At 58.0% G+C, this 57,080-nt stretch carries 53 protein-coding genes, 1 tRNA gene and 2 pseudogenes (1 of these 56 cut by a window edge); 45 read left to right on the forward strand and 11 right to left on the reverse strand.

Translation table 11 applies throughout. The features are described 5' to 3' along the window. From JNB91_RS09775 to JNB91_RS09785, 3 genes are all read right to left on the reverse strand, one after another. On the reverse strand, window positions 1-977 hold the start of the coding sequence (locus JNB91_RS09775; RefSeq protein ID WP_220325320.1) for an efflux RND transporter permease subunit. It extends 2,170 nt beyond the left edge of the window; only the first 977 of its 3,147 coding nucleotides appear in the window; its start codon is at window positions 975-977; its stop codon lies off the left edge, out of view. Window positions 978-980: 3 nt separating this feature from the next. Continuing rightward, window positions 981-2,084 carry an efflux RND transporter periplasmic adaptor subunit gene (locus tag JNB91_RS09780; protein WP_220325321.1) on the reverse strand — a complete coding sequence of 368 codons (1,104 nt, stop codon included), beginning with the start codon at window positions 2,082-2,084 and terminating at the stop codon, window positions 981-983. Between the two features lie 410 nt (window positions 2,085-2,494). Next, complete coding sequence (locus tag JNB91_RS09785; protein WP_220325322.1) at window positions 2,495-3,367, reverse strand: LysR substrate-binding domain-containing protein; 873 nt, start codon at window positions 3,365-3,367, stop codon at window positions 2,495-2,497. A 128-nt stretch (window positions 3,368-3,495) separates the two neighbouring features. Between JNB91_RS09785 and JNB91_RS09790 the strand changes: the two genes are divergently transcribed. From JNB91_RS09790 to JNB91_RS09825, 8 genes are all read left to right on the forward strand, one after another. Next, a complete protein-coding gene (locus tag JNB91_RS09790) occupies window positions 3,496-4,614 on the forward strand; it encodes an ABC transporter ATP-binding protein (protein WP_220325323.1) in 1,119 nt (372 codons plus the stop codon). Continuing rightward, window positions 4,611-5,492: a carbohydrate ABC transporter permease gene (locus JNB91_RS09795; protein WP_220325324.1), complete on the forward strand. Its 882-nt coding sequence runs from the start codon at window positions 4,611-4,613 to the stop codon at window positions 5,490-5,492. The genes JNB91_RS09790 and JNB91_RS09795 overlap by 4 nt, the downstream gene beginning before the upstream one ends. Next, on the forward strand, window positions 5,489-6,319 hold the full coding sequence (locus JNB91_RS09800; RefSeq protein WP_220325325.1) for a carbohydrate ABC transporter permease: 831 nt from the start codon (window positions 5,489-5,491) through the stop codon (window positions 6,317-6,319). Before JNB91_RS09795 ends, JNB91_RS09800 begins: the two co-directional genes overlap by 4 nt. Before the next feature lie 37 nt (window positions 6,320-6,356). Beyond that, on the forward strand, window positions 6,357-7,607 hold the full coding sequence (locus JNB91_RS09805) for an ABC transporter substrate-binding protein (RefSeq protein ID WP_220325326.1): 1,251 nt from the start codon (window positions 6,357-6,359) through the stop codon (window positions 7,605-7,607). Window positions 7,608-7,676: 69 nt separating this feature from the next. Beyond that, the gene (locus tag JNB91_RS09810; RefSeq protein ID WP_220325327.1) at window positions 7,677-8,519 is read left to right on the forward strand and encodes a phosphodiesterase; all 843 of its coding nucleotides are present in this window, start codon (window positions 7,677-7,679) and stop codon (window positions 8,517-8,519) included. An 83-nt stretch (window positions 8,520-8,602) separates the two neighbouring features. After that, the gene (locus tag JNB91_RS09815; protein ID WP_220325328.1) at window positions 8,603-9,289 is read left to right on the forward strand and encodes an HAD-IIA family hydrolase; all 687 of its coding nucleotides are present in this window, start codon (window positions 8,603-8,605) and stop codon (window positions 9,287-9,289) included. Between the two features lie 811 nt (window positions 9,290-10,100). Further along, window positions 10,101-10,508, forward strand: coding sequence for an EF-hand domain-containing protein (locus JNB91_RS09820; protein ID WP_220325329.1), 408 nt, complete (start codon window positions 10,101-10,103; stop codon window positions 10,506-10,508). 246 nt (window positions 10,509-10,754) lie between these two features. Next, entirely contained in the window at window positions 10,755-11,006 is a 252-nt protein-coding gene (locus JNB91_RS09825; protein WP_220325330.1) for a YMGG-like glycine zipper-containing protein, read from the forward strand. Between the two features lie 271 nt (window positions 11,007-11,277). Here JNB91_RS09825 and JNB91_RS09830 read toward each other — a convergent pair whose 3' ends face one another. Continuing rightward, a complete protein-coding gene (locus tag JNB91_RS09830; RefSeq protein ID WP_220325331.1) occupies window positions 11,278-11,901 on the reverse strand; it encodes a TetR/AcrR family transcriptional regulator in 624 nt (207 codons plus the stop codon). Window positions 11,902-11,915: 14 nt separating this feature from the next. Between JNB91_RS09830 and JNB91_RS09835 the strand changes: the two genes are divergently transcribed. From JNB91_RS09835 to JNB91_RS09845, 3 genes are read left to right on the forward strand one after another with little or no spacing between them, the layout of a single operon-like run. Further along, window positions 11,916-13,100 carry an MFS transporter gene (locus JNB91_RS09835; protein WP_220325332.1) on the forward strand — a complete coding sequence of 395 codons (1,185 nt, stop codon included), beginning with the start codon at window positions 11,916-11,918 and terminating at the stop codon, window positions 13,098-13,100. Between the two features lie 10 nt (window positions 13,101-13,110). Next, a complete protein-coding gene (locus tag JNB91_RS09840) occupies window positions 13,111-13,692 on the forward strand; it encodes a DUF1349 domain-containing protein (protein ID WP_220325333.1) in 582 nt (193 codons plus the stop codon). Between the two features lie 40 nt (window positions 13,693-13,732). After that, window positions 13,733-14,320, forward strand: coding sequence for a sugar O-acetyltransferase (locus JNB91_RS09845; RefSeq protein WP_223218120.1), 588 nt, complete (start codon window positions 13,733-13,735; stop codon window positions 14,318-14,320). A 212-nt stretch (window positions 14,321-14,532) separates the two neighbouring features. On the opposite strand, the gene JNB91_RS09850 is transcribed toward JNB91_RS09845, so the two are convergent. Beyond that, complete coding sequence (locus JNB91_RS09850; RefSeq protein ID WP_220325335.1) at window positions 14,533-14,736, reverse strand: hypothetical protein; 204 nt, start codon at window positions 14,734-14,736, stop codon at window positions 14,533-14,535. Window positions 14,737-14,867: 131 nt separating this feature from the next. On the opposite strand from JNB91_RS09850, the gene JNB91_RS09855 reads away from it, so the two are divergent. The 5 genes from JNB91_RS09855 to JNB91_RS09875 all read left to right on the forward strand — a co-directional run bounded on the left by JNB91_RS09855 (window position 14,868) and on the right by JNB91_RS09875 (window position 19,518). Then, window positions 14,868-15,638: an IclR family transcriptional regulator gene (locus JNB91_RS09855; protein ID WP_220325336.1), complete on the forward strand. Its 771-nt coding sequence runs from the start codon at window positions 14,868-14,870 to the stop codon at window positions 15,636-15,638. A 93-nt stretch (window positions 15,639-15,731) separates the two neighbouring features. Next, window positions 15,732-16,154, forward strand: coding sequence for a tripartite tricarboxylate transporter TctB family protein (locus JNB91_RS09860; protein WP_220325337.1), 423 nt, complete (start codon window positions 15,732-15,734; stop codon window positions 16,152-16,154). After that, window positions 16,154-17,656 (forward strand): tripartite tricarboxylate transporter permease, encoded by a 1,503-nt coding sequence (locus tag JNB91_RS09865; protein ID WP_220325338.1) that lies wholly within the window; start codon window positions 16,154-16,156, stop codon window positions 17,654-17,656. The genes JNB91_RS09860 and JNB91_RS09865 overlap by 1 nt, the downstream gene beginning before the upstream one ends. Window positions 17,657-17,681: 25 nt before the next feature. Beyond that, window positions 17,682-18,494, forward strand: a complete 813-nt coding sequence (locus JNB91_RS09870) for an RraA family protein (protein WP_220325339.1) — start codon at window positions 17,682-17,684, stop codon at window positions 18,492-18,494. A gap of 58 nt (window positions 18,495-18,552) precedes the next feature. Then, window positions 18,553-19,518 (forward strand): Bug family tripartite tricarboxylate transporter substrate binding protein, encoded by a 966-nt coding sequence (locus tag JNB91_RS09875; RefSeq protein WP_220325340.1) that lies wholly within the window; start codon window positions 18,553-18,555, stop codon window positions 19,516-19,518. A 60-nt stretch (window positions 19,519-19,578) separates the two neighbouring features. Here JNB91_RS09875 and JNB91_RS09880 read toward each other — a convergent pair. Next, window positions 19,579-19,864 (reverse strand): annotated as a pseudogene (locus JNB91_RS09880) (hypothetical protein); the annotation flags it as partial. 13 nt (window positions 19,865-19,877) lie between these two features. Next, window positions 19,878-20,159 (reverse strand): annotated as a pseudogene (locus JNB91_RS30690) (transposase); the annotation flags it as partial. On the opposite strand from JNB91_RS30690, the gene JNB91_RS09885 reads away from it, so the two are divergent. The 6 genes from JNB91_RS09885 (at window position 20,109) to JNB91_RS09910 (ending at window position 25,305) form a co-directional block, all read left to right on the forward strand. After that, window positions 20,109-20,414, forward strand: a complete 306-nt coding sequence (locus JNB91_RS09885; RefSeq protein WP_223218132.1) for a hypothetical protein — start codon at window positions 20,109-20,111, stop codon at window positions 20,412-20,414. The pseudogene JNB91_RS30690 and the gene JNB91_RS09885 overlap by 51 nt on opposite strands. A gap of 685 nt (window positions 20,415-21,099) precedes the next feature. Then, window positions 21,100-21,372 (forward strand): helix-turn-helix domain-containing protein, encoded by a 273-nt coding sequence (locus JNB91_RS09890; protein WP_220325341.1) that lies wholly within the window; start codon window positions 21,100-21,102, stop codon window positions 21,370-21,372. Beyond that, window positions 21,369-22,607 (forward strand): type II toxin-antitoxin system HipA family toxin, encoded by a 1,239-nt coding sequence (locus JNB91_RS09895; protein ID WP_220325342.1) that lies wholly within the window; start codon window positions 21,369-21,371, stop codon window positions 22,605-22,607. The genes JNB91_RS09890 and JNB91_RS09895 overlap by 4 nt, the downstream gene beginning before the upstream one ends. Window positions 22,608-23,865: 1,258 nt before the next feature. Further along, the gene (locus JNB91_RS09900; RefSeq protein ID WP_220325343.1) at window positions 23,866-24,138 is read left to right on the forward strand and encodes a hypothetical protein; all 273 of its coding nucleotides are present in this window, start codon (window positions 23,866-23,868) and stop codon (window positions 24,136-24,138) included. Window positions 24,139-24,368: 230 nt separating this feature from the next. Then, window positions 24,369-24,575: a hypothetical protein gene (locus JNB91_RS09905; RefSeq protein WP_220325447.1), complete on the forward strand. Its 207-nt coding sequence runs from the start codon at window positions 24,369-24,371 to the stop codon at window positions 24,573-24,575. Next, window positions 24,517-25,305, forward strand: a complete 789-nt coding sequence (locus JNB91_RS09910) for a reverse transcriptase domain-containing protein (RefSeq protein WP_223218122.1) — start codon at window positions 24,517-24,519, stop codon at window positions 25,303-25,305. The genes JNB91_RS09905 and JNB91_RS09910 overlap by 59 nt, the downstream gene beginning before the upstream one ends. Here JNB91_RS09910 and JNB91_RS09915 read toward each other — a convergent pair. After that, complete coding sequence (locus tag JNB91_RS09915; protein WP_220325344.1) at window positions 25,298-25,918, reverse strand: hypothetical protein; 621 nt, start codon at window positions 25,916-25,918, stop codon at window positions 25,298-25,300. The two genes, JNB91_RS09910 and JNB91_RS09915, sit on opposite strands and share 8 nt — an antisense overlap. A 416-nt stretch (window positions 25,919-26,334) precedes the next feature. Here JNB91_RS09915 and JNB91_RS09920 point away from each other — a divergent pair, with 416 nt between their 5' ends. From JNB91_RS09920 to JNB91_RS09985, 14 genes are all read left to right on the forward strand, one after another. Then, the gene (locus JNB91_RS09920; protein ID WP_220325345.1) at window positions 26,335-28,095 is read left to right on the forward strand and encodes an SIR2 family protein; all 1,761 of its coding nucleotides are present in this window, start codon (window positions 26,335-26,337) and stop codon (window positions 28,093-28,095) included. After that, the gene (locus JNB91_RS09925; protein ID WP_220325346.1) at window positions 28,092-29,498 is read left to right on the forward strand and encodes an argonaute/piwi family protein; all 1,407 of its coding nucleotides are present in this window, start codon (window positions 28,092-28,094) and stop codon (window positions 29,496-29,498) included. Before JNB91_RS09920 ends, JNB91_RS09925 begins: the two co-directional genes overlap by 4 nt. Before the next feature lie 121 nt (window positions 29,499-29,619). After that, entirely contained in the window at window positions 29,620-30,396 is a 777-nt protein-coding gene (locus tag JNB91_RS09930; protein ID WP_220325347.1) for a hypothetical protein, read from the forward strand. 225 nt (window positions 30,397-30,621) lie between these two features. Next, window positions 30,622-32,418 carry a class I SAM-dependent methyltransferase gene (locus JNB91_RS09935; RefSeq protein WP_220325348.1) on the forward strand — a complete coding sequence of 599 codons (1,797 nt, stop codon included), beginning with the start codon at window positions 30,622-30,624 and terminating at the stop codon, window positions 32,416-32,418. A gap of 333 nt (window positions 32,419-32,751) precedes the next feature. After that, a complete protein-coding gene (locus JNB91_RS09940) occupies window positions 32,752-34,311 on the forward strand; it encodes a class I SAM-dependent DNA methyltransferase (protein ID WP_220325349.1) in 1,560 nt (519 codons plus the stop codon). Continuing rightward, the gene (locus JNB91_RS09945) at window positions 34,304-35,683 is read left to right on the forward strand and encodes a restriction endonuclease subunit S (RefSeq protein WP_223218123.1); all 1,380 of its coding nucleotides are present in this window, start codon (window positions 34,304-34,306) and stop codon (window positions 35,681-35,683) included. Before JNB91_RS09940 ends, JNB91_RS09945 begins: the two co-directional genes overlap by 8 nt. Then, a complete protein-coding gene (locus JNB91_RS09950; RefSeq protein WP_220325350.1) occupies window positions 35,680-36,528 on the forward strand; it encodes a DUF6615 family protein in 849 nt (282 codons plus the stop codon). Before JNB91_RS09945 ends, JNB91_RS09950 begins: the two co-directional genes overlap by 4 nt. After that, on the forward strand, window positions 36,525-37,532 hold the full coding sequence (locus JNB91_RS09955; protein WP_220325351.1) for a DUF4268 domain-containing protein: 1,008 nt from the start codon (window positions 36,525-36,527) through the stop codon (window positions 37,530-37,532). Before JNB91_RS09950 ends, JNB91_RS09955 begins: the two co-directional genes overlap by 4 nt. Further along, window positions 37,525-37,944 carry a hypothetical protein gene (locus tag JNB91_RS09960; RefSeq protein ID WP_220325352.1) on the forward strand — a complete coding sequence of 140 codons (420 nt, stop codon included), beginning with the start codon at window positions 37,525-37,527 and terminating at the stop codon, window positions 37,942-37,944. The genes JNB91_RS09955 and JNB91_RS09960 overlap by 8 nt, the downstream gene beginning before the upstream one ends. Next, complete coding sequence (locus JNB91_RS09965) at window positions 37,941-41,144, forward strand: type I restriction endonuclease subunit R (protein ID WP_220325353.1); 3,204 nt, start codon at window positions 37,941-37,943, stop codon at window positions 41,142-41,144. The genes JNB91_RS09960 and JNB91_RS09965 overlap by 4 nt, the downstream gene beginning before the upstream one ends. A 445-nt stretch (window positions 41,145-41,589) precedes the next feature. Beyond that, the gene (locus JNB91_RS09970; protein WP_220325354.1) at window positions 41,590-42,708 is read left to right on the forward strand and encodes a hypothetical protein; all 1,119 of its coding nucleotides are present in this window, start codon (window positions 41,590-41,592) and stop codon (window positions 42,706-42,708) included. Between the two features lie 244 nt (window positions 42,709-42,952). After that, entirely contained in the window at window positions 42,953-44,110 is a 1,158-nt protein-coding gene (locus JNB91_RS09975) for a hypothetical protein (protein ID WP_220325355.1), read from the forward strand. 479 nt (window positions 44,111-44,589) lie between these two features. Beyond that, complete coding sequence (locus tag JNB91_RS09980; protein ID WP_220325356.1) at window positions 44,590-46,449, forward strand: AAA family ATPase; 1,860 nt, start codon at window positions 44,590-44,592, stop codon at window positions 46,447-46,449. After that, complete coding sequence (locus JNB91_RS09985; protein ID WP_220325357.1) at window positions 46,446-47,261, forward strand: ATP-dependent metallopeptidase FtsH/Yme1/Tma family protein; 816 nt, start codon at window positions 46,446-46,448, stop codon at window positions 47,259-47,261. The genes JNB91_RS09980 and JNB91_RS09985 overlap by 4 nt, the downstream gene beginning before the upstream one ends. A 243-nt stretch (window positions 47,262-47,504) precedes the next feature. On the opposite strand, the gene JNB91_RS09990 is transcribed toward JNB91_RS09985, so the two are convergent. Beyond that, on the reverse strand, window positions 47,505-47,720 hold the full coding sequence (locus tag JNB91_RS09990; protein WP_220325358.1) for a hypothetical protein: 216 nt from the start codon (window positions 47,718-47,720) through the stop codon (window positions 47,505-47,507). A 32-nt stretch (window positions 47,721-47,752) separates the two neighbouring features. Here JNB91_RS09990 and JNB91_RS09995 point away from each other — a divergent pair, with 32 nt between their 5' ends. Beyond that, a complete protein-coding gene (locus JNB91_RS09995) occupies window positions 47,753-48,064 on the forward strand; it encodes a hypothetical protein (protein WP_220325359.1) in 312 nt (103 codons plus the stop codon). A 210-nt stretch (window positions 48,065-48,274) separates the two neighbouring features. Here JNB91_RS09995 and JNB91_RS10000 read toward each other — a convergent pair whose 3' ends face one another. Together JNB91_RS10000 and JNB91_RS10005 are read right to left on the reverse strand one after the other, a co-directional pair. Next, on the reverse strand, window positions 48,275-50,011 hold the full coding sequence (locus tag JNB91_RS10000) for a site-specific integrase (protein ID WP_220325360.1): 1,737 nt from the start codon (window positions 50,009-50,011) through the stop codon (window positions 48,275-48,277). Window positions 50,012-50,248: 237 nt separating this feature from the next. Further along, window positions 50,249-50,338: transfer RNA gene (locus JNB91_RS10005), tRNA-Ser, on the reverse strand. A gap of 317 nt (window positions 50,339-50,655) precedes the next feature. On the opposite strand from JNB91_RS10005, the gene rplU reads away from it, so the two are divergent. The 8 genes from rplU to JNB91_RS10045 all read left to right on the forward strand — a co-directional run bounded on the left by rplU (window position 50,656) and on the right by JNB91_RS10045 (window position 57,067). Continuing rightward, entirely contained in the window at window positions 50,656-50,967 is a 312-nt protein-coding gene (gene rplU, locus JNB91_RS10010; protein WP_220325361.1) for a 50S ribosomal protein L21, read from the forward strand. Window positions 50,968-50,996: 29 nt separating this feature from the next. Then, the gene (rpmA, locus tag JNB91_RS10015) at window positions 50,997-51,266 is read left to right on the forward strand and encodes a 50S ribosomal protein L27 (protein WP_220325362.1); all 270 of its coding nucleotides are present in this window, start codon (window positions 50,997-50,999) and stop codon (window positions 51,264-51,266) included. A gap of 130 nt (window positions 51,267-51,396) precedes the next feature. After that, complete coding sequence (locus JNB91_RS10020; RefSeq protein WP_220325363.1) at window positions 51,397-52,044, forward strand: GNAT family N-acetyltransferase; 648 nt, start codon at window positions 51,397-51,399, stop codon at window positions 52,042-52,044. Continuing rightward, entirely contained in the window at window positions 52,041-52,628 is a 588-nt protein-coding gene (locus JNB91_RS10025) for a GNAT family N-acetyltransferase (protein ID WP_220325364.1), read from the forward strand. The genes JNB91_RS10020 and JNB91_RS10025 overlap by 4 nt, the downstream gene beginning before the upstream one ends. Before the next feature lie 279 nt (window positions 52,629-52,907). Beyond that, window positions 52,908-53,969, forward strand: a complete 1,062-nt coding sequence (gene obgE, locus JNB91_RS10030) for a GTPase ObgE (RefSeq protein ID WP_220325365.1) — start codon at window positions 52,908-52,910, stop codon at window positions 53,967-53,969. After that, window positions 53,966-55,150, forward strand: a complete 1,185-nt coding sequence (gene proB / locus JNB91_RS10035; protein ID WP_220325366.1) for a glutamate 5-kinase — start codon at window positions 53,966-53,968, stop codon at window positions 55,148-55,150. The genes obgE and proB overlap by 4 nt, the downstream gene beginning before the upstream one ends. After that, window positions 55,140-56,420 carry a glutamate-5-semialdehyde dehydrogenase gene (locus JNB91_RS10040; RefSeq protein WP_220325367.1) on the forward strand — a complete coding sequence of 427 codons (1,281 nt, stop codon included), beginning with the start codon at window positions 55,140-55,142 and terminating at the stop codon, window positions 56,418-56,420. Before proB ends, JNB91_RS10040 begins: the two co-directional genes overlap by 11 nt. Window positions 56,421-56,470: 50 nt before the next feature. Next, complete coding sequence (locus tag JNB91_RS10045; protein ID WP_220325444.1) at window positions 56,471-57,067, forward strand: nicotinate-nucleotide adenylyltransferase; 597 nt, start codon at window positions 56,471-56,473, stop codon at window positions 57,065-57,067. The last annotated feature ends 13 nt before the right edge of the window (window positions 57,068-57,080 follow it).

Genomic DNA, 57,080 nt, shown 5'->3' on the forward strand with positions numbered 1-57,080 from the left:
GCACGCGAATTGTCGCGCGTGATCGTCAGCTCGACATTTTCCTTAGCCAGTTCCGTATTGAGGACCGCGATCTCATTGCGCAGGTCGCTCGCAACCTGAACCGTATTGGCACCTTGAACCTTGACGATATCGAGCCCGAGCGACGGTACGCCCTGATAGGTCGCGCGGCTCGTCACCTCGGCACCTGTATCGAGAACGCTAGCAACGTCCGAAAGGTAGACGGGGTAACCGCCGCTCTGGGCGACGATGATGCTGTTGAAACCGGCGGCATCGACAATGCGCCCTTCCACCGTGACGATACGTTGGTTGATACCCGAAATCAGTGTGCCGGCTGCACGATCCTGGTTCTCGCGCCGGATGGCATCCATGACGCTCGATACTCCGACCCCGTACGCTTCCAGCCGATCCGGATCGACCAATACGAGAACCTGGCGCTCGCTGCCGCCCACGAGTGAAATCTGGCCGACGCCGGAAATGACGTTCAGCCGATTTGTGATAACGCGATCGGCAAGCGTCGTGATGTCGGAGAGAGTTCTGGTCGACGACGATGCCGCAATCGACAGGATCGGTTGGTCGTCGGGATTGAAGCGGGTGACCTGCGGTGTATCGACCCCATCGGGAAAGCCTGCCTCGAGCCGTGCCACCCGATCACGCACCTCCTGCGCGGCAACCTGTGAATCGGTATCGAGATCGAACTGCACGACGACGATTGAGCGTCCCTCGTAGGATTCAGATGTGATCGTATCGATGCCGCCGATCGTGTTGAGAGAGGATTCTATGGGCCTTGAAATCTCGCTTTCGACCGATGCCGGCGATGCGCCGGTATAGGTAGTCGCGACAACCACGATCGGGAGGTCTGTTTCGGGGAACTGATCGACTCCAAGGCGGCCGTAGGAAAACAGCCCCACCACCATGATTGTCACCATCATCATCGTGGCGAAGACGGGGTGAGCGACGCTGATACGGGTCAGGAACATCGCTTAGCTCCCTTCAATCAGCACTGACGTGCCGGCCACAAGGTCCGGTAGCGGTGCGGTGACGATCACGTCTCCCTCGTCGACACCGGAGACCTGTACAAGATTGCGGTCGGTCCAGCTTGTGCCGATATCCACGGGCTGGCGACGCAGGATGTCATCCTCCACCTTGAGCACGAAAGCCCCTTCGGCATCATGCCGGATCGAGGCGACGGGCAGAGCGATCACATCTTTCTGATCATCGACCTTGAGGATGCCCGTGGTGAACATGCCACCACGCAAAAGACCTTCATCGTTATCTATAGCGACAAACACGCGCACCGCTCGCGAGCCCGCGACCGCTGTCGGTGAGATACGCATGACTTCGCCGACAAAGCTACGTCCGGCAAACCCCTCGACATTCAGCTCCACCGGCTGTCCAAGCTGCACGAGAGGAATGCGGCTTGTTGGTACGCCAGCGTCGACCTCCATGCGACTGAGATCGACAAGGCTCATCAGTTCGGTGTTGAGCGGCACCGTCTGTCCTTGGTCAACGACACGAGATGCGACGACACCATCAAATTCCGCCCTCATTTCCGCATAGGCTAAAGATCGTTCGGCATCAGCAACCTCGGCCTGCTTGGATCGAAGCTGAGCACGAAGGTTCAGAAGGTTTGCCTGCGCTTCGAGCCGGGTCGCTTCGGACGCTGCACCACGCTCGCCGAGTGTAGTATTTCGCTCCAGCACCACTTCAGCAAGCTCGATCTGTGCGCCGAGCGCATCGATCTCGGCCTTGCGCGCGGTGACGGCAGACGCAAGCGCCTCGGTATCGAATCGCACCAGGAGATCGCCCTTCTTGACCACATCGCCGATCCGGACAGGAAGTTCGACGACGGTAGAGGAAACGCGCGAGGTCAATGTTGAACGCCGGATAGGCGCGAGCGATCCGGCGATACGTACCTCGGTCGCTATATCCTGCCGCACCGCCCGTCCGACATCAAGCTGAGACAGTTCGACCGCCGCGCCTGAATGCTCCTGGGCTGTAGCAGAAGGCAGAACCGCAGACAGCCCGATCAAAACGATAAGGACCTCAAGGAGTAAGATGCCGCGATGGCGTATGAGCATCGTCATGGATGACCTCGATTTCATTTGGCTGAGGCGCTAAGCCGGGCGACACCTTACCGATTGCAAGTGTGCCCACAGGCTTGGCGAACGACGCCATCCAGCATTGTTGCGGTCGCTCGCTATCGCAACTGGTCAGGCTTCAACTGCCGAACTGAGATTGCAGGAACATTACGCACCCGCAACAAATTGCCTGCTGTGATGAACGTCAAGCATGGATGCGGCGAGTTGCGAGACTGTCGTCCTGATACCGGGTTCGCTTATGTTTGACCCGCAAGCGACCGACGCTTGCCTTGCTTTCGCACTGGTATTCAGAGCTTGGCAAGGTCACCAGAAACCTGCCGTTAAACGCGGACGCCAAAATTTCGCTCATACATTCGATACGACAAACTTAGTACGTTAACCGCTGCGACGAGATGTTATTCCACCAAGGCCATTAATGCGCGCACTTCCCGTCGCCTCATATTTCGGGTCAGGCATGCCACATGCTCGACGTAAACCTCGTCAAGTTCGGTTATGGGAAGCCGAGTTACCCGGCTGTCCGTACGGCTGACCGCAAGTTCGAACATAAAGCCTATACCCAATCCTTGATGTACTGCCTCGTAAACTGCCTCCCGCTCACCGAGAGACAGAGCTGGGTTCAGGTTTATGGAAGACTTTCTTATTGCCATGTTCACTGCTGACTGGGTGAGAGAATGATCATTCCGGAAAATCAGGGGCTCATCGACGAGTTCATGCAGGGAAACAGGCAAGCCCCGTTTTGCCAGCGGATGTTCCGAAGGCAATAATGCGATCGCTCGCTGCTCCATGTAGGATGCGCGCGTAAGACCATCTTCTTCCGGCACGCCGGTCAGAATGATCGCATCGCATTGCTGTTCATAAAGCGCCGTGGTGACGCGATGCCAGTTACCGAAGTTAGCGGTAACACGCACCCCGGGATAACGGCGTCTGAATTCAGAAATCAGCGCCATGGCCGGGTTGGGAGCGCCACACATGATGGTGAGCTCACCCGTCTTCAGAGCACTCGACGCGCTCAGGATATCGGCTGCAACTTCTTCGATGACGTTCAGCTCACGCGTTTCCTGAAACAGGGATTTGGCAAGTGCCGTCATGCGTGCGCCATCACCTGTGCGCTCGAACAAAAGCACGCCATAGCTCTGTTCCATGGCTTTGACCTGCGCCGTTACGGCGGGCTGACTGAGCCCGAGGCGGCGGGCGGCAGACGAAAAACTGCCTTCCTTGGCGACGGCGTTGAACGCGCGCAACTGGGCGTAACTGAGCTTGGAGCGCATGGCAGACGGTTGCCTCTGATGAATGGCGATCTGATAGGCGGTATAAATAGAATTTATAATGCGTCATTCGGATGTAAAATTTGTGAAATATCTCCCCGGCCATCGAATGAACTTTCAGGACTTCAAGCATGGCCGGCGTAAACATCAGATCTGTCGCAAAGACATTCGGGGAAACCCATGTGCTCAAGGGCGTCGATCTGGACATCCGTGACGGCGAATTCATCTCTCTGGTCGGCCCGTCGGGCTGCGGCAAGTCCACGCTGCTGCGGATCATTGCCGGGTTGGAGCAGCAGAGTTCTGGAAATATCCTGCTTGATGGTACGGCCGTCGACCGGATGCGGCCGCGCGACCGTGATCTCGCCATGGTCTTTCAGTCCTACGCGCTTTATCCGCATCTGACGGTGGCGGAAAATATTGCCGTGCCCCTGATCATGCGTCGCCTTAACGCAACCGAGCGTTCGGTGGTGGGAGGACTGCTCCCGTCCGGCAGGGGGAAGCGCAAGGAGATTGCCGCAGAGGTGGAAAGGGTCTGCGAGGCGCTGTCGATCTCCATGCTGAAGGACCGCAAGCCGGCCGCACTTTCCGGTGGTCAGCGTCAGCGTGTGGCGCTGGCCCGCGCCATGGTGCGCAAGCCGAGCGCCTTCCTGATGGATGAGCCTCTTTCCAATCTCGACGCGAAAATGCGGGTCCAGGCGAGGGGCGAGATCGCCGCGCTTCACCGCCAGCTGGGTTCCACCTTCATCTATGTCACGCACGATCAGGCCGAAGCGATGACGATGTCGGATCGTATTGCTGTGATGATGGGCGGTGAAATCCTGCAGATCGATACGCCGGACCAAGTCTACCAGATGCCGCAGGATCTCCGTGTCGCCGAGTTCATCGGCAGCCCGAAGATCAACGTCCTGCAGGCGGCGATGTCAGAAAATGGTGCTCTGGCGTTCACCTCCGCAGATACCGACAGCAATCGCGTGCATGCAGCTTTTCGGCCGGAAGCGGCGCGGCTTGCAGGTGAGGCTGAGGCTGCGCTTGGCGGCACCATCCATCATATAGAGAATCTTGGCGCCGATCTTTTCGTTCAGGTGATGACAGCGGGCGGCGATCTCGTCATCGTACGCTGCGATCCGTCCGGCATTCGCCCGGCGATCGGCGATAAGGTCGGCATCCATGTCGACGAGACGCGCCTGCATGTCTTCGGCGCCGACAACAGACGCATCGCCGGTGCCTTCCGGCTGGAGGGTGGCCGATGAGCCTTTCCGCCAGCCAGAACCGGGCCGGCCTTGCCCTCATCGCGCCGGCTTCCGTGTTGGCCCTGCTTTTCCTGATCGCGCCGCTCTCGTCAATCTTCGTGCTGGCCTTTACCGACTACCAGCTCGGCGACCGCAGCCTGAGTTTCGTCGGGCTCAAGAATTTCGAGGCGTTGGCGGATGATCCGACCTTCTGGAAGTCCCTGACCAACACGCTGATCTATTCCGCCGTCGTCGTGCCGGGCTCGATGCTGCTCGGCCTTGTCAGCGCGCTCCTCATCGATGCTGGCACCTCGCTGCGATCCTTCTATCGCACCGCTTTCTTCCTGCCCGTCATGGCGAGCCTTCTTGCCATGGCCGTGGTGTGGGAATTCATGCTGCATCCAAGCTTCGGTATCGTCAACGCCACGATGAAGGCGCTGGGATTTGCCCCGCATAACTGGCTGAAGGACGGCGGGATCGCGCTCTATGTGCTCGCGGTGATCGGCATCTGGCAAAGTTTTGGTTTCAACATGGTCCTGTTCATGGCCGGCCTCTCGGCCATCCCGCGCGACCTCTATGACGCAGCCGAAATGGACGGGACGCCGAATGCCTGGGCGAGGTTCAAGCTGATCACATGGCCGCTGCTGGCGCCAGTCACCGTCTTCGTCGCCGTCACTTCCGTCATTCGCTCCTTTCAGGTCTTCGATACGGTCCATGCCCTGACCCAGGGCGGTCCCAACAAGGCAACAGAAGTGCTGCTCTATACGATCTATGCCGAAGGCTTCGAGTTCTTCCGCAGCGGCCATGCAGCAGCGATCACCATCGTCTTCATCATGCTCGTCGTCGGTGTCAGCCTGCTGCGTTTCGTTTCCCTCAAGAAGAATGGAGCAAGCGCATGATGCCCCGCTCTTTCGCCGCTTCTGCCTTTCGCCATGCCGCCCTGCTTTCTATCGCGACTTTTGCGCTTCTGCCCTTCGCGGTCATGGTTTCGACCTCGATCAAGCCGGCCAACGAGATCTTTTCCGATACGGTGCGCTGGTGGCCGCAAAAGCTCGCCATGATCGAGAACTACTCGGAAGCGTTTTCCGCAGCGCCCCTGATGCTTTATCTGGTCAATGGCGTTGTCGTCACGGCGGCGATCTTCTTCCTGCAGGTGCTCGTCGCTTTGCCGGCCGCCTATGCGCTTGCCAAACTGCGCTTTTTTGGCCGCCATGTCGCTTTCGGTTTCGTGCTCTTTTGCCTGCTGATCCCCTATCAGGCGATCGCCGTGCCGCTGTTCATCCTGCTTTATTATGTCGGTCTGCTCGACAGCTACAGCGCGCTGGTCCTGCCTTTCACCATCTCGGTCTTCGGCATTTTCCTGATGCGACAGTTCTTCATGGGCGTTCCCGACGATCTGGTCGATGCGGCCCGCATGGACGGCATGTCCGAATTGTCGATCGTCTGGCGCGTCATGCTGCCGGCGGCGGTTCCCGCACTCACGGCTTTCGGTGTCTTCTCGGTCGTCGCGCACTGGAACGACTATTTCTGGCCGCTGGTCGCCGTGTCGAGCGACAGTTACTTCACGCCGCCACTCGGCATCATGGCTTTTCGTAATGCCGAGGCCGGCAACGATTTCGGCCCGCTCATGGCCGCCGCGACCATAATCGTCGCTCCGCTTCTCGCCCTGTTCCTCCTGGCACAACGGCGCTTCATCGAAGGCATCGCCTTCACGGGCATCAAATAACCGCAACCCAACATCCATCCACGACTGGAGACTATGAATGAGAATGATCCTGACCGCCGCAGCGCTGTCGCTGACGGCTTCCATGGCGCTCGCCCAGACCACGATCACCGTACAGTATCCCTATCCGGAACTGTTCGACGAAACCCAGAAGCAGCTCGCTGAAGCGTTCAGCAGGAAGCATCCTGACATCAAGGTCGAATTCCGCACGCCCTACAAGGAATATGAGGATGCCGCACAGCGGGTGTTGCGCGAAGGAATTACCGGCAATGTGCCGGACGTCACCTTCCAGGGCCTGAACCGCGTTCGCGTACTGGCGGACAAGGAAATCGCCGTCTCGCTCGATGACTTCATCGCCAACGAAAAAGACTTCGACGCCGAAGGTTATCATGACGGCATGCGTCAGGCCGGCGCCGTCAACGGCAAGGTCTATGGGCTTCCCTTCGCGATCTCGCTGCCGATCGTCTATTACAACATGGACCTCGTGAAGAAGGCCGGTCTCGACGAAAACAGCCTGCCGAAGAGCTGGGACGAAATCATAGAGCTTGCCAAGAAGATCAATGCGCAAGGCGAAGCCGATGGTGTGATGGCCGAGTGGTCGATCACCGGCAACTGGCTGTGGCAGGCCATGGTTTTCGCCAATGGCGGCACGATGCTCACTGCTGACGAGACCAAAGTTGCCTTCGATGGCGATGCCGGCAAGCAGGCGATAGCTACGCTGGCACGCCTTGCCACCGAGGCCAAGTCTCCGAATATGACGGCCAACGACATGCTGGCGGCCTTCTCGGCCGGCAAGATCGGCGTCATGGTCACAACCACGTCGCGCGTCAATGCTGTTACAAAGCAGGTCGGTGACAAGTTTGAACTGAAGACCGGCGTCTATCCGGATATCAAGGATGGCGTCACGCGTCTGCCGGCCGGTGGCAATGTCGCCATCATCACGGCAAAGACAGAAGAGAAGCAGAAGGCGGCATGGGAATTCCTGAAATTCGCCACCGGCCCGGAAGGCGGCGCGATCATGGTCCGCACCACCGGCTACATGGCGCCCAATACCAAGGCTGCTGATCTGCTCAAGGATTTCTACACCCAGAATCCGAACCAGGCCGTCGCTCTTTCCGAGCTTCCCTACCTGACCGGCTGGTACGCTTTCCCGGGCGATAACGGCCTGAAGATCACCGACGTCATCAAGGATCACATGCAGTCGATCATGGATGGCACCCGCGCCAAGGAAGCCGAGGCCGTGCTGGCCGAGATGGCAGCTGACACCCAGGCGCTTCTGCCGCGTCGCTGATTACCGACAGGGCGTCGCGTGGCCGCTTCAGGCGGCCACGCGACGATCGTTCAAAAAAGGATATCCGTCATGAAGCTCATCCACCTGACCGACACGCATTTCGTCCCCCAACCCGCAACGCTCTTCGGCCTCGATCCGCGCGAGCGTTTCGATGCGGCGCTGAAGAGCATCACGACGGAGCATTCCGATGCCGACCTACTCGTCATCACCGGCGATCTTGCCCATTGGGGTGAAATCCCGGCCTACGAAGAGCTTCAGAAGCGTATCGCGACGAACCCGATCCCGACGGTGCTGCTTATCGGCAATCACGACGAACGGACGGCTTTCCGCAGCGTCTTTCCGGAAGCGATGGATGACGGCAACGGTTTTGTGCAGGGCAGCCGCGTCGTGGATGGCCATCGGCTGATATTCCTCGACACCAAGCAGCAGGGGACGCATGCCGGCGCCTATTGTGCAGCACGACGCGCCTGGCTCGAAAAGGAACTTTCCGAAAGCCACGAACCGGTTCTGCTGTTCATGCATCACCCTGCCTTCCCGGTCGGGATTTCCTCGATGGATATGCTTTCACAGCAGGACGCCGGTGCCTTGTGGCAGGTGCTGGAACCGCATGCCCGGCGTATCCGCCATATCTTCCTTGGACACATCCATCGGCCGATCTTCGGCAACTGGCACGGCATTTCCTTCTCGCTCATCCCCGGCCTCAACCATCAGGTTCCGCTCGCACTTCATCCGCATGGTGACGATATTCCGGGAAGCCACGAGCCGCCGGCCTATGCCGTCGTCTCGATGAATGAGGATAGTCTCGTCGTGCACCTGAATTACTTCCTTGATGCCACAAGGCGCTTCCCGCTCGATGGTGACGAGGTAAAGGGCCGCGACTACGCATTGAGCTTCCCGGCCGACAAGGCCTGACACCAACTTAAATCTCATCCGATATCCGAACACAGGAAGCACGCTTCCTGTGCCGGGTTTCCGCTGGCCTGAAACACATCGACATGCATGAATTTAAAGACGTAGACGGTGTCCTGTTCGATCTCGATGGGACGCTTATCAGCGGAAACCACGCACTCCCCTGGGCACGCGATCTGATCGACGCCAGTCGCGGCCATTTTGCCATCGTCACGAACGACGCCGAGCACACCGCGTCTGAAATCGCCATCCTCATGGGAGGCTTCGGGTTCATCGTTGCCGAGGAACGGATCGTCACCGCGGGGATGGCGGCGATCCGTCTGGCGGCGGAGGAAATGCCGGGGGCAAAGCTCTTCATCGCGGCAAGCGCGTCGCTTCAGGCATATGCGCGAACCCTGGGTCTCAATCTCTGTCAGGAACGGCCGGATGTCGTCCTCATCGGTCGAGACCGAAAGTTCTCCTATGACACGATCCGGTCGGCGGCCAATTTCGTACTGGCCGGAGCGAAACTCGTAATCTGTAATCCTGACCTCACCCATCCCGGCCGGGAAGGAAGCATCGTTCCGGAGACCGGAGCGCTTGCGGCATCCATTCTGGCCTGTACGGGACCTGTGCCGCACCAAATTGTCGGAAAGCCGGAACCCGGCATATTCCTCGCCGGAATGAAATTGCTCGGCACCTCTCCCGATCGCACGCTGATGGTCGGAGACAACCCGGAAACGGATGGCAAGGGGGCCATTAGCGTTGGGATGAACTTCCTAAAGGTCGGTTGATACCGACTGGATGATTGTTACGGTTGCTTTTTTGTCCGTAATCTCACATCCCCTTATTAAGGTGGCAAACCCGGCTAGCCTATGGATTGTGAACCATCTTCAAGAGGGATGCGCGCGAAACAGCCGCTCATGAACTCGGCCGCTATTGGCAGGAATAATCCGACAAACTCGCAGTGATGGCTACGCTGCGACAATCAAGAACTTCCAAACAGAACGCATATCCGTGTCCGTCCTCATCCCGATGAAGCCGGTCGCCTAGCGTGGGGCGTTGCAAACCGTGCGCACACTCAAGAGCTTAGAAGCAGACCGCGGCTGCCTCAAGCAGTTTGAATCATCCCTCTACTCTTAAGTAGATCGATCAGCTCTAGCGACCTTAGCAAGCGCTTGAGCAGAAATTAACCTGCCTCCTTCCCCTCGCCTGCAATGTTCTCGCAATGTCGGGAGCTGATTTCTTGCCCTCCGGTTTCCAACCGAAATGAAAACTGCGCCACAGTTGGCGCTGGGAGAATGAGATGCAGGCTAAGCGGAAGTTACTCGGTCGCCCCATCGTGGCCGTTTCACTGGTCCTTGCGTTAATGCTTCCGGGCATAGCGCAAGCGGGAAAGAAGGAGCGCGCTATCGCGCTCGGCATAGGCATGCTCGGCGGAGCACTGGCCTCCAACGGCGACCCACGTGCTGTGATTGGAGGAGCGGTTGCGGGAGGCTTGATTGGAAGCGCAACGCAACGCGATCGTCGTGAATGGCGTGACGACCGTAGATCTTGGCGTGACGACAGACGCTGGCGAAATGATCACCGCCGACATGGCCGTGAATGGCGCTGATGAAAGGAATGACCGAAATGAAAACGATACTTGTCGCTGCAGCGATCGTGATGGGAGCTTTGATCGCGCTTCCCGTAATCGCACAAGAGCAAAAAGCCGCCGATCAGCAAATGATCGACAAGGCTTTTGACGGCATAGACACGAACCAAAATGGCTCCATCGATCGCGCCGAGTTGGGTGTCTACCTCCAAGCCATCGTCGATAAGCAGAGGGCTGACTTCGACGCCGCTTTCGCCGAAATGGATACCAGCAAGGACGGAAAGATCGACAAGGAAGAGGCAAAGGCAAACTCCATCATCGCAACATATTTCGACCCTCTGGACACGGACAAGGACGGTTTTCTGTCGAAGGTAGAAATGGACGCAGCAATGGAAGCCGCGGCGAAAATGAAAAACTGACCTTCGTCAGTATGACTGGCAGATTTCCCTGCATGGCCTGTCGCAAGGCGGTTCTCCAGTCCCGCGCTTGCGACAGGCGGCACTTGGTCGAGTTCCAGCAGGCTGCCTCGCCCTGACCTGCACAAGGCAAACGGTAATTTTCGAGATGATCCGGGAAGCGCAATGTTGCTGCAATGTAACCGAAGACATGTCTCTCTCGCTCTGATCAACAACCGAGCGGATACTAAATAACATACGAGGATACCTATGAAAAAACTCATTCTGGCGACTGTCGCCGTCGTAATGCTTGCATCCTGCTCCAAGACCGAAAAGGCAGCCGTGATTGGCGCCGCGTCCGGTGCCGTTATCGGTGGAGTGGTCACAGGCGATGTGCGCGGAGCTGCAATCGGTGCTGCCGCAGGCGGCGCGACCGGCGCATTGGTTGGAAGGGCGAGCGAGCCAGGAAAGTGCCTCTATCGTGACCGCTTCGGCCGCCGATACGAGGCTCGCTGCCGCTAATCTCCTCTGAGGCCAGCACGCCGCAAAACGAACCCGCGCCGTGTGCTGGCCGACCTGGAAGAGAAAATACCATTCCACTCCCCTACGTTTTATAGGCAAAGGCTTTAAAGCGGGCGGGAGTCCCTTCCCTGCTCGCTTGGCCATCAGAAGTAGAAGCGTTTCTTCAGCAAGTTCCCCATTGCTCCAAAGCATCGCCGCCTTGCGAGAACCCGCCACCTTGCCACAAGCGGTTGAAATCAAGATACTCTAAGAACAGTAGATCGGGTTACAGTCACTCGGACAATTTATCGATCAGCCCCGCAATTTCTTCTCGTCGAATGAGATCAGGACTGGTGGTATTGTGGATAGTCACACCTTCGATCATCGCATCAAGCGCTCTCGCCTGCGGCGGTGTGAAATGCAGCTCAAGCGCCGTTCGGCTTGCAGCCATCCAGCCCAGCATGATGGGTTTCAGCGCCGGACGCCGGGAAGCATAGGCGTATAGCTCATAGCTCAGCATCATCTCATTTTGCTTTCGCTCGGATATCTCCGAGAGAAAGCTGACAATGGCAGATCGTGCTTCCTGCTTGTCCCGTGCTTCGCTCAACACTTTGGTAAAGCGCCCCGACACTTGCTCCGCAAGGCGCTCGAAGGCTGCACCGATAATGTCATCAAGTCCTTTGAAGTAGTAGGTCAGCGATCCCAGCGGCACGCCGGCCACCTCGGCGATGCGACGATGGCTGGTATCAGCGACGCCCAGTTTCGCGATGGTTACGAGGGTCGCCTCGATTATCCGATCCCGGCGTTCCGGGTCATTCGGTGGACGACTGCCACGCTTGTTTGCTTCCACGTCCCGCCCCATCGCTTCATTGTTGACTTTGTGTACGATCGTACATATATCGCCGCAAATTGCCATATCGAAAGTCCGCTATGTCCACAATTTCCCAGAGGCGTTTCTCATTGTTCGTGTTTTTCTTCATACCGGGCGTCGCAATGGCATCCTGGGTGACGCGCACGCCCGCTATTCGGGATCGCATCGGAGCCTCGATAGTGGAAATGGGCTTCGTTCTTCTCGGCCTGTCGATCGGCTCCATGGCCGGTATTCTGCTGTCCGGCTTGCTTGTGAGCCGGATGGGGACGAAGGCCGTTGCCCATATCGGCACGTGGCTGGTGGCTGCGGGCATCGCTACGATCGCCGCCGGCACCTGGGGCGGCGAAGCCATCATCGTTGCCCTCGGCCTCGGCCTGTTCGGACTAGGCATGGGCCTTGCGGAGATCGCAATCAACATCGATGGGGCTCTGGTCGAGAAGCAATCCGGCAGGCCGCTCATGCATGCCCTCCACGGATGTTTCAGTCTCGGGACGGTCTGCGGCGCGGTCGTTGGGCTGATAGCGAATGCAGTCGCACTGCCCGTGGAATGGCACCTTGCCGTCGTCGCAGTCCTGATCGCACCGGCGATCCTCCATTTTATCCGCCACATCCCCGCGGGTGAGGCGAGAGAGACGCATGAGACCGTTGATCTTCAATCGACAGATGACAATGCATTCTGGTGCGATCCCCGACTGCTCGCGATTGCCGTCATTGTTCTGGCCATGGCGCTTGCGGAAGGAGCTGCCAATGATTGGCTGCCGATCCTGATGGTGGATGAACACGGTTTTTCCCCGACAACAGGATCGCTTGTGTTTCTGTTCTTCGCGTCGGCCATGACTGTTGGCCGCTTCACCGGTGGCTTTGCCCTCGAACGCTTTGGAAGAGCCGCAGTGATCCGGACCAGCGCTTTTCTGGGAGCAATCGGCCTCGGTCTAGTGATCTTCTCACATCATCCTGTGCTTGCTGGATTGTCGGTTTTCCTTTGGGGCATTGGCGCCTCCCTTGGCTTCCCGGTCGCGATCTCAGCGGCAGGTGATTCCGGTGCAAATTCGACAGGGAGGGTGAAGATCGTGACCATTGGAGGCTACATCGCTTTCCTTGTCGGGCCGCCGCTGCTCGGGGTGATCGGAGAGAGCTACGGCCTTCGTAATGCTATGCTGGTCGTGCTCGGGCTGGTCATCGCCGCCACCGTCGTTGCTCCGGCCGTGAAATCACGCCCGCCCGCCGTCAGTCGGAATCGATAAGGAGCCGCGCATGCAAACTCTCAGAAGTGGTCGCTGGCACAACCAGCCGCATACTTTCGCCATCGAGGGTGACGAACTCCTGGTGACGACTGACCCGAACACCGACTTCTGGCGCCAGACCTATTATGGCTTTATCCGCGATAGTGGTCACTTTTATGCCTTCGAGACGGGGGATGGGTTTACCGCGCAAGTCCGGGTCCAGGCCCAGTTTGACCACCTCTACGACCAAGCGGGCCTCATGGTCAGGATCGACGATCGTCGCTGGGTCAAAACCGGGATCGAGTTCTCGGACGGGTACGGACTGCTTGGTAGCGTCCTGACCAATGAGACCTCGGATTGGGCAACGGGACAATACACCGGCAACCCGTCAGACTTCTGGATGCGTGTGACTGTCCAGGACGGCGTGTTGCGGATCCAGGCATCCGGCGACGGCAAGACATGGCCATTGGTACGCCTCTGCCCGTTTCCAAAAGTTTCCAAGTATTTCGTTGGTCCCATGTGCTGCACGCCGGAACGGTCGGGCCTGGACGTGCGATTCTCTGAATGGCAGCTCGGTCCGGCAATAGGAAAAGACCTCCACGACCTCACGTGACACCCGCGGCGCCCCTGCCGCCAAAATGAAAGGAAGTTTTATGAAGGAAATGGAAAAGGCGGCCGCTGGCCTGCTCTACGACGCGAACTACGATCAGGAAGTCCTTGCCCAGCGCGACACCGCCAAGAATGCCCTGTTTGAATTCAATCATACACCGCCGAGCCAAGGCGAAAAGCGTCGAAAGATTCTCCGTTCGCTGATCGGCAAGACGGGCGAGAATTTTGTTATCGAGGCGCCGTTCCACTGTGACTACGGCTTCAACATTTCTCTTGGAGAGAATTTTTACGCCAACGTGAACCTTGTCATTCTGGACTGCACGAAGGTGACGATCGGTGACAACGTGTTCATCGCGCCAAACGTCCATATATGCTGTGCCGGTCATCCCCTCGATGCCGAACGCCGTAACAAGGGGCTGGAGTATGCATATCCTGTCACGATCGAAGACAACGTCTGGATCGGCGCCGGCGCGCAAATTCTCCCAGGCGTGACTGTTGGCCAAGGCAGCGTCATCGCTGCTGGTGCTATCGTAAACAGAGATGTGCCGGCATTGACCCTCGTAGCGGGCAATCCTGCACGCGTCATACGAAAGATCACCGATGCTGACGCCCTCAAGTATCGCGAAGCATAAGCCGCGCAAATAGCCTGGATTTCCTTCAACAGCGGTACACACGATGCCCGCTGTTGAAGCAGTTTTGAGCTGAAATCTTCAAAGTCAGCCAATCGGAATGTCTAAGATATCCCGCCATTATCTGCCATGTCGGTATCCAGGTTGGAGTCGTCGCCACCATAGTCGTCGTGATCGCCTTCATCCACCAGCCCGAAACCAGAAGTAAATTCGCCTCATTCTCTCGCATCATCGCTTTCGTCGCTATTCCAATAATTCTGGAAGTGCTCGGCTTCGCTGCGTCTATATCCGAAAATGCTCAGCCCGCCGGGAGCATCGCGCTGGCCGTAGGTCGCTATATAGGCGTTGAAGAAGCGGTATTTGTCTGGCCCGTCTTCCGTCAGCAACCCACCTTCGACGTGGCTCGACACCAGCAACATCGATCGATCCGCTGCGCCCTACCTCGACACAAATCAATTTTGACAAAGCGCACGACCACGCGCTGATTGTTTCGGCTTGACTAAAACAGGCTCTACGTACAAAATAGACATAATATCTACAGAGTAGACAAATGAAAGAATCTGAACGCTACGTAACGGCAGTGCTTGCCGCCCTCAAAATCCTCGACGCGTTCGAAGGGACTGCGCCGTTGCGCTTCTCGGATCTGATGAATCGCACAGGCTTGGGCCGAAGCCGCATCCTTCGCTACGTCGGTACGCTGGAGGCTGCCGGTTACCTGGTAATCAACCCGGGTCCGGGCACGTTCGAGCTCGGCCCAAAGGCGTATCGACTCGGGCTGACGATGAAGCAGCAGTACGAAGGCATGGTCTCGTTGCTGCGGCCGCGTCTCGAAGAGCTGTCGGTTAATGCGGACGCTACGGCGTTCTTCTCCGTGGTACGCGGCAGACAACGACTCGTCATCGCGAAGAGCGAGCCACGGCACGGCGTTCGCTACGCGGTCGACGAAGGTCAGATAAGACCTCTACACGTCGGCGCGACAGGTCGGGTCCTGCTTGCCTTTGGCTCTACGGAAAACCTCGATGCTGTCTTGAATCAGGAAACACTGGAAGCGCTGACAGACAAAACGCTGACCGATGCCGACCGGATACGCGCCGCGATCATGGAAATACGGGGTTCGGGTTTCGCATCCAGTGTCGGCGAAGCGACCGGAGAAGCCTTGGCTATGGCTGTGCCGGTCCTTGATTCAAACCGCCGCATGGTCGGTGCGCTGACACTCGCCGGCCCGATCGGCCATCTGCAATCACGAGCGGATCTCTGCGAGGAGTTGTTGAAGCGGGAGAGTGAATATCTGTCGCCCCGTATCACCGCGGCGGGCGACTAGATGCGTGCCGAATAAGAAGAACCGGTAAACGCCGGATGCATGGAGGAGACAATGCATAACGTAATTCGCAATAGGGAGGTTCAGTCGGGAGCATTGCTGCTGCTCGTCGCCGGCTTCTTCCTGGTCACCGGCCGGAACTACGAGTTCGGCACATTCGACATGATGGGACCCGGGTTCGTTCCGCTGGCTCTCGCGTTTCTGCTGGCGATCCTCGGTCTGGTCCTTGTGGTGCTCGGGCTACGATCAGCCTCATCAAACGATCTAAATCCGTTCGCGACTTTCGCGTTAAAGCCGGCGCTTCTTGTTCTCGGCGCTATCGGGTTGTTCGGGCTGGCATTGCCAATCGTGGGCTACCCTGTGGCCTGCGCCGGCCTTGTCCTTATCGGTGGCTTAGCCGCGCCGGATCGGCGGCCGGTCGAGGTCGTGATATCTGCCCTCATCATCTCGATCGCCACCACCCTTGTCTTCATTCAGGTTCTCGGCTTGCCCATGCCGCTGCTCCCGGAGGGCTTCTGATGGATCTGCTCAACCATCTCGCTGTCGGCTTCGGCGTTGCCTTCAGCTTCGACAACATGCTCTACTGCTTGGTCGGAGCCGTCGTCGGCACGCTGATCGGCATCCTCCCCGGCCTTGGCCCCGTCGCCACCGTCGCCATGCTGCTGCCGATCACATACGCATTGGAGCCGACATCCGCGCTCATCATGTTGGCCGGCATCTACTACGGAGCTCAGTACGGCGGCTCGACAACTGCGATTCTTGTCAACCTGCCCGGCGAGGCCTCGTCCGTCGTTACCTGTCTCGACGGCTACCAGATGGCTCGCAAGGGCCGGGCTGGTCAGGCATTGACGATCGCCGCCCTGGGATCTCTCTTTGCAGGATGCGTTGGCACGCTGCTGCTGGCAGCCGTTGCGCCCGCGCTCGCCTCCATCGCCGTCGGTTTCGGCGCCGCCGAATACTTCGCACTGATGCTGCTGGGGCTGGTCGCGGCCGTGGTGCTCGCGTCCGGGTCTCCAATCAAGGCTATTTCCATGGTGGTGTTCGGCCTGCTCCTCGGCACGATCGGCACTGACATCAACTCAGGCGCCGAACGCTACACCTTCGGCATTTTCGAACTATCGGAAGGCATCGACTTTGTCGTGGTCGCGATGGGTGTGTTCGGCATCACCGAGATCCTGCGCAACCTTGAGAAAAGTGACACGCGCGAACTCGTCACCAGCAACATCGACAGCCTCATGCTGACCAAGGACGATGTCCGTCGCTCGGCTCCTGCCGTGCTGCGTGGCACGGGACTGGGCGCCATCCTCGGTGTTCTTCCAGGTGGAGGCGCGCTCTTGTCGTCCTTCGCCGCCTACACGATTGAAAAGCGCCTCTCCAAGCACCCGAACGAGTTCGGCAAGGGTGCGATCGAAGGCGTGGCGGCGCCTGAAAGCGCCAACAACGCCGCAGCTCAGAGTTCGTTTGTGCCTATGCTGACGCTCGGCATCCCGGCCAACGCCACGACCGCGCTTCTGATGGGCGCCATGATGATCCACAACATCCAGCCAGGCCCGCAGGTCATGAGCAGCAACCCGGAGCTGTTCTGGGGGCTGATCGCCTCGATGTGGATAGGCAACGTGCTGCTGGTTATCCTCAACCTGCCGATGATCGGCATATGGGTGAAGCTCCTCAAGGTTCCGTACCGGCTGCTCTACCCCGCAATCCTCGTGTTCATCACTGTTGGTGTGTTCTCGATTCAGAACTCGACCTTCGCGATCTATCTGATGATCGGCTTCGGACTGCTCGGCTACATTCTGAGCAAGCTCGATTTCGAGCCGGCTCCACTGCTTCTCGGGTTCATCCTCGGGCCGATGCTGGAAGATAATTTCCGGCGCGCGCTCCTCGTATCGGCGGGAGACTTTTCCGCCTTCGTAACCAGGCCGGTCAGCGGCGGGCTCCTCGCCCTCACTGTCGGGCTCCTGGTCCTGCTCTTTTCATCCAAGTTCCGCCAGAAGCGCGAGAGCGCTTTCCAGGAAGAATAGTCTTTCCAGCAGAAAGGAAGTTACCATGACGCTCGCACAGCAGATCGCCCCGTCGGCTCAGACGGTCGCGGAGGAATATGAGGAATACAAGGCCGCAGGCCGTATCTGGGGACAGGTGCCGCCGGAGCGGATCAAGAAGATCAAGTTCCCGCGGGTTCCCAAGGAAACGACAGACAAATACGTCGCGCTTGCCGACCTGACCACGACGGTCTCCGACGTCCTCGACAGCATGGGCATCCGCGGCACGGTCGCCGCCTCGCATGTGAAGCCGCTGCTGCCCGGCCGCAAGATCGCCGGCACAGCCGTGACGCTGCGCAGCATCCCGGAGCGCAAGACCCCGACCCAGGGCGCGCACGACAAAGATCCGATCAAGATGTCGACGCGCGAAGTATACTATATGGGCGAAGCCGGCGACGTGCTTGTCTCCGATTTCGGCGGCAATCTCGAAGTGTCCAATATGGGCGGCCAGTCCTGCCTCGTCGCCAAGACGACCGGCTTCGCCGGCGCGATCGTGAACGGCGCAATCCGTGACCTCAATGCCGTTCATGAGCTCGACTATCCCGTCTGGTGCAAGGGCCTGACGCCGATCACCGGCAAGTTCCGCATGGAAGCGATCGAAATCAACGGCCCTGTTACCGTCCACGACATCGTCGTCTATCCGGGCGACCTGATCGCCGCCGACGATAGCGGCTTCTGCGCGGTTCCTTACGAACTTGTTGACGAGGTTCTGGAGCAGGCAATCGCCATCGAAAAAGCCGAGGATGTCATGCGTGACCTGATCCGCACCAAGCGTCCGATCTCGGAACTGCGTCCGCTCTTCCGCAAGCGCTACGACTGACCAATTCAGAGCCGACGGCCTTTGGACGTCGGCCATCAATCAATTCAGGGAGGTACCAATGAAGCGATTTTATTTTGCTGCGGCCGTAGCGCTGGCGTCGACATCCAGCTTTCCGGCACAAGCCGCCGACTGGAAGCCGACGGGCACCGTCACCCTCATCGTGCCGTCGACGCCGGGCGGCGGTCACGACACCAACGCCCGTGCCTTGGCAAGGGTTATGGAGAAGCATGCGGGACAGTCGATCGTTATCGTCAATCAGCCGGCAGGAGGCGGTGTCGTTGCCTATAACGAGATGATGAAGGCGAAGACGGACGGCCAGACACTAGGCCAGGTATCCACATCGCTTGTCACCGACAAGTACCGTCTCGACAACGTACGCTACGACGGAAGTTCCTTTACCTATGTCGGCGAAATCTCCGAGGACCCGAATCTGCTGGTCGTCTCGGCGAAAGGTCCGCTTGCCGAACTCGATATTAAGGGGTTGATCGAAAAGGCAAAGACTGAGCCTGAGACAATCAACATCGGCGTGTCCGGCAACTGGGGTAACCAGGACTATGTACGCTTTGCCCTCGAGGAAGCGACCGGCGCAAAGTTCCGTAGGATCCCGATCAAGGGTGGCCGGCAGATCCTGCTTGGCCTTCTCTCGGGTGATATCGGGATCGGTCTTCTTTATCCCTCTGAGGTTAAGGCCCAGGTGGATAGCGGCGAGCTCAAGGTCATCGCCCATAATGGGGAGATAGCGCCTGAAGGCTTCGGCAACGTGCCGAGCTTCAAGGAAAGCGGCATCGATGTCGGACTTTCGGTCTGGCGGGCGCTTGTTTTGCCGAAGGAGACGCCGGCAGAGATCGCCTCCGGATGGGAAAGGATACTTGCCGATACGATGAAGGATCCGGCACTGAAAGAGGCCTACAAATCCGTATCGATCGGTTACGCCTATAAGGACACCGCAGAGACTGAAGCTCTGGTTAAGGAATCCTCGGAGACGCTGACAACGCTTAGCAAGAAAGCCGGCCTCATCAAGTGACCGAGGGAGGGGAGGCGACTCCCTTTTCCTACAATCATCGCCAACCAGAGAATTGTTGCTTCACGTCAGTTTCTGCTTTGACGCCTTGAGCCAGTTCGAACTCACAACCCGCCGGCGCTTTTCAAAACTGCGCCGGCCAGACCACAAGATTGGCAGGCTCCGTCTTCTCCTCAATGATGATGAACATCACGCCTTTGGCCAATCCGGGTTTCTGTCGAACGAAGATGATGCCGGCGATATAGACCCAGCGTCCGTCGCCTGAGTTCATCGCTTCGTCACAAGTGATGATCTTGCGAGCCGAAAGGCCCCTGCCCAGGAAGGCTAACGGATGCTGCCCCAGAGTTAGTCAGTGAATAGCCGGCAATGAATGCGTACTTCATTTTGTATCGCTGGCGAAATACGCGGCCGCCTTTTTAATATGTCTCGCTCTTCGGTGACGCGAGCCAGTTCCTTCTTCAGCCGCCTGATCTCCTCAGCCTCGGCATTGCCCTTGACGTTCGACGCCGCGAACTTCTTCCATTCATGTAGGGAATGCTGGTGGACCCGAGGCGCTGAGAAACTTCCGCAACCGGATAGCTTCGCTCCGTGATTTGACGCACGGCGTCGCACTTAAAATCTTCCCTGAAATTCGATTTGCTCATGATGCTCTTCCTGCCTCAAAATTGGGAAAGAAGGTGTCTACAAATCTAGGGGCTATTCAGACGGAATATCCACAGCCATCAAGGTTGTCCTTTAATGATGCTGTATGTTTCTGGTTGCGCCACTGGTCTGGTGAATTCCAGCACCATATCGCGGCGAGCTACGGTGTTAATCCAGGCCGCGTAAGCGAAGTGCTGAAACGCCGGAAGCATCTTGGAAGTGAGCAAGAGACAACCATCAAAAAGAGGGCGAACTGATGGCTCAATGGCAAATAGCCCTTATCCGAGAGCAAGGCGTCAACTTTGCGGTCGCGGCGGTGCAGGACTATGTGATCTCTAAACGCCACCAAGCTGACAAGGTTGTTTCCGCTCTCAGCCTCCGGCTCGGACAGCCAGTCGTGCTAATAGGTGCCAGCCGTCGCGGAACGTATGGGAGAAGAGACATTGTCAGCTTCCTCCAGAACATCCATCCTTCGCGGATGCCCTGGCGCAGGGTCGATCTACACTAAATGGATGCGGCGGGATCTCCCCGCTGCCTTCTTCACGAAGCCTGATAGCGAGGTTGTGCCTCGGGTGTGGCCCTAGCCAATTTCCCCACCGGCATCGAAGATAGAACATATTTAGCAGATATCGGGAAAAGCCTTACGGCCGAAGGACCAAACTGGCGGAGAGGGTGGGACTCTCCGCCAATTAGGCCCGCGATACCTGAGAAACAAGGGTTTCTCGTAAGCCTCTGCTCCCGTTCGGGAAATTACGATACCCGCAGGTGTACCACACGCGATACTCGGATCTCAAGGGCCCTATTCCCGACGTCGTGCGGCGACGGGAAACTTCCCGATCGGGGTGATTTTTGTGGTCATCCTTGCCTGCTTCCCGATCGGTAAGGATCATATTGATCTTCGAAAAATCTTCCTGTACGGTAAGCCAACTCAGGAGATGCGCGATGTTCAGGTCCGCACGCGATTTCGGCGCTGCCATTCGGGAAAAACGTAAGGCGTTTGGTTGGACGCAAACCGAGTTGGCCGCTCGGTCCGGCACGGGCGAGCGCTTCATCGTCGAGCTCGAATCCGGCAAGCCGAGCTGCCAGCTTGAAAAGTCCCTGATCGTAGCGCGCACTGTCGGCATCGAGATCGGCGATCTCCGGACGGTCCAAGCAGCGACGACCTCGCCTGACGATGACCTGGGCTTCTTACCGACCTTCGGTGAACGTCGATGACGACGATCTTCTACGAAACCTTCCCCGTCGCCCATCTGACCTTCGACAGCGAGTGGCGACTGGACTATGACCCGAGTTGGGAAGCGCGCCGCTCAGCCTTCCCGGTATCGCTCACCATGCCGCTCCGTTCAGGCCCGGTTGCTGCCGACAGGCTGCTGCCCTGGCTCGCCAATCTGCTCCCGGAAACCCATCTCGCCGAAATCGGCCAGCGGCTGAAGGTGTCCCCCCAGGACATCGTTGGCCTGCTCGGTCACATCGGGAGGGACACGGCCGGCGCATTGTCGATTGGTGCTCCCCGTAAGCCGGGTATTCATCTCCAGCCCCTGCCGGATCTAGGGGCATTGGAGCGCATCCTGGACGAGCTTCCGGCAAAGCCTTTCCTGGTCGGCGAACGCGGCGTCTCGATGTCTCTCGCGGGCGTTCAAGAGAAGCTGCCGGTCTTTGTGGATGAGGGCGGTGCCATCTCCATTCCTGTCGATGGGACACCCTCAAGTCATATTCTGAAGCCGGATTCAAGACGGCTTGCGGGCAGTGTCGAGAACGAAGCTTTCTGCCTTGCCTTGGCGCGTGCCTGCGGGCTGGACGCAGCCGAAGCGACGATCGGGATCGCGGGTAACCGACGCTATCTGCTGGTCGAGCGCTATGACCGTTTCACCGATCCACAAGGCGAGATCCGTCGGCTTCATCAGGAAGATCTTTGCCAGCTAACGGGTCACTTCCCGTCGCAAAAATACGAGCGATCCTCGACAGGACGCGGCGTGACCCTGAAAATGATGTTCGGTGCTATCAGCGATCTCGTCTCGCCTTCCGCACGTTTAACGCTTCTAGATGCGGTCATCTTCAACGTGTTGATCTGCAATTCGGATTCGCATGCCAAGAACTATTCCGTCCTGATCGGTGCTGGTGGGTCCGCGAAGATGGCACCACTGTATGATCTGATGTGCGCAGCCGTCTATCGGCAGATCGATCAGAGCCTGGCTCAGGGAATCGCTGGACGGTTCAACGCTTCGGATTTACGGCGCGCAGACTGGCAGGGGCTGGCCGACGAGGTTGGACTGAGCAGTGCATCGACGGTGAGGCGGGTGCAAGAACTCGCCGAGCGTGTCAGTGCCGCATGCGATGAGGTGGTGCCACACGTCGAGGCTCCGGCTGGTGATCCGGCGAGGCTGTTGGAGAAGATCATCCACTCGATCCGAAAGCGGTGTCGGCGAATGCAGGCGCAATGTCGTGGGTGAAGAGAGCCGAACGAGGACGGAAATTATTTCCGCTTTGCACCTCCATGTCGGAGGTTTGACGCCCTTCTCGCACTGCGCCGAAATCGTGCATTACCGTCAGTCATAATGCAACTACTAGATGTGGATGGGTAATGGGTCGCCGCTAAAAAGGGAATCTGTGAGCGCCCGTAAGCTGATGCCGGCATGGAGACCATCCGAATGCCGCTGCCGATCTATCTGAAGATGCACGGGGCGAAAGACATCTGCAGAGAGAAAGTCAAACCGCATGAAATCAAATGCACAAGCCCTTCGTGGACCTTTTGCATTTCGGCTAGGTGGGTAGCCAATTTGCGCGGCGCCACTTGACGGTGCCTCTGAGACTCAAAGTTTAAACGCTTTCCTCGACTCGAAAATAAATCTGACAGCATTTTCAGCGAGCAGGTGGGGGGCATGTGGTACCGGCCTCGGCGCCGACCTAGTTAGCCCCCTTGTGGGGCGTCCGCGTTATGATATTTTGCGCAGCAAGCAGCCCGATGTTCTTTACTTTTGTTTTTTGGTGAAAGAGCCGGGCCATGCATCTCTTCACACATATCGAAATTCCATCATGCGGCGTCGTTCACGACCTGCAGAGCGTTTACGCGCGCGGAATTGCATTGACCTCTTCTCCGGCTCCGGTGGCATACGGCAAATATAGCTGTGGAGTAGGTATAAATTACATTGACAGGGACTACTGCGAGAAATCGGCGGTATTGCAGAAAATACCTCATTGGGTGCTTGACCCGATACGATTAAACTCAAGTATTCAAAGTTTATCGCGCCGTTTGACTCAAAAACTTTCGTCTTGCAAACAATTGCAACGAAAATTTTCTCTTTCGTTGTTTCCGCATACTCAAATGCGCTCCAGAATGCGCTCGACATTGACAGAAGTAAAATGTTGTAAAAACAATATGTTACTACGAAAGCTGCCGCGAAATCCAGCCGTCATGACTATTCTGATTGTTTCGGCGACCATTTCTACATTCACCAAACGGGAGCAGAAAAGAGCCCGAATTCATTTGGGACTCGATAGGCGCTCGCGATGTTTTGGAAACTCGGAAGATTGGCGCAATGCTTGTAGAGTTAAACCGTGTAACCAGCACTCAATAACGAAGTGCCACGCTTTGATAAGTGAACGATTCAGTTGTGTCCGGCGTTTTTAATAAGCTGACTTCGTAAGCAAAAAATCGAGAGAATTAGCCAAGCACTTTAATACGAGGTGCAGGAATGGAGTTGCTGTGCCATGTGGTCAGCTATTGAATCGGTAAATTCGCCTTTGACGCTCGCCGCATTTGTGATGGCGTGTTTCGTGGCTATCTTGTTCGCGCTTTTAAAGCAGGGGCCATTGCCGCCAATTAAAGACGTTCCAATGCCGCATCGTCACCTAACAGTAGACAAAATACTGGAGATTCATCGAGAGAACGCTAAAGCAAGACATCGCTTGGCGCTGTTCCTTTTGATTGTCCTCTTGGTGGGCCTGATTGCGGCGTTGGCTTGGAAAGAATTAGCGCAATGACCGAAAAAATATCTCAAGAGGTCACTTGCAGGGAGTTGAAAATGCAACTTCCCGCAAATATATATCAGAGGACTTTAGCAATAGGCTGCGGCTCCACGGCTCTCTACTGATAGTCGACCTTCGGGTTGTCCTGATGTACGAGCTTCGAGACTTCCCTGTTCTCTCAGTTGACGACTCCATGGTTAAACATGGGTTGCAGTTTGCTGAAGTCTCGCAATGGAGGATTCGCCATGAATAAAATTCAAAAGCGTCTCGACCTTGCTGTAGCGGTTCTGACCGGCGTGTACATCTCTCTGGAGATTATCAATGTCGCTCTGGATCTGCTCAGCAAGGTTGTCAACTATGGCCGTACAGTTCGAAAACTTCCTATATTCCTTTATGCGCAACGGGAAGCCGATCTACGCGCCCAATCCGTTTTCGGAGAAGCTTGGATTTGACATCAAACGCCAAGTGAACAAGGCGCACACCTTCGATAGCTTCATCTATCATTTCAAGGACGGTTCTCACGTCCTTGCGCTGCACCGGCATCGCGCGAACAAGTATTTCTGCCGCATTGACATAACCCGCTTCTTTTACAGCATTCAGCGCAACCGCCTGAAGCGCGTGCTTAAAGACCTGGGCATCTTCCGTGCCGAATATTATGCGAAGTGGTCAACGGTAAAGAACCCGTATTATGGCGGCGGCTATGTCATTCCTTACGGGTTCGTTCAATCGCCCATCCTTGCGACGCTGGTTCTATCCAAATCTGCGGTCGGCAACTATCTGCGCGGACTCGACCCCTCGATAACCGTGTCCGTATATATGGATGACATCTGCCTGTCGGGAAATGACCCCGAAGCGCTCAGGGTTGCTTTCGATGGCCTTCTGGTGGCAGTAGCTGAGGCAGGATTCTCTCTTAATGATGAAAAGACCCGTCCACCCGCCGAGGCAATCGACATATTCAATTGCAGCCTTGAGCAAGGTGACACCAAGGTTCTGCAAGAGCGTGTGGATGAATTCTATGCGGAAGAGCGGACCCCGCAGAGTGAGGAGGGGTTCGAGACATATCGCGATATCGTTGCATCACATACATGGCGCATCGGCGCTAAGAAACGGCGGCGCCGGGCGTATTTCCGCAGTAAGCCCAAAGTTTACTCCGTAGCTCCTGCTGCTTCCGAAGCTACCTAAGTTTTCCCGTATTAGAGCCGGTCAACATGCCGAGCGCGAAGCCGATTATCGTAGTGATTGTTTTTTCTGCAAAGGCGGTTTTCGTTTTGTCCGTCGAGAAGACATACATCAGGCAGAACACAACCAGCACGAATGAGACCAGCCCGAGGATGATGTAAAGAAACATGTTGAGCGAGTGGTCTTCGGCCGGCGCCGTCTGAGCCACTTGTTGGGCGTGAGCAGGGCTGAACACATCGGGTACCAAATCAAGAGAAGCGCTGCGCTCAACGTAAGGCAGGGAACGCAGCAATTCCTTTGTTGCGGAGATATCCGCCTTCAGGGTCTCCACCAGTTGCACGGCCTTGGGATTGTCCGCCACCATCTCTTTCAATGTCGCGGCATCCGCGCTTGATTTCTCGAGGCGGTCCAATATCGCTTTATGGTCGATGTCAGAAAGCTGCCAGACGGCGACCTGTTCTGGCTTCCAAAACCTATAAAGAAGATCGGAGGCCGATCCTGCTATAAGGCTCATCATAAGCGCCGCCATTACTGATGACGCCAGTAGCCGGATTAAGCTCCTGATCTTTTGGCTCTGCGTTTTTGCCTGGGCGCTTTCAGAATCGTTCTCGGTCATTTTCCCCACCCCGTTGCTACTCGATCTATGGCAATAGTTCTTGCCACAGAATGACTGAGACGGTGAAGACGCAAATCGGCGATTGCAAATCCACCTCACAAACTCTGCAGATACCAGCGCCGGAAATAGTATCCGCTTTGCGTCTCCAATTCGGCCAATCGGATCCGACGTTTGAGGGTCTAGAAGCAGACGTTATGTTTTGTTGAAATCTCGTCGCGTTTAATTTCGATCCAGCCCACTAGCCCCTGGCGGGCTGGGATGGGAGACACAGTGAAATCTTTCGAGCTGAGCGTTGCTAAAACATCTGTATGAGTCGGATCCAATAGACGTGAACACGAGATACCCTATAACTTACCGTTGTAGCTAATCCAGATTCGCAAAGTAGGGACGGACTCCAAAGAAGCGCAACGAGGATCATGATTCAGTCAGAGCTCATTTCTTTGATCTCGGAACGTCCAGCTCAGTTCGCATGGTTTCTAGGCGCGGGCGCATCACGTACGGCCGGCCTGCCTACAGCCGGTGACATAATCTGGGACATGAAGCGCCGTTATTACATACGCGAAGAGAACCGCGAGGTGTCGCCGCAGGATGTCCAGAACGATGCTGTTAGATCCACTATTCAGTCCTTCATGGACTCCCGCGGCTTTCCCGCTTTGTGGTCGGACGAAGAATACTCGACCTATTTCTGGAAGATATTCGGTGCGGACCATGAGCGACAGCGCCGCTATCTCAGGGGCATCCTATCCGAAGAAAAGGTAACTCTGTCGATCGGCAACCGGGTGCTCGGCGGCCTGCTGACCGCCGGCATGTGCCGAGCCGTCTTTACGACCAACTTCGATAGCGTCGTGGAGCGGGCGGTAGCCGAAGTCGGCGGTGGGTCGCTGCAGGCATACTCCTTGGAAGGGACAGGGTCCGCCGCCAACGCCTTCCTCAACGAGGAGTACCCGTTCTACTGCAAGCTACACGGTGACTTCAGGTTCGAAAGCCTGAAGAATTTGAGCGCCGACTTGGCAACGCAGAACGACGAACTGTCGAAAGCTTTCGTTGCTTCGGGAACGCGCTTCGGCTTGGTCGTTTGCGGCTATAGCGGGCGGGATGCCAGCGTCATGGAACTCATGAGCGATGTTCTCAGTGCGCCTAACCCGTTTCCACAGGGCCTATACTGGACTGGGATGAAAGGCTCGCCCGTACATCCAGCGGTAGCAGCCCTGCTTGAGAGAGCCGTGAGTGCGGGCGTGAAAGCGTCGTACGTCGAGATCGAAACATTTGACGCTTTCATGTCGCGGCTGTGGCGCAGCATCGACGGTAAGCCTGCCGCGGTTGATGCTAAGGTGCGCAAAGCGCAGTTGACCAGCGTGCAAATCCCGCTGCCGTCCGTTGGAGGCGCCAAGCCACTGATACGCCTGAATGGATTACCGGTGCAGTTGCCTACGCGCTGCCTAGAGCTGACATTCAAGGTGCCACAGGAATGGGCAGACTTACGGGATGCGGTGCGCGAGTGGCGCCAGTCGATCGTCGTGACTAAAGGCGCGAGCGTCTGGTGCTGGGGGGCAAGGCGCGACATTGAGGAATGTTTTGGTGACAAGCTTTCAGGCCTAAGCGAAACCGCGCTGCCTGCAGACTATCAGGCGCCCGAGAATCTGCACTTCAAGCCCTTCATCGAAGAGGCTTTGATATTGGCGCTGACGAGGGGGCGTCCCTTGCTACCCCGGATGAAGCCGTCTTCCGGGTTCATCATTGCCGATCCCTATGCGGAGGATGTGGGGAGCTTGAGCCCCTTGCAGCAAATCGTCGGCAAAACTTCCGGAACAATCTCGGGGCTTTTCAGTCCGGTTACCGAGTTTCGACTTGAGCCGGACAAGGTTCGTTGGGCAGAGTCCTTGCGCGTGTCGCTCGACCGCAAGGAAGGGCGCGACTGGCTATTGCTGGAGCCGGACATCTGGATTTGGCCGCCGCATGCGCGCGCGGTCGCGACTAACTTCCTAGATGAGCGCAAAGCCAAGCGTTTCAACGGTAAGCACAACGAACTACTGCAGGCATGGACGAATATTATACTCGACAGCGATCGGCGCAATGCCGATCTTGCCTTCCGCCCGTTCGAGAACGGCGACGATGCCGAGAACCCGACCTTCAAGGTCAGCACCCGCACGGCATTCTCTAGGAGGCTCACTGCATGAGTGCTCTTATTTCTGAAGTTGCCGGGTATGCTGCCGTGCCCGAACCAGACCTGCGGTTCGCAGGCGACAAGCTGGGCAAGCATCCATTGATGGGGCTGATCGCGCACGGCCCCTACGGGATGCGCTACGCATCTCCGAGCAGCCTGCGCCTAGCGCTGCTCGCGCCCGAGCGGGAAATGCGTAAGCTCCGCGGCCTCGTCGCGGAGCTCCAGCGTCCTGCCAGACCACGGGAGGCCACCAACTATTATCCGAACTATCCCGGCTTCTCCCAGCTCTTTCGAATACCTATCGCACCGGAGGAAGAGCGCCTGGTGCTGTCGTTTCCGGACGCACTGGATGAGTATGCGCGCGATGGCGCCAAGGAGCGCCTTGCGGCCGAACTGTTCCAGTGCATCGCCCGGCTCAAAACTTTGCGCAGTTCTTTCGATGTCGCGCTGATCTATCTGCCGCCCAGTTGGGCCACCTGCTTTGAAGGTGAGAACTTCGACTTTCACGACTACCTAAAAGCATACTGCGCACCGTCCGACATCCCGATCCAGATCGTGCGTCAGAACAGCTTCGACCGGACATGCCGCGCTAATGTCATGTGGGGCCTAAGTGTAGCGGCCTATGCCAAGGCTGGCGGGGTCCCTTGGAAGTTGGCAGGTCTCAATTCCGACGAGGCCTTCATCGGTATTAGCTATGCCATGAAATCAGATGGCGCGGGCAGCCATTACACAACCTGCTGCAGCCAAGTGTTCGATCCCGATGGAACGGGGTTTCGCTTTGTAGCTTTCGACACTCGCGCGAGTTCACTCGACAAGCGCAAGAACCCGTACCTTTCATACCTGGACATGCAGGCTGTTCTGTCCCGCAGTTTGGAGATTTATCAACGCGCTCATTTCGGCAAGTCGCCGAGCAGGATCACCGTTCACAAGAACACCGAGTTCAAGGAAGAGGAAATTCTCGGCGCCATAGATAGCTTCCGGGACGGCACCGACGTCGAGTTGGTCCAGATCGTGCGCAACGTGCCGTGGCAGGGGATACGTTACAACATGTACGACAAGCCCGACGGGTATCCCGTCACGCGCGGCACGTATATCCCGGTCAGTTCCAACGAGGCGCTGCTCTGGACGCAGGGGAGCGTGAAGGGAGTGCACACGCAGGGGCCGACGAAGGATGTTTACAAGGAGGGTGCGCTCAAGCCCACGCCCTCGCCGGTCCTGGTGCGCCGATTCTCGGGCGAAGGTGGCTGGCATGCGACCTGCACCGGGATCCTCGGCCTCACCAAAATGGATTGGAACAACAATACACTCTACAAGAAGCTGCCCGTGACCCTAGGCTACTCCAAGGCGTTTGCCGACATTATCCAGCGGAATCCGATGATGGTCGATGAAGTGTACGATTTCAGAAACTTCATGTAAGCCGCATCTATCTGGAAGTCGACAATTGGTACTGTTGTGGCGCTCTTCCGCAAATCCAGCTGACTGATGCTATTTGCTATCACGACGGAATCTTAATATCTAACGCCAGGGAGGGCAATGAATGGCAAAATCTGGACAACAGGCACCGGAGGCCGATCAGAAAAAGTTGCTCGAACTGCTCTTGAACACGAGCAAGCTTGAGTCGGATGACCTGAAGTCGCTACTCCTAGCGATGGACAATTTCGATGTCGTAGCGAAGGTTTTCCTGCTGGAGGGTACTCCATTCGTGTTCGCAAGCAGTCCGATGAAGTATCTGATTTTTCGCGAGCAGGTCGCCGATCGGTTCAAGATCGGCTACCAGGACGTCTGCATAGTTGGGAGCGCAAAGCTTGGATTCAGCCCGTCTCCCCAGAAATTCGGAAAGCCCTTCGCCGAGACCTCAGACGTAGACGTCGTAATAATCTCAAGCGAAATGTTTGACCACGGCACCCACGAGATGTTCAAATATTTGCGGACGTCAGGCCCTGAGCACACATACGACGACAACAAGGCAGTAGAGGTTGGAGGTCGAGAATGGCGTATGCACAAAGAAGCCATTCGCAACTTCGTATTTGAGAATTTTAACCCCTCGCACTTGCCTGAAGGCAACGAACTGAGAGATGAAATATTTGACAACATTTCGTCGACTTCCGCGCTCTTCTTAGCTCTGGAGCCGCAGGTATTCGTCTCGAAAATTCGATGCCGTATCTTCCGTCACTGGCGAGCAGCGGAATCCTACTATGTAAATACCCTGAGGTCGCTAAAACGGAACTTGCAGCAAGCCGGCAAGGGAAAACATGCCGTTTCGATTGCGGACCTTGACGACGACCTAGATGCTGTTGATGTAGAGACCCCGTAGAGATAGGATGTTGCGACGTGGTCCAGGTCGTAGCCGCGTGTGCTGAGACTGAACTTTACCAGGTACAGCTAGCGGATGGATCTTCCTGGAACTTCGCGGCCTTAGCTTTTACTGCAACAACATCTGTCAGATGGACTGGCTACGATTGCCGGCTCCGACGCTTGGCAACAGTCGCAGCCGAAAATATCGCTAGCCAAAACCGACACCTCACATAATCGAGCGATGATGTCTGCTTCCCAGCCCCCATCCTACAACCAGCCCACCAAAGACCAAGCCCGGAGACTTTCCCTCACCCATGCCGTCCAACTGGTGACGTCGCGACGCGACGCTGCGGCGATCGTGCCGAGCGACCATCCAGAGCGCGTGCGTGAAGCCCTGCTAAACAGCGAGATTGAGGGCGACCAACTAGCAGGCGAGGCCTGCGAGGACGAAGACCTAATTTCTTGGCGAACGTTCCGCGCCTCGGCCATAGGCACTCGGAAACCAGACGAGATCACCATTGCTTACCTTGCGGGTCCAGAACCACAGAACGATCTTGGGGTACTGCTGGAGCTGGGGGTGCGGCCTGAGAACATCTGGGCGTTCGAGGTCGAGGAGAAGGTCGCGAGCCAGGGTCTCGCCATTCTGCGCGAGCTGAAGGCACGCGGCGTAAAATTCATTCCGGCGAGTATTGAGGATTATTTCATCGGCACGCCACGGCGTTTCGACATCGTTTACTTCGATGCCTGTGGCCCGTTTCCAAGCCGCAGTTCCAACACCGCCCGCGTCCTGGCCACAATGTTCCGGCATTGCGCGTTGGCTCCGCTAGGAGTGCTCGTCAGCAACTTCGCCCGGCCGGACGTTTCCGCCGCTGAGGATCTTGATCGTTATAGCTTCCTCGTCGCCGCCTACCTCTACCCTAAGAGCTTTTTGGAGTCGGAAGAGGGAGGCAGCGTGGAGGGGGCCCAAGCCCATAGCTATTTGTTCAATCTCTCGCGCGAAGCCGTGGAAGAATGGGGCGACGACGAGCCACCCGAGGATTTCATCGACGAGGTCAGGGCTAACTTTGATCGCTACTATGGTCTGTTCATCACGCGAAGCCTAATGGACTTAGCGACTATTATCGCGCCGATGGCTCGCCTGCTGAGCAGCGACCTGTGGAAGGTTGCCTTCAACGACGACCTCAAGGCGGCCATCGCTCGTGGAAAGCGCCTGGTCGTCTTCAACGAAGAGGCGCTTGGAAGCAACAACAATGACGAATTCGACGATCCAGACGTAGCCGTCGATGAAACTGACGATGAGATGGACGTTGCCGACAAGATCTGGGATGCGGGAGGTGACCTAGACGAAGAGGCGATGAGCGAGCATGTGGATTGCGATGGCGACGCTATTGGCGAATCTGAGCGTTTTTCATTACTCTGGACGTTGGCCGCCTGTGGTTTCTATCCGGTTGATAGCAACTTTGGGCCGCCTCCCGCTGGCGCCGATAAGCTGATCAAGGATTGGCACCGAGCCTTGGTTGGTAAGCTACCCATTCCGCATATCAAGGACCTTAAAGACCTTATGGCCGTCTACTACGCGTGGCGCGAGGACCACATATTGTGGTCAGAAGCGATGCAGCGCATCAGCCAGTTTCCGTACCGGGCACGTATGCCTTTCCTTTGCGATGTCCCCACGTCCGAAATCGGCTTCTATCCAACATTCGCCCAGCTTGCCTACCCAACTCACCCGAACGTGCGTGAGACCCGGCGTTTCCGATATGTAGCCGAAACCAAAGTGACGCCTATGTTTGTGGACGTCATCGCGTTTGATGAATGCCGCTACGTCCACGATTGGATCTCGGCCCTGCATCTAACACCCGAAGACTGGACCGATCTTTCGGCGCAGTTGAGCTTTCGCTTCGCGCTCGACGGAATTGCCAAGGACAAACGCTGGCTTGGGGAGGATTTTCTCTATGGGTGTCACGCGGTCGGCGAGAGCGCGGATTTCCCGGCTAGTGACCTGAAATTGCGAGAGGATCTATCGTCAGGCTCGACGAGTTAGGCGTCGATCAGCGCTGGCTATTCACCAGAACCATCCCCCTGGCCGACCTTCTGCCGCCGCGCCGCCGTCCGAAAGGTCGCGAACTGCGGGAAAGCCAGCCCGACAAAAAGCGCGCCTGGGGAGCCTCGCGTTGCGCTTGGAGTGCTGAACGCCCGCTTGGAGCTGTGCTTGCTCCGAATGCTGCCCGTCTGATGTCGACCCCAAACAGTCCCATCTACACCGGCAATAATTTCCGCCCCCACGTGCACCGCAACTCGAACGCGTAGTCCCTCCTTTACACATCCAGAGCCGCTATCTTATTGTCCCCCAAAATGATTTGGGGAGACTGCCCTGGTGGCGAAAGAGAATAATGGTGACCTCGGCTTCACGGCCGAGCTTTTCAAGGCTGCAGATAAGCTCCGGGGCAATCTGGAGCCTTCCGAATACAAGCATGTCGCGCTTGGCCTCATTTTCCTGAAATACATTTCCGATGCCTTTGACGGGCTTCATGCGAAGCTGATCGCTGACAAGTACGCGGATGCGGAAGACCCGGAGGAATATCTCGCGGAAAATGTCTTCTGGGTGCCGAAGGAGGCCCGGTGGGGACATCTACAGGCCAATGCCAAACGGCCCGAGATCGGCAAGCTGATCGATGAGGCGATGGAGGCGATTGAGCGCTTCCCGTCGAACGAGGGGCTGAAGGGCGTTCTGCCGAAGAACTATGCCCGCCCGACGCTGAACAAGACGATGCTGGGCGAGCTCATCGACCTCTTTTCCAACATTGGCCTGCATGACAGCAAGGATACGGCCAAGGATCTGCTGGGCCGGGTCTACGAATATTTCCTCTCGGGCTTTGCAAGCTCGGAAGGCAAGCGCGGCGGCGAGTTCTTCACGCCCCGTTCCGTGGTGCGCACCCTGGTCGAGATGCTGGAGCCCTATAAAGGCCGCGTCTATGACCCCTGCTGCGGTTCGGGCGGCATGTTCGTGCAGTCGGAAAAGTTCATCGAGGAGCATGGCGGGCGGCGCAATGACATTGCCGTCTATGGCCAGGAGATCAACCACACCACTTGGCGTCTGGCCAAGATGAACCTCGCCGTGCAGGGCATCGATGCCGATATCCGCTGGAACAACGAGGGCAGTTTCCACCGCGATGAACTGCCGGACCTGAAGGCCGATTTCATCCTCGCCAACCCGCCCTTCAACATTTCCGATTGGGGCGGCGAGCGGCTGGCGGAGGATGCCCGATGGAAGTTCGGCAGGCCGCCAAACGGCAACGCCAACTTCGGCTGGCTGCAGCACATCATCCACCACCTTGCCCCGCGCGGGACGGCGGGTGTGGTGCTGGCCAATGGCTCCATGTCCTCTCAACAATCCGGCGAAGGCGAGATCCGCAAGGCGATGATCGAGGCGGATCAGGTGGATTGCATGGTGGCTCTCCCGGGCCAGCTTTTCTATTCCACCCAGATCCCCGCCTGCCTCTGGATCCTTGCCCGCGACAAAAGCGCCAATGGCCACCGTGACCGGCGCGGCGAAATCCTCTTCATCGATGCCCGCAAGCTCGGCTTCATGGTGGACCGCGTGCGCCGCGAGTTCACGGCAGAGGATGTCGAAAAGATCGCAGACACCTATCATCGCTGGCGCTCGAAGCCGGAAACGCGGGCGAAAAATGGCTGGGCGGACTATGCGGACGAGCCGGGTTTCTGCAAATCCGCCAGTCTGGATGAGGTGCGAAGCCATGGCCACGTGCTGACGCCGGGGCGCTATGTGGGGGCAGCGGATGCCGAGGATGATGGGGTGACGTTCGCGGAGAAATTTGAGGGGCTGAGGGAGACGCTATCGCACCAGTTTGAGCAGGGGCGGAAGTTGGAAGAAAGGATTTCGTCTTTGCTATCGCAGGTGCGAACTAATGGTTGAGCCTTTGTTTCCAGTGCCTGTCGGTTGGCAAGTCACCACCGTAGCGGAAATCGCAGCACGTGGGGGTGGCGACGTCCAGACTGGTCCGTTCGGAAGTCAACTTCATGCCGCTGACTATGTGGAACAGGGCATCCCGTCTGTTATGCCGCAGAACATTGGCGACAATGCCATCTCGGAAGAAGGGATAGCGAGGATCAGTGTCGAAGATGCTAAACGCTTGACGCGCTACCGTCTCCGAACCGGAGACATCGTTTATAGCCGTCGTGGAGACGTCGAAAAGCGCTCACTCGTTAGGCCGAATAATGACGGTTGGCTATGTGGCACAGGTTGCTTGCGAATCCGCTTCGGTGAAGGCCACGTGCTTCCTGAGTACGCAGCATATTACCTGGCTCATCCGGCGGCGAAGGCATGGGTAGTTCAACATGCGGTTGGGGCGACGATGCCGAACCTCAACACAACAATCCTCGGATTGCTTCCGTTTGTCCTTCCACCAATGCCAGAGCAAATATCGATTGCTCGCATCCTCGGCTCCCTTGACGACAAGATCGAATTGAACCGGCGGATGAACGAGACGCTGGAGGCGATGGCGCAAGCGGTCTTCCGCGACTGCTTCGTGGATTTCGGCCCCACCCGCCGCAAACTGGAAGGCGCAACCGATCCCCTCACCATCATGGGCGGCCTCGTGCAGGATGCAGAGCGGGCACAAGCTCTTGCCGATCTGTTCCCGGCCGCGCTTGGGGATGATGGGTTGCCGGAGGGGTGGGAAAGCAAGCCTCTCCTGGATCAGGCAAACTGGGTCAATGGTGCAGCGTACAAGAACATGCACTTCTCTGATGGTCCTGATGCGCTTCCGGTGGTGAAAATCGCCGAACTCAAAAATGGCGTTACGAGCAGCACAAAACGCACCGCTACAGCGCTGGGAGAAAGGTATCGGATCTCCGACGGTGAACTGCTGTTTTCGTGGTCGGGCAATCCAGATACGTCAATTGATGCGTTTGTGTGGATCGGCGGCGACGCATGGCTCAACCAGCACATATTCGCGGTTAGGGAAAATGGCACCCGCTCAAGAGCGGCACTTTATGTACTTCTCAAAGCTCTGATGCCGCAATTTGCCGAATTGGCGCGAAACAAACAGACCACCGGTCTTGGGCATGTGACTAAGGAAGACATGAAGCGATTGGAGATTGCCGTAGCGCCGGGCCCGGTGGAGGCGGCCTTTGAAGAGGTCATCACTCCCATCTTCAATCTGATTGTCAGCAAGCTGTTTGAAAACCGCACCCTCGCAGCCACCCGCGAACTACTCCTCCCAAAGCTGATGTATGGCGAAATCCGCCTGTCCGAAGCGGAATACCTGATGGAGGCGGCGCAGTGACGTCCGATCTTTGCTATTCGTTTCAGAAAATCGCTAGCTGGGTCTGGGAGCGCATAGAGCTCGCGCAAACGTCAGGGCTCGCCTTCTCCGAGGAAACGATAACTGAGACAATTCTCCTGGATCTTGCGACCAGACATCCCACAAAGGTGAAGATCAAAGCCTTCAACAAGACAGACGAAGGCGTGAACGGCTCCGATTGGGAATGGTGGATTGGCCAAGCAGGAAGCTGGTTTGGAATGCGGGTCCAGGCAAAAAGAATAAAACTTCCTGCCGAAACCTTCGCCCCACTGCAACGATACGGTATCAAGAAGGGCTCGACAATTGGGCAGATCGACAAGCTGCTTTCACAAGCGAAGAACGACGGCCTAAACTCAGCCTACTGTTTTTACTTCGTCAGCAAGAAATGGCCGACATTGAGGGCTTGGCCTGTCTACAACTTTATCGGCGGGGGTCCAATTTCACCGCAGGGCTGTCTTGTCGCTGACGCAACTGCAGTCAAAGCAGTTGGCAAGGACAGCTTGGCGGCGCTCGCTCCTATCTGTGTGCCTTGGCATCTTTTGGTCTGTCACTGTGCGGGTGGCAAGTTCAACTCAGGATCGCCCGCCGATGCTGGTGGTGGAATGCTGCGGACGTCGCGGCAACTGGCCGCTTCACTGTTAAAAGTCGATGATCTTGGCGATGCGCCAGATTTTCCTCCGCGCTCTGAATTACCGTCTCACATCAATTACTTGCGCGAAGGTTCAGATGGCTTGGGTAGGTTGAAGGATGCTGATCCTTTGCGTGGGTACGCGAAGGAGCGCGGCTTGAAGGGCTTTGTCCTGATTGATACTTCGGAGAGCGCATGATCACACTCGGTCGTCTGACGAAAGTTGAGCTTCGCGATATCTGGAAATCAGAGTCGCAGGATTTCACGCCCTGGCTCGCGCAGCCGGAAAACATCACCGCTCTTGCGGAAGCCCTAAGCATGGAGCTGGAGATTGAGGCCCGCGAGCGCGAGGTGGGACCGTTCCGGGCCGATCTTCTCTGCAAAGATCTGATCGATGACTCCTGGGTGCTGATCGAGAACCAGTTGGAGCGTACGGACCATTCCCATCTCGGCCAACTGCTGACCTATGCGGCCGGTCTTCAGACGGTGACCATTGTCTGGATCGCCTCACGGTTCACGGAAGAACATCGCGCCGCGCTGGATTGGCTGAACGAGATCACCGACGAGCGCTTCAAGTTTTTTGGGGTGGAGGTGGAGCTTTGGCGTATTGGTGACAGCATCGCTGCACCGAAGTTCAACATCGTGTCCAAGCCGAATGAATGGACACGCTCCATAACCCAAGCCAGCCGGCGGATCGAAAGTGAAGCCCTTTCTGAAACCAAGAAGGTGCAACTGGATTTCTGGGTCGCACTTCAGAAGGCGCTTGAAGGACATGCTTTTCTGCGGTCCCGCAAGCCGAGGCCGCAGCATTGGACCACTTACTCCATAGGCCGAACGGGGATGCATCTGGGTGCAATTCTCGACTCTCAGAAAAGCCGCATCGCGGTTGAGCTTTATCTGGGGGATGAGAATGCCAAATCTTTCTTCGGTCAGTTGAAGGCGGATCAGGTTGCCATCGAAGCCGAGCTCGGACACGCTCCCGCCTGGATGGAGCTTCCCTCTCGCCGCGCATGCCGGATTGTAAGCTATAGGAGCGTAACCGACCCCCTTGATGAGGCGTCTTGGCCGGAGTTTATAGCCTGGATATCAAAGACGCTGGAAGCTTACTACCGCGCCTTTCACAAGCGGGTCTTGAAGCTGAACGTATCTGCGGTCTTGGGCGATAGCGGTGCCTATGAGGCCGAGGAAAGCAGCGATGTCTGATGCCTACGATCTCCCCGAGGCGGCGCAGACGGCTGTGTTCAATCTGGCTGAGGAAGTAAAACAGCGAGCCGCTAGACGTTTGGTTCATCGTTTGCAGCGGATTTCCGCTTCCGGAATCTACGGCGGCGACTATCGCTACCGCAGCCTTTGGGACGAGTTTTGCCATGAGCAGCAGAACGGCCCTTATTTCGATGAGGATGTCTGGGGCGAAACCTTGGAGGGATTGCTTCAGGCTGAGGTGGAGCGGCTGACGCCGGGCGAATTTGAGATCGTGTGGCTTGCGTCCTTGCCGGAGGTTGAAGATCTCAAGACCGCTCCGCGTGTTCAGGCCGATGTACGCCGGGAGTTGCGCACCGCCTTGGAAGCCCTTGCTTCCACAAGAGACCTTGAACGCTTTGAGGTTTGGGAATGACTGACGATATCCTTTACAGCCAGCCCGAAGCGAAAGATGCGCATTCCGGCTTTTCCGAAGGCCTCGTCGAACAAGTCGTTCTCTCGACCTTCCAGGAGCTGGGTTACCTCTACCAGCCGTCGCAGGTCATTTCCCCGGATGGCTCTGCCCCCGCCCGTCTGGCCTATGGCGATGTGCTTCTTTCGGATGTGCTGGCCGCTGCCGTGGACCGATTGAACCCGAACATTCCCGCAGATGCCCGCGACCAAGCCATTCGCCAGCTTTCTATCAGCGAGACGCCGTCTCTGGTCGAAGAAAATCGCCGCATCCATCGCCTGATCACCGAGGGCGTCGATGTGGAATTCGGCATTGGCGATGGGGAGGTCAAGGGCGACAAGTTGTGGCTGATCGACTTCGAGAAGCCGGAAAACAACGACTTCTGGGTGACCAACCAGTTCACCGTGGCCGAGGGCAAATACAGCCGGCGGCCGGACGTGATGGTGTTCATCAACGGGCTGCCGCTCGGCATCATCGAGCTGAAGAATGCGGCGAGCGAGAATGCCACGATCCATGACGCCTATAACCAGCTTCAGACCTACAAGGAACAGGTGCCCTCGCTGTTTCGCACCAATGCGGTGATGGTGGCGTCCGACGGAATGCTGGCGCGGATCGGCTCGCTGACGGCAGACGAAGAGCGCTTCATGCCTTGGCGGTCGGTCACCGGGGCAGATGGCGATTTTACGCCTCATGGCCCCTACGAAATGGACACGCTGCTGCGCGGTGTGTTCGAGAAGGAGCGCTTCCTGGCGCTGATCCGTGACTTCACGGTGTTCGGCGATAAGGGCGAAGGGCCGTTCAAGATCATTGCCGGTTACCACCAGTTTCACGGTGCCCGTAAAGCCATCACCAGCGCCATGGAGGCGGTGAAGCCCGATGGTGACCGCAAGATCGGCGTGATCTGGCACACGCAAGGGTCGGGCAAAAGTCTGCTCATGGCTTTTCTGGGCGGGCTCATCGTCCGCTCGCGCGAGCTCGAAAACCCGACATTGATCGTGCTCACTGACCGCAATGATCTGGACGACCAGCTCTTCGGCACCTTCAGCCTGTGCAAGGATCTGATCCGTCAGACGCCCGAGCAGGCGGACAGCCGTGACGATCTGCGCAGGCTTTTGAACCGGGCGTCCGGTGGTGTGATTTTCACCACGGTGCAGAAGTTCACGCCGGAGAAGGGCGAGGAAGTGTTTCCGATCCTGACCGAGCGCCGCAATGTCATTGTAATGGCCGACGAAGCACATCGCAGCCAGTATGGGTTTGACGCCAAGCTCAATCGAGAGACTGGTACGCGCCGCTACGGCTACGCCCACTATATCCGTCAGGCACTGCCGAACGCTTCCTTCATGGGCTTCACGGGAACGCCGATCGAAGCAGCCGATGTCAATACACCGGCAATTTTCGGCGAATACATCGATATCTACGACATCAGCCGTGCGGTGGAAGACGGCGCGACAGTGCCGATCTACTACGAGAGCCGTCTGGCCCGGATCGAATTGAACGAGGACGAAAAGCCGAAGATCGACGCCGAGATCGAGGCCATGCTCGAAGACGAAACGCTGACCGAGCAGGAGAAACAGAAGGCGCAGTGGGCGACTGTTGAGAGGCTGGTCGGCTCCAAGAAGCGTCTGGCCCAGATCGCCGCCGACCTGGTGGAGCATCTGGAAAAACGTATCGAAGGTCTGCCGGGCAAGGCCATGGCGGTTTGCATGAGCCGCCGCATCTGCGTTGACCTCTATAACGAGATTGTGGCGCTTCGGCCCGACTGGCATTCCCTTGATGACGATAAGGGCGCAATCAAGATCGTAATGACCGGCTCGGCGTCAGACCCGCTCGAATGGCAGCCGCATATCGGCAACAAGAAACGCCGTGACGATCTCGCCAAGCGGGCGCGAAAGGTCGATGATCCGCTGAAGCTGGTCATCGTACGCGACATGTGGCTGACGGGCTTCGATGCGCCCTGCATGCACACGATGTATATCGATAAGCCGATGCGCGGTCATGGGTTGATGCAGGCGATCGCCCGCGTCAACCGTGTCTTCAAGGAGAAGCCAGGCGGCCTAGTCGTGGATTACATCGGCATCGCTACCAACCTGAAGAAGGCGCTGGCTCAGTATTCCCAATCCGACCGCGACAAGACGGGGATTGATGAAGAAGAAGCGGTAGCCCTCCTCCTGGAGAAGTACGAGATCGTCCGCGGTATGTTCACCGGGCACAACTACAGCCTGGGCGTCACGGGCAAGCCTGTCGAGCGGCTGAAGGCGCTGGCAGACGGCATCGACTGGATCTTGAAGTGGCAGCAGGCGGAAGCAGCAAAGGTCGACAGCCCTGAGGCCAAGAAGCAGACGCATCGCCGTTATCAGGATGCGGTTCTGGAGTTGAGCAAGGCCTATGCCCTTGCCTCCGCCAGCGATGCGGCAACCGAAATCCGCGATGAAGTGGGCTTTTTCCAGGCCGTTCGCGCCGCCCTTGTGAAGACGACGGCCACCGGCAAGATGTCCGACAAAGCCAAATCAATGGCGGTGGAACAGCTTCTCAATCAGGCCGTAGCCAATGCCGAGATCGTGGACATACTGAAGGCCGCAGGCCTGCAGTCGCCCGACATCTCCGTTCTCTCTGACCAATTCCTCATGGACGTCCAGAAAATGGAGAAGAAGAACCTCGCGTTAGAAGCTCTGAAGAAGCTGCTGAATGGGGAGATCAAGAGCCGCTCCAAGACCAACGTTGTTCAATCCAAGACCTTTTCACGACGCCTTGAGGAGGCCGTGGCCCGTTACCACGCCAATGCTATTTCGACGGTCGAAATGATCCAGGAACTGATCGCACTGGCCAAAGAGATGCAGGCGGCGGCCGCACGTGGTGATGAGCTCGGCCTCTCTCCGGAGGAGATCGCCTTCTATGACGCGTTGGCTGGCAATGAGACGGCCGTCGAGGTCATGGGCAGCGAACAGTTGCGTGTGATTGCCCACGAATTGGTCGAGAACATGCGGGGCTCAGTCACCGTTGATTGGCAGCACAAGGCAAGTGCCCGCGCCAGGATGCGCATCCTTGTGAAGCGTATCCTTAAAAAATTCGGATATCCGCCGGACCTGGAGCAGGAGGCCGTGCAGATGGTTCTCGCCCAGGCCGAGCTTCTGTTGAAGGAAATATCCTCCGGCAACGGGAAGTAAGGCGCGGTAATAATTTCCGCCTCGTCATTCCATCTGGGCGTGACGGCACAAGCAGACGTCGCTCCGGATTAATTAACCGCGTGATAGCCTACGATCGGCCCGCGGATGAATATGTGCCGCCCTTACCTCGTATGTTAGCGTTTTCAGCGCGCTCGCTGGCCTGCCGAGGCGAGAGAGTCTGCAGACGCAAGCCCAAGGTGGGAGCTACAGATTCTACTAATGATTGCATCAAAGTACAAAATTATTTTCCCCTCCATTTTCGAACGTGATAGGTCCGCTTCATAATTAATACAAGAATATTTCGAAGTAATAAAGGCCGATTTTTGATATCAAAAACTACACAACCTATTGTAATCATTGAGAAATACGATAGTATCTGCTATAATGTGATTATCAGTCGCATGGTGTGGCTGTGTTGAGTACTGTGAAAACAGGGATGTTTGACATGAAGAATAGGAAAAACGCGCTGGCGTCGTCAGCGCGCGTAGCCTTCGACTATGCCGCATACGAAATCTCTCCGGAGATCTCGGCGGAACTCGAGGCGAAAGCGAAGTCGTTGACCGATCTCGGGCGCAAGGAGACGGATCACGTTTTCCAGCTCGGCGCTCTACTCGAAGAGGCGAGCACTCATATCCCGGACGGAACCTTCGGGGCGTGGGTCGAGGCACGGTGCAACATTACCGCGCGGACGGCACGCAACTGGCGCGGCGTCCACCGCAATCTCGGGGACTACCGGGACCGGGCCGTGGCGCTGGCAATTGGGCCGACGGTGCTGATCCAGTTGATCTCGGCGCCGGCAGACAAGATCGAAGCGGCGTTCGCGTTCGCTGAAGATCACGGTCGGATCCAGGTCGCCGATGTGAAAGCAATCCTGGCCGGCGACGACGTGCCAGGCGAGGGCGAGACCGAAGTCGATGTCATCGATCTCGGCGGTGTCCATGGTCTGAAAGCCATGATCGAGGCACGGACGCGAGACAGCCGAACGGCGCTCCTGCGCAATCTCCTCGGTCTTCTGGAGATCTTCTCCGGTGCTTTGACGGAAGCGGAGAGGACCGGCAAGAGGCTCAAGAAAAGCCGGATTGCACCGAAGGCTGAGGTTCATGCTTACCAGGCCTATGAACTGCTGAGCAGCCTTGGCACCGGCGTCGGTCCGCAGGGTGATGGCAAATCAACAATGAAGGTTGGTTTGCCATCGGCGTCTCGCTGGAAAAAAGTCGAGGCGCTGCTGTGGAGACTTCGCGACAGCACGAACTGGGCGAAAGTCGATGGACTGGAAACATGGCTGGAGACAGTCGTGATCCCGGTGCTCATCTGGGCGACGTCGAAGGAGAAATCGCCGGCGTGGCCATTGCCAGAAGAGCCGTCGTCGTCGCGAGTAGCTGTCGTAGCGTCATCGTCTGGCCAAGCCGAGATCGAATATGACGATGATGACGACCTCAATGAGGAAGCTGAGGAGGCCGAAACGGAAGCAGACGTTAGCGACCCGGTTGCTGCCCTGCTTTCCGCGACCCGCGGACAGCGCAAGGGACCGGGCCGGCACAAGCTGGAACTGGTCGTGAACTGATCGATACGAGATGAGAAGGGGCTTTCGAGCCCCTTTTCCGATTCCAGCTTCTGGATTCGGCCCCGTGAGCTCGTCGTTAACCTTGTTCTGGATCCGTTCTCTTTTTGCGGTAGGGATCCTTGAGATCCGGTCCGGGTCCTGTCAGGTATCAGTGGCTCCAAGCGATGGAGCAAGCGGCCCAAGCCGGTGTTTGCACCACCGACAAGGGCCTGACCCTCAAGCCTTCTATGAAAGGAATCGGGCTGTGACCATTCATACTGCCATGACCCCAGCCGGGGAAGTTCTCCGCGTCGCTTCTGCGGCGTCCTCCACCATCTCTTCGCTCGCCGGCTCGACGTCGCGCCGCCACTTCGGTGAGCGCTTCGCGGTTCAGGCTGAACCGCCGGTGCTGCGCCGCCACCCGCATCTGGTGCGCTACGCGCATGTTGAGGCAGACTTCGACATGCTGATCGACAAGGCCATCGCCGCGATCGCTGACGGGGAGCCGGTCGAGGACGAAATCCTCGGGCACTATGTCAACGTGGCCTCGCTCGTGCGCGCCGTCAGCTTCCGTGAAGGCAAGCTGCTTGAGCAGGCCGTCGAGCGGCTGGCCAAGGCCAATCCCGATATCGTTGTGTTGATGCAGTCGATCAAGCTGCCGCTGGTCAAGGCAGCGATCGAGGCGGTGGCTGGCAATGACTGGCGCAAGCTCGAAGGCGTGCGACTTGACTGCGAAGCACCAGCGAAGGGCAGTTACACGCCGGATCTGATCATCGTGAACCGCGCCAAACACGCCGCCTTCGTGCTGGATCTCAAGCGGTCGCTGGCATCCTACGGCGACACCAGCCGGCTCGAAGAGCTGAAGCTCAAAATGCTGGCATCGGCCATGGTACTGCCGGACTGGCTCTACAAGACCCAGAAGCGGCTGATGGTCGAAACCGTCGGCGTTGCGATCATCGATGGCGCCAGCCGTCCGAGCGATCATGCGGCGGGTGTCTGGGCGCTGTCCGAAATTGACGACCTTCTGGAGATCGATGGCGCCGCGGCCTGCATGGCGGAACTGCGCCTGCGCTTCGGACGCCGCGTGCAGAAGCTTCTTGAGGTCGAGGCGCGCCGCGCACTCGGTCTTCCTGAGACACCAGCGGTGCCTTCGGTCCCGGCTTCCGAATCGATTTTGCCTCTGACGTCGACATCCGCGCGTCGGTTCGGAGTGCTGCGGGCAATCCCGCGCGTGATGATGTGCGAGGAGACGACGGGCTGCGATGAACACGGAGCTGAATGCACCTTCGGCTGCGGTGAAGACCCGATCTTCGATGATGACGACGATGGCCGCGATGATCCCGAGGCGCTGGGCGACGACACTGTCTCCTGGCCGCCTGAGCACATCCGCATTGGCTTTGCCCGGCGTCTGCTCGACGCCTGAGGCGACTCCGCCTTTGCTGAGATGAGGCTTTGGCTGCGGCGCGTGACGCCGCGGCAGCCTTTCCCGTTTCCATCATCCTCTGAAACGCCGTCCGCTGAAGTCGGACCGGCGAGGAGACCCTGCATGTCCGCAGACATCATGTCCACCCAAGCACCATCGACTCTACCCCGTCCCAAACGGACCAGCGCGAGAGCTTCCAAGACCAATCAGCAACCTCTGGCTTCGTTTCCGCAGGACGACCCGGCTCTGATTATCGGCCTGGTGTTTGCGTTTGCCCGGCAAGGTCCGGGGGACATACGTGCCATTCCCTCAGTTGTGCTCGACCGGCTCCGCCACCATGCACGCACAGGCGATCCCGCTTGCCGGTTGGTTCTCGACTGCCTCAAGAGGAGGGCCGGCGCTGGTCATCGGGCTGCCGCTGATCAAAACGTGCCAACGGAAATTGTTTCCATTCACCCAGCCATGAAGGAGGATCGATGATGGATCGTCTGTCTTCTTTCCTGATGCGCCGCCTGGCCCATGTCGAGTGCCGGGCTATCCGGCGTCTCGCGGTCCGCAGCGGCCTGCTGACGATGAGTACTGCCATCGTCGATGGTCACGTTGTCGGCCGCTTTAGCCCCGCCTTTGATCCCTCCCATCTGACCGGTGATGGGGAGCGGGACCGTCAGTGGGTGCGGGATCATCTCGCAGGCTTTCTGATCGATGCACCGCAGGACGAGCATGGCCGACCTGTTCTCGCTCCGGCCGTACCAGTGTGGCCGGCGCATCTCGCGCGGCGTTTTGCGAATGAAGATGGCACGGCGCAGGCTACACTTGCCTACGCGGTCCGTGTGGTTGCCGACGCTGGTTACAAGCCGAGCATCAAACCCATGGCGACTCTGCTGCTGCTTGCTGCGGCCATGGAACAGTCAGGTATCTCGCTGCGCGATCTGGGCGGGGTCCTGCGCCAGCCCGCCCCCGTCTTCTCCGTGGCGGTCCTCGCCGACGGCTTCGAGAGGGCATTGCCGCAGCTCATCGAAAACACCGATATCGTACCGTTCGGTCCTTATAACGGCGTGGCGGCGGACTTTGCCTTCAACGACGATCTCTGGCGTTGGGTAGACGCCGAGACTCGGCGCGTGTTCTTGCAGGTCCCGGCAGGTGAGACCAATCGCCCGAGTCGGGCCGCACTGCGTGGGCAATTGCTGCGGGCCTTGGCGGACGGCACGCCGGTTCTCGCGGTCTCCGAGACACACAATGGCGTTCCCGATCAGGTCGATCTGACCTGCGACATTAGACTGACGGGCGCCGGGATCGATCGCCTGTTGATCGCCGACCTGCTGGAAGCTGTCTACGGCAGCGAAGCGGTCATCCGCCATGACAGCAGTATCGCGAAACTCGATGCCGGCGTGCTCACGCTTGACGATCTCGCCATCGCAATCAGGCCCGGCCGTCCGATCCTCTCCAGCCTGGATGCGCTCTCAGGGCTCGCGGCGCTGAATCGCGAGGACAAGGAAGACGGAAACGCTGACAAAAATGCGGGCGCCTCGCGGCGGCTGATTACGCAGAGCACGAGTGAGCGAAGAGAGCAGACGTCGCGGGATGGCGGCAATAGCGGCGATCGCAGTTCATCGGCGTCTACGTCGCCCAAGGGCAAGCGCAAGGACAGGTCACGACAAAAGCCAACGGGCGCCGAAGTGATCCAGCCGGAGCCCGTCGATGATACATCTGCGCCAACCGCGCTGCGAGTGGAGACGCTGACGGGCTATGGGGCGGCGAAAGACTGGGCTCTCGGTCTGAAAACCGATCTTGCCGGTTATCTCGGGGGTGGGCTGCCGTGGTCGGACATGAGCACGAAGCTACTCCTCTCTGGAACGCCGGGGACCGGCAAGACGACCTTCGCACGGGCGCTTTGCAACACGTTGCAAGTGCCGCTGGTCGTCACATCAGTCTCAACCTGGCTGCAGGGAGAGTACTTGCATGATGTGCTGAGCAGGATGGCAGACACTTTTGCGGAAGCGCGGCGTCAGGCGCCGTGCATCCTGTTCATCGATGAGATCGACGGCATCGGCCGGCGTGCCTCGGCGTCGCGACCTTATGCTGACTACTGGAACGCCTGCGTCAACAAGCTTTTGGAATTGCTCGACGGGGCCATGAAGACCGAAGGCGTCATCGTGGTCGGCGCTACCAATCGGCCGAACGAGATCGATGAGGCGATCCGCCGCTCGGGACGGCTGGAAACATATGTCGAAATTCCGCGCCCCGACATTCCAACGCTTGCCGGCATTCTCGCTCATCATCTGGGGAGCGATCTCGACGCCATCACGGCATCAGACGCTCAGGTTGGAGGTCAGCAATGAACGGCAACATGAAGTTCGATAGTGCCCCGGACGAAATCGAGGTCATCCTGGACGATGGCAACGAACGTGATGTCGAGCGGCGAGAGGCGATCACCGGTGACAGCCAGGTGGCTGAGACCCTCCGGCGCCTGGCGACGCGGGCCATGGGTCTGACCGGCGCTGATATCGAACGGATCGTGCGCGAGGCAAGGCTCAGAGCACGCCGCGAGAAGCGCCGTCTGACTTATGATGATCTCGAAGCTGGTATTCGCGGTCATCGCCCGCCGGTCCCGTATGATGTCCGCTGGCGTCTTGCGATCCACGAGTCCGGTCATGCCGTGGTTCACCACGCTCTGCGTCTTGGGGCGATCATGGGTCTGACCATCGATACCAAACAGGGTGGCCACAATGCGGTGACCTTTGCGACCAACGCACCTGACACCGAAGATTGGTACGGACGGCTGCTGGCCATGCTCATGGCTGGCCGCGCGGCTGAACTCATCGTGCTCAAGACCGTATCGGCAGGGTCCGGCGGCGCCGAAGAGAGCGATCTCGCGCGCGCAACTCGTGTCGCGCTGGACCTGGAGCAGGCGCTCGGCTTTGGTGGCCGCCATCCGCTGCTCTATCTCGGACACAAAGATCCGACCACGATCCTCAGCCGCGACGCCGAGTTGGCAGAGCGGGTGCATCGCCGACTGGAGTTCGCTCAGGCACGGGCGACGGAAGTGATCCTGGAGAACCGGCAGGCCTTTGACCGGCTTGTCCGCGAACTTTTCGATGCGCAGGCGCTTGATGGGGCGGCGGTCGGTTCCATCCTCAACGCCCAGGCGTAGCACTCCTACGATCACCCGCCGTGCCAGATCTGGCGGGTGATCGACCAAAGGTCGTTGTCCTTGGCGGTAAGTTGCCGACACATCAACTCGATGTGCCTCGCGTCATCCGCAACGCGAAACAAATTGCGGTCATTGGATTCAGAACTACAGAGCAGCGTTTCAAGGCTGCGGGCGAAAGATTCCGATCTCGAGACTTTTGTTTCCAATCTCGGAGCGACCGATTCCGAGTTCAAAAAATCCGATTCACGCGATCAGTTCGGTCGGTCCTCGGGCGTCCGGTGGCGTCGCCAGATTACCCGACATGGTGATGGATCGGTTGCCGACAACGGCATTCAAAGTGCCAGCAACTCGAAACAAATTGCGCTCATCCGATTCGAAGCTTCGAATTTCCGATTCAAAACACAATGATCCCGTTTCGGCGACAAACGGCTTGCCCAATGCCGCCGGTCCGCTGACCATGAAAGTGCCATCAACGAAAACAGGGAGGAAACATGGCACGACAGACCCAGGAGGAGCGGAACGCCAAGCAGCGGGAACGACAGCAGCGGCTGAGGGACCGGCATCGGGCCGAGCGGCGCCCGGACCGCGACGACGTCGCGCGCGCCATGCTGTTCTGGGCGATCACCGGCTATTTGAAGGAAGGCCGGCCCGATCGGATTGATCAGCTCGCTGACGCCGTGACTGCCTTGCTGGCCGAGCAGGGCTTTGACGAGCGGGCAGCCTATGAGGTCTTCGATGATCTCGTTGAACGCTACGCTCGCGATGACCAGCCCTTCCGGAGTAAGCGTCACCTGCGGGGCTGACGACTTCTCGCCATCTGATCTGCTTGATCACCAACTTTTTGCAAACGGCGTTATCATCAGGGACTTCGTCCCCCCGTTACTTCGTGAAACGCCGTTTGCAACTGAATCGTTTTTCTTGAACATTTTGAGCACACAGCGGCGCAGTTCACTCAGTTGAGCGCGCGACGTCGCGCTCCGACACCCTATGTTCAGGATGCGGATCGCAGGAAATCATTTCCGCTTCGGCGGTCCCGCCACTCGCTTCCGCTTGGCGATCGCATCGAAATCCAGACCACGAAAGATCGAGTAGTCGATCTCGGAATCGAGAGGCAGGACTTTCAGCTTACGCGCTTCCTTTTCCGTCGCGACGTCAAAGCCATATAGGTCGTGCTCGTCGCTTCCGGCGCTGTGGCCCGCCTGCACGCGGCGCTCGCGCGGATCGACGCCCGAGTCGCGCATGTCCTGGATGTTGCCGCCTCGAAGGGAGTGGAAGACCTCGCGTCGACCGACACTTTCCTCGCCAGCCTTGGGCTTGATCCCTGCTTTCGTGAACAGCCGCTGCATGTAGGACGAGCCACTCTTGCTCGGGTCCGCAAGCTTCATGATATTAGGAAACAGAAAGTTCGAACCCTGGCGGCTCGCCCAGTCGATAAACCCGATATCCTTTAGGAAGTCGTGCAAAACGAAGTAGCGTTCGCTGTCCTGTGTCTTGACCGGGACGGTGGTCCAGGTGCCATTGATCTGCGAAAGACGCGTCACTTGCCCCACCCATACCTCCGGGAACTGCTCGCGGATGTCATTTCCGCGCAGATGGATCAGCAGCCCCAGACGTCGAGAGGTGAGATGGCCGAGGAGAGGCAGCATGATGTCCTCCATAAGCCCGGACTCAACACCCGTTCGGAACAGGGTATTCATTTTCGAAGTTCCGATGGGTGTTGCCTTGCGCGGGCTGGCCGCCGTCTTCGGAATTCTGATCTTTGCCCCGGCGAAAGGATCGGTGAAACCGCCGGAAGTAATCTCGGAGCGGATCGCTGCCTTGATGACGGCCAGATAGCCTTCCTGGAGCGTTTTCTCGGCCAGGGGTCTCAGATGAAGATCCTTGTTGTTCTCGATGACCTGCCAGGGCGTCATATCCGGATCGCGTTGGTTGTTGTCCCCCGGCCAGTACTGCATGAAATTGACGAAGGCCTGAAGGTCCGCGGGGACATAGGTATCGACGGGGTGGTCGCCGATCAGTTCGATGAAGAGAGCGAGCCGGCTTTCTGCTGTCGAAAGGTCGCGGGCGATATTGGCTCCGCCGGAGTTTCTCCGGGCAGACAGATATGTCGGAATGACGTCGCTCAGGCGCTTTTTCTCTGACTTTGGCCGCCACACCGTCCGGCGGTCCAACTCGAAGGCGGGGATCAGTCTCCCATTGGCGTCGCGAGGATCTTCTGATGGTCTTGCTGAATTGCTTTCGGGCGGGATACTTGGCTCGACGTTTGCTGCGGTTTGAGGTGACATCGACATGGAGCTTGCGCTTCGTATCGGTTGCTGGGCAGGATCCGAGAGCGCAGACGACGCCGAGAGCTTTGCGATCGCCGACTGCTTCAGTACCTCCGCGTGGCCGACGACAAGTTCGTTGAACGGCTCGCCTCCAGCTTGCTTTTCCAACTCGCGGTTCACGCTGACGAGGTCGCGAATGCCCACGGCTTCTCTCATCTCCGCGACGGGGATCGGTGCATCCGAGCGATCGATCATCCGAAGATAGGCCTTCAGCTCGCCCTTCATCTCGATGACGGTTTCAAGTGCCCGCATCTCGCTGTCGTCGTCGTCCTGCATGCCTCTGCCGTGCCTCATCTCATCGAACATCAATCTGGCCTTCGCCGCCAGAAGGTCGGCCAGGAGTCTCGCGCGCCGGTGAGAGCAGGCGCCGAGACTGAGCCGCAAGGGAGGGATGGCACGCGTGCCGCCGCTCGTCTTCGGCATCTTAATCTGGAAGATGTAAACGGACCCTGATTTGGCGAGGTATGGACCAGGCCCCCTGCTCTTGGGCTTTGCAGATGGTGTCTGATTCGACGGCTCGGGCGATACCCCGACGTGTACCGGAAGGTGTACCGGGCGCGATACCTGCATGATTTTCACTCCTCAAGGGCCGCTGGCGAGCAGAGGTTTTGCGAGGAAATCCAAGGTCTTGCAGGTAACTGGCGGAGAGTGAATACAACCTGGCGGAGAGGGTGGGATTCGAACCCACGATACGGTTGCCCGTATGCCGCATTTCGAGTGCGGTGCTTTCGACCACTCAGCCACCTCTCCGCTTTGCTGGTCGGCGCAATGTTGCGCGGGCTGTCTCATAGCGGCGAAAATTCGGGCTGGCAAGGGGCGAAATGCAAGTCTTCATATCCTTTTACCTTGACAGTTTTTTGTCGCTCGCGTAAGCCCGCGTGCGTTCAGGTTGTGGAAATGCTTTCACGCCTGTCGATCGCGAGAGATCTTATCGGTCTCTGCGCGATTTCACCGGCAGATCCGTTTTGAAAAGATTTCTCTTTCCTGACCTCCTGCTAAAGACCGACTGATAAAAAGACGGCCCTTCCTTCGGGATGAGAGCCGGAACGAACATGAAAGGATATAAAATGTTCGCAGTCATCAAGACCGGCGGTAAGCAGTACCGCGTGGCCGCCAACGACGTGCTGACCATCGAAAAGCTGGAAGTCGAAGCTGGTGCAGTAGTCGAATTCAACGAAGTCCTGGTTGTCGGCGTTGGCGCCGATGCCAAGATCGGCGCACCGTTTGTTTCGGGCGCGACGGTCAAGGCCGAAGTTGTCGAGCATAACCGTGGCAAGAAGGTCATCTCCTTCAAGAAGCGTCGTCGCCAGAATTCCAAGCGGATTCGCGGCCATCGCCAGCATCACACGGTCGTCCGCATCACCGACATTCTCGGCTAATCAGGTTTCGAAGGTAAAGGAGAACTCCCATGGCACATAAAAAAGCTGGCGGTTCGTCGCGTAACGGTCGCGATTCCAATTCCAAGCGCCTCGGCGTGAAGAAGTTCGGTGGCGAATCCGTCGTTGCCGGCAACATTCTCGTGCGTCAGCGCGGTACGCAGTGGCATCCGGGCGCCAACGTTGGCCTCGGCAAGGACCACACGATTTTTGCGCTCACCGCAGGCAACGTGAATTTCCGCACGAAGGCGAACGGCCGCGTATACGTGTCCGTAATGCCGAAAGCGGAAGCCGCAGAATAAAGCCGGCAAGCGTTATGCAACCGGCGTCTCATCGACCCGGTTGAACGTTCAAGGTTCAGTCAAAGAAAAGGGAAGATGGGGCGCTACCCCATCTTCCCTTTTTCTTTTTACCCCTAGAGGAGACTGAACCATGCAAGTCGAATTGTTGAGGGCGAGCCAATCCCGGCCGCCGGAAGAACGGCTGCGGCCGGATCGGTCACAGGACCGGTCGAGAAGCGAGTGCCCCGTCTTACTGTCGCCGAGACTGGTTCTCCGCGCCCCCCACAAAGAAGACATCGACGCACTTGCCCATCTCGCCAATAATGCCGCCATCGCGACCATGGTGTCGCGCATGCCGCATCCCTACACGGCGAAAGACGCAGCCGATTTCGTGCGACGCACGAATGCCGGCGAGATTGGCAAATGCGTCTATGCCATTACCCGAGGAAATGACGGCGCATTTCTAGGTTGCTGCGCATTGGAGCCGCAGGAGGACGAGCGCACACTTGAAATCGGCTATTGGCTCGGCGAACCCTATTGGAACGAGGGGTATGGCACGGAGGCCGCCCATGCGCTGATCGACATGGCCTTCCGCACCAGAAGCGAAATCGACCAGATCGATGCGCGGTGCCGGGTTACCAATATCCCGTCCAAGCGGGTGATCCAGAAGTGCGGCTTCCAGTTTCAGGGATCCGGCATGATCGATTGCCTTGCGGAAGGCGCCATGGTGCCGGTCGAGTGGTTCCGTCTGGATCGCAAGACCTGGATATCGCTCAGAAGCTGGGGAGAGCTGAGATGAACGCCGCAGTTGTTGAAAGAGCCGTCGAAGCAAGGCTTTCATCCGGTCCGTGCCCGGTCATCCAGTCCCGCCGGTTGACCCTGCGGCCTCACCGGCTCGCCGATGCGGATGCGATCGCGGCATCGCTTGCCGATTTCAAGGTTGCCCGCATGCTTTCCCGCGTGCCGCAGCCTTATCATCGGGATGATGCACTCGATTGGCTGGTGCGCCAGACCTCTGGGCTGATGCCGGACTGGAGCCTTGCAATCACCACGGGTGACGACGTCCATATCGGTGTCGTCGGCATGGAATTGCGCAGGGACGGCTGGCACCTGGGATATTGGTTGAACCGGTATTACTGGGATCATGGCTACATGACCGAGGCTACCGGCGCCGTGCTGGAGCGTTTCTTCCGGCGCATGCCGGATGCCGTGGTCCATTCCGGTGCCTTCGCCGACAACCTTGCTTCGCTCAACGTGCAGCGAAAGCTCGGTTTCAGGATTGTCGATGCGGGAGAGGTTTTCTCGACTGCGCGCAATCGAATGGCGCCGCATATCGACACGATGCTGGAGGCCGGCGATCTGGTGCGACCGCAGGCCTGCTAAAAAATGCTGATGGCCATCGGTATTCGCTGGTGGCCATCAGTCTGTCTCAAGCAATACGGGATTGATCCGGCTAGGATGATCCACCTAGAACCCTGATCGAGCGATGCCGGCACCTGTTCCGTGCCGCAGAACCGTTCGTGCCGGAGCCTCATTGCAGCTTATGGCTGACGAACTTCATGATAATCTTTGACCTTAAAGGCAACGAACGGTATCGAAACGCCAAAGAAGGCGTCCAGAAACCCTGATGACGTTGCGTAACACAAGACTGACGGCAGCAAGATGAAATTTCTCGACGAAGCAAAAGTCTATATTCGCTCCGGTGACGGTGGCGCGGGTGCAGTCTCGTTCCGGCGGGAAAAGTTCGTCGAATTCGGCGGGCCGGATGGTGGCGACGGCGGACGCGGCGGTGACGTCTGGGTCGAGGCGGTGAACGGTCTCAACACCCTGATCGATTTCCGTTTCCAACAGCATTTCAAGGCCAAGATCGGTACCCATGGCATGGGCCGTAACCGCACTGGCGCCAATGGCGAAAGCGTGACCTTGAAAGTGCCGGTCGGCACGCAGATCTTCGAGGAAGACAATGAGACCCTGATCATGGACATGATCAAGGAAGGTCAGAAGTTCCGTCTCGCTAAGGGCGGCAATGGCGGTTTCGGCAACACCCATTTCAAGAGCCCCACCAACCAGGCGCCGAATTGGGCCAATCCCGGTCTCGAAGGCGAGGAAAAGACGGTCTGGCTACGGCTGAAGCTGATTGCCGATGCCGGTCTCGTCGGGCTTCCGAATGCCGGCAAGTCGACCTTTCTTGCCTCCGTCACTCGTGCCCGGCCGAAGATCGCCAATTATCCGTTTACGACGCTTCATCCCAATCTCGGCGTTGCGGCAATCGACGGACGCGAATTCGTGCTCGCCGATATTCCGGGCCTGATCGAAGGGGCGCATGAAGGGATCGGTCTCGGCGACCGCTTCCTCGGCCATGTGGAGCGAACCCGCGTGCTGCTTCACCTTGTTTCGTCGATGGAAGAGCATGTCGGTAAGTCCTACAAAACCGTTAAGGCGGAACTTGAGGCCTATGGTGGTGGCCTGACCGACAAGCAGGAAATCGTTGCTCTGTCGCAGATCGATATCCTGGATGAAAAGGAACTGAAGAAGAAGGCGAAGGAGCTGGAGAAAGCCTGCGGCCAGACACCGTTCCTGATTTCAGCCGTGACGGGCAAGGGCATGACCGAAGTCTTGCGCGCCCTTCGTGACGTCATCATCGAAGCCAGCGAAGGTGACGAGACAGCGCTGCCGGATCGATCGGCGCCTGTGCAGGACTATGACGAGGACGACGAGCAATGACCGGCGGCAGTGCAAACAGCCGCAAGGCGCTTTCCAGTTATCGCCGGATCGTTATCAAAATCGGTTCGGCATTGCTGGTCGATCGCAAGACCGGGCTCAAATCCGCGTGGCTCGATTCCGTTTGCAGCGATATTGCAAATCTCAGGGCAACCGGCACGGATGTTCTGGTTGTGTCTTCCGGCGCTATCGCCCTGGGTCGTACTGTCCTTGATCTTCCATCAGGTGCTCTGAAGCTCGAAGAAAGCCAGGCAGCGGCTGCCGTTGGCCAGATTGCACTGGCCCGCGCATGGTCCGAGAGCCTCTCGCGTGACGGAATCGTTGCTGGTCAAATTCTCCTGACGCTTGGCGATACGGAAGAGCGTCGCCGGTATCTCAACGGCCGTGCGACCGTCAAGCAGCTGCTCAAGATCGGTGCCGTTCCGATCATCAATGAAAACGATACGGTTGCCACATCGGAAATCCGTTATGGCGACAACGATCGTCTGGCGGCACGCGTTGCAACCATGATCGGTGCTGATCTGCTGATCCTCCTGTCCGATATCGACGGCCTTTACACCGCGCCTCCCCATATCGATCCAGAAGCGAAATTCCTGGAGACAATCGACGCCATCACTCCGGAAATCGAGGCCATGGCCGGCGGGGCTGCTTCGGAATTGTCGCGCGGTGGCATGCGCACCAAGATCGATGCGGGCAAGATCGCAACCGGTGCCGGTTGCGCCATGATCATTGCTTCCGGCAAGCTGGATCATCCGCTGCGGGCGGTGGAACAGGGAACACGTTGCTCGTGGTTCGCGCCGTCTGAAACACCTGTCACTGCTCGGAAAACCTGGATTGCCGGTCAGTTGCAGCCGGCCGGTGAGCTTTTCGTCGATGAGGGAGCCGAGCGAGCGCTGGGCTTGGGCAAAAGCCTGTTGCCCGCCGGTGTTCGTCGCATCGATGGGCATTTTCATCGCGGCGATACGGTGGCGATCATTGCCACCGATGGACACGAAATTGCCCGCGGTTTGGTAAGCTATGACGCGGATGAGGCTCGGCAGATCACCGGGCGTAAGTCGGCTGAGATCGAAGCAATTTTGGGATATGCGGGCCGTGCAGCCATGGTCCACCGCGATGATCTCGTGGTAACCGGCGCCATACGGGCTGAAGCACGCAGCAAGGAGGAGGCTGTCCATGCTGGATAAGGTTTCGACGACCGAGATCGACAAGGTCATGGCTGAAATCGGCCGCAACGCCAAGGCGGCCGCACGTCAGCTCGCTATCGCGTCGACGGAAGTCAAGAACAGGGCGCTTCATGCCATGGCGGATGCGATCGTTGCATCCTCTGCCAGGATTCTCGCGGCAAATGCTGACGACCTGAAGCAGGTGGAAGGCAAAGGCCTGCTGCCATCCTTCCTCGATCGCCTGACATTGACGGAAAAGGGTATTTCCGGAATGGCGCAGGCGTTGCGCGAGATCGCCGAATTCAAGGATCCGGTCGGAGAGGTGATCGCCGCCTGGGATCGCCCCAACGGATTGAATATCGAGCGTGTCCGTACGCCGCTCGGCGTCATCGGCGTGATCTATGAAAGCCGCCCCAATGTGACGGCCGATGCCGGCGCATTGTGCCTGAAGGCCGGCAATGCGGTGATCCTGCGCGGCGGCTCGGATTCGGCGCAATCATCGCAGGCTATCCATGATTGCCTTGTTGCTGGCCTGAAGGCCGCCGGTCTCCCGGAACATGCGATCCAGATCGTGCCGACGACCGATCGCGCGGCTGTCGGCGCCATGTTGTCCGGCCTTGATGGTGCGATCGACGTCATCGTTCCGCGCGGCGGCAAGAGTTTGGTCGCCCGTGTGCAGAACGAGGCTCGCGTGCCGGTTTTTGCCCATCTTGAAGGCCTCTGCCATATCTATGTTGACGCATCTGCCGATCTCGAAATGGCAAAGAAGATCGTCGTGAATGCCAAGATGCGGCGTACAGGCGTCTGCGGCGCTGCCGAAACGCTGCTGGTCGACAAGGCCGTTGCCGGCACGCATCTCGTGCCGCTCTTAGAGGCACTCAAGGACGCCGGCTGCGAGATCCGCGGATCGGCGGAAGTCTTGCTTGCTTGCCCTACGGCAGCGGCGGCGACGGAGGAAGATTGGCTAACGGAATATCTGGATGCGGTGATTTCGGTCGCGGTCGTCGACGGCATCGATGGCGCCATCCGACACATCAACACCTATTCGTCCAGCCATACGGAGGCGGTGATTGCCGAAGACCCGGTCGTTGTCGCGCGTTTCTTCAACGAGATCGATTCCGCCATCCTGTTGCATAATGCCTCGACGCAGTTTGCCGATGGCGGCGAGTTCGGCATGGGGGGTGAGATCGGTATCTCGACCGGCAAGATGCACGCCCGCGGCCCGGTCGGTGTCGAGCAATTGACCTCGTTCAAATACCGCGTGCATGGCACCGGCCAGATTCGTCCATAGAGCTTCGGCCCGACGTGGAAGAAGAGAAGATCGATCGCCGATACCTCACCATGCCGCATATCGAGCGCGGCATGGCCATTGGGCTTTTCGGTGGTTCGTTCAATCCGCCGCATGAAGGGCATCTGCTGGTTGCCGAAATTGCGCTGCGCCGTCTCGGCCTCGATCAACTCTGGTGGATGGTGACGCCGGGAAATCCGCTGAAAAGCCGCAGCGAGCTTGCGCCTCTCAGCGAGCGAATTTCGCTTAGCGAGCATATTGCCCGCGACCCACGCATCAAGGTCACTGCGTTCGAAAAGACACTCGGAGGCTCCTATACGGCCGATACGCTTGCCCATGTGAAGGCGAAAAATCCCCAAGCCCATTTCGTCTGGATCATGGGGGCCGATAGCCTGCAATCCTTCCATCTCTGGCAGAAATGGCGCGAGATCGTCTCGATGTTCCCGATTGCAGTCGTTGACCGGCCGGGTGCAACCTTGTCATTCCTGTCGTCGAAAATGGCCCGCACCTTCGATTACGCGCGCGTGGATGAAGATGATATCGGCACGCTGTGGAAGCGGCAGGCGCCCGCCTGGACCTTCATTCACGGACCGCGATCGACACTGAGTTCGACCGCGCTTCGGGCGAATGGCGGCAAGAAGCCATCGTGATCTTTCGAAGTCG

This window comes from Aliirhizobium wenxiniae (assembly GCF_019511445.1).
Lineage (GTDB): Bacteria > Pseudomonadota > Alphaproteobacteria > Rhizobiales > Rhizobiaceae > Neorhizobium > Neorhizobium wenxiniae_A.

Coding starts and splice junctions, on each gene's coding strand:
- JNB91_RS09780 (WP_220325321.1), bottom strand. CDS start 2,084: ATGACGATGCTCATACGCCATCGCGGCATCTTACTCCTTGAGGTCCTT.
- JNB91_RS09785 (WP_220325322.1), bottom strand. CDS start 3,367: ATGCGCTCCAAGCTCAGTTACGCCCAGTTGCGCGCGTTCAACGCCGTC.
- JNB91_RS09790 (WP_220325323.1), top strand. CDS start 3,496: ATGGCCGGCGTAAACATCAGATCTGTCGCAAAGACATTCGGGGAAACC.
- JNB91_RS09795 (WP_220325324.1), top strand. CDS start 4,611: ATGAGCCTTTCCGCCAGCCAGAACCGGGCCGGCCTTGCCCTCATCGCG.
- JNB91_RS09800 (WP_220325325.1), top strand. CDS start 5,489: ATGATGCCCCGCTCTTTCGCCGCTTCTGCCTTTCGCCATGCCGCCCTG.
- JNB91_RS09805 (WP_220325326.1), top strand. CDS start 6,357: ATGAGAATGATCCTGACCGCCGCAGCGCTGTCGCTGACGGCTTCCATG.
- JNB91_RS09810 (WP_220325327.1), top strand. CDS start 7,677: ATGAAGCTCATCCACCTGACCGACACGCATTTCGTCCCCCAACCCGCA.
- JNB91_RS09815 (WP_220325328.1), top strand. CDS start 8,603: ATGCATGAATTTAAAGACGTAGACGGTGTCCTGTTCGATCTCGATGGG.
- JNB91_RS09820 (WP_220325329.1), top strand. CDS start 10,101: ATGGCGCTGATGAAAGGAATGACCGAAATGAAAACGATACTTGTCGCT.
- JNB91_RS09825 (WP_220325330.1), top strand. CDS start 10,755: ATGAAAAAACTCATTCTGGCGACTGTCGCCGTCGTAATGCTTGCATCC.
- JNB91_RS09830 (WP_220325331.1), bottom strand. CDS start 11,901: ATGGCAATTTGCGGCGATATATGTACGATCGTACACAAAGTCAACAAT.
- JNB91_RS09835 (WP_220325332.1), top strand. CDS start 11,916: ATGTCCACAATTTCCCAGAGGCGTTTCTCATTGTTCGTGTTTTTCTTC.
- JNB91_RS09840 (WP_220325333.1), top strand. CDS start 13,111: ATGCAAACTCTCAGAAGTGGTCGCTGGCACAACCAGCCGCATACTTTC.
- JNB91_RS09845 (WP_223218120.1), top strand. CDS start 13,733: ATGAAGGAAATGGAAAAGGCGGCCGCTGGCCTGCTCTACGACGCGAAC.
- JNB91_RS09850 (WP_220325335.1), bottom strand. CDS start 14,736: ATGTTGCTGGTGTCGAGCCACGTCGAAGGTGGGTTGCTGACGGAAGAC.
- JNB91_RS09855 (WP_220325336.1), top strand. CDS start 14,868: ATGAAAGAATCTGAACGCTACGTAACGGCAGTGCTTGCCGCCCTCAAA.
- JNB91_RS09865 (WP_220325338.1), top strand. CDS start 16,154: ATGGATCTGCTCAACCATCTCGCTGTCGGCTTCGGCGTTGCCTTCAGC.
- JNB91_RS09870 (WP_220325339.1), top strand. CDS start 17,682: ATGACGCTCGCACAGCAGATCGCCCCGTCGGCTCAGACGGTCGCGGAG.
- JNB91_RS09875 (WP_220325340.1), top strand. CDS start 18,553: ATGAAGCGATTTTATTTTGCTGCGGCCGTAGCGCTGGCGTCGACATCC.
- JNB91_RS09890 (WP_220325341.1), top strand. CDS start 21,100: ATGTTCAGGTCCGCACGCGATTTCGGCGCTGCCATTCGGGAAAAACGT.
- JNB91_RS09895 (WP_220325342.1), top strand. CDS start 21,369: ATGACGACGATCTTCTACGAAACCTTCCCCGTCGCCCATCTGACCTTC.
- JNB91_RS09900 (WP_220325343.1), top strand. CDS start 23,866: ATGTGGTCAGCTATTGAATCGGTAAATTCGCCTTTGACGCTCGCCGCA.
- JNB91_RS09905 (WP_220325447.1), top strand. CDS start 24,369: ATGAATAAAATTCAAAAGCGTCTCGACCTTGCTGTAGCGGTTCTGACC.
- JNB91_RS09910 (WP_223218122.1), top strand. CDS start 24,517: ATGCGCAACGGGAAGCCGATCTACGCGCCCAATCCGTTTTCGGAGAAG.
- JNB91_RS09915 (WP_220325344.1), bottom strand. CDS start 25,918: ATGACCGAGAACGATTCTGAAAGCGCCCAGGCAAAAACGCAGAGCCAA.
- JNB91_RS09920 (WP_220325345.1), top strand. CDS start 26,335: ATGATTCAGTCAGAGCTCATTTCTTTGATCTCGGAACGTCCAGCTCAG.
- JNB91_RS09925 (WP_220325346.1), top strand. CDS start 28,092: ATGAGTGCTCTTATTTCTGAAGTTGCCGGGTATGCTGCCGTGCCCGAA.
- JNB91_RS09930 (WP_220325347.1), top strand. CDS start 29,620: ATGGCAAAATCTGGACAACAGGCACCGGAGGCCGATCAGAAAAAGTTG.
- JNB91_RS09935 (WP_220325348.1), top strand. CDS start 30,622: ATGTCTGCTTCCCAGCCCCCATCCTACAACCAGCCCACCAAAGACCAA.
- JNB91_RS09945 (WP_223218123.1), top strand. CDS start 34,304: ATGGTTGAGCCTTTGTTTCCAGTGCCTGTCGGTTGGCAAGTCACCACC.
- JNB91_RS09955 (WP_220325351.1), top strand. CDS start 36,525: ATGATCACACTCGGTCGTCTGACGAAAGTTGAGCTTCGCGATATCTGG.
- JNB91_RS09960 (WP_220325352.1), top strand. CDS start 37,525: ATGTCTGATGCCTACGATCTCCCCGAGGCGGCGCAGACGGCTGTGTTC.
- JNB91_RS09965 (WP_220325353.1), top strand. CDS start 37,941: ATGACTGACGATATCCTTTACAGCCAGCCCGAAGCGAAAGATGCGCAT.
- JNB91_RS09970 (WP_220325354.1), top strand. CDS start 41,590: ATGAAGAATAGGAAAAACGCGCTGGCGTCGTCAGCGCGCGTAGCCTTC.
- JNB91_RS09980 (WP_220325356.1), top strand. CDS start 44,590: ATGGATCGTCTGTCTTCTTTCCTGATGCGCCGCCTGGCCCATGTCGAG.
- JNB91_RS09985 (WP_220325357.1), top strand. CDS start 46,446: ATGAACGGCAACATGAAGTTCGATAGTGCCCCGGACGAAATCGAGGTC.
- JNB91_RS09990 (WP_220325358.1), bottom strand. CDS start 47,720: ATGGTCAGCGGACCGGCGGCATTGGGCAAGCCGTTTGTCGCCGAAACG.
- JNB91_RS09995 (WP_220325359.1), top strand. CDS start 47,753: ATGGCACGACAGACCCAGGAGGAGCGGAACGCCAAGCAGCGGGAACGA.
- JNB91_RS10000 (WP_220325360.1), bottom strand. CDS start 50,011: ATGCCGAAGACGAGCGGCGGCACGCGTGCCATCCCTCCCTTGCGGCTC.
- rplU (WP_220325361.1), top strand. CDS start 50,656: ATGTTCGCAGTCATCAAGACCGGCGGTAAGCAGTACCGCGTGGCCGCC.
- rpmA (WP_220325362.1), top strand. CDS start 50,997: ATGGCACATAAAAAAGCTGGCGGTTCGTCGCGTAACGGTCGCGATTCC.
- JNB91_RS10020 (WP_220325363.1), top strand. CDS start 51,397: ATGCAAGTCGAATTGTTGAGGGCGAGCCAATCCCGGCCGCCGGAAGAA.
- JNB91_RS10025 (WP_220325364.1), top strand. CDS start 52,041: ATGAACGCCGCAGTTGTTGAAAGAGCCGTCGAAGCAAGGCTTTCATCC.
- obgE (WP_220325365.1), top strand. CDS start 52,908: ATGAAATTTCTCGACGAAGCAAAAGTCTATATTCGCTCCGGTGACGGT.
- proB (WP_220325366.1), top strand. CDS start 53,966: ATGACCGGCGGCAGTGCAAACAGCCGCAAGGCGCTTTCCAGTTATCGC.
- JNB91_RS10040 (WP_220325367.1), top strand. CDS start 55,140: ATGCTGGATAAGGTTTCGACGACCGAGATCGACAAGGTCATGGCTGAA.
- JNB91_RS10045 (WP_220325444.1), top strand. CDS start 56,471: ATGCCGCATATCGAGCGCGGCATGGCCATTGGGCTTTTCGGTGGTTCG.